The organism is Acetobacterium paludosum, from assembly GCF_008086595.1.
Lineage (GTDB): Bacteria > Bacillota > Clostridia > Eubacteriales > Eubacteriaceae > Acetobacterium > Acetobacterium paludosum.
On record NZ_RXYA01000005.1, the window covers coordinates 1 to 57671 of the forward strand.

At 39.3% G+C, this 57671-nt stretch carries 51 protein-coding genes and 1 tRNA gene (1 of these 52 running past the window's edge); 6 read left to right on the forward strand and 46 right to left on the reverse strand.

Going from position 1 to position 57671, the window contains the following annotated elements; translation table 11 throughout:
- The 5 genes from FZC41_RS06365 to FZC41_RS06380 all read right to left on the reverse strand — a co-directional run.
- A partial coding sequence (locus FZC41_RS06365) for a methyltetrahydrofolate cobalamin methyltransferase (protein ID WP_148566568.1) occupies positions 1 to 736 on the reverse strand: 736 nt, incomplete at its 3' end.
- A 493-nt stretch (positions 737 to 1229) separates the two neighbouring features.
- A complete protein-coding gene (locus tag FZC41_RS06370) occupies positions 1230 to 3032 on the reverse strand; it encodes a DUF4153 domain-containing protein (RefSeq protein ID WP_170253880.1) in 1803 nt (600 codons plus the stop codon).
- Positions 3033 to 3375: 343 nt separating this feature from the next.
- Positions 3376 to 4683, reverse strand: coding sequence for a DEAD/DEAH box helicase (locus FZC41_RS06375; RefSeq protein WP_148566570.1), 1308 nt, complete (start codon positions 4681 to 4683; stop codon positions 3376 to 3378).
- A gap of 157 nt (positions 4684 to 4840) precedes the next feature.
- Positions 4841 to 4993 carry a hypothetical protein gene (locus FZC41_RS17250; protein WP_170253881.1) on the reverse strand — a complete coding sequence of 51 codons (153 nt, stop codon included), beginning with the start codon at positions 4991 to 4993 and terminating at the stop codon, positions 4841 to 4843.
- A gap of 440 nt (positions 4994 to 5433) precedes the next feature.
- Entirely contained in the window at positions 5434 to 6132 is a 699-nt protein-coding gene (locus FZC41_RS06380; RefSeq protein WP_243136664.1) for a TrmB family transcriptional regulator, read from the reverse strand.
- Positions 6133 to 6386: 254 nt separating this feature from the next.
- Here FZC41_RS06380 and FZC41_RS06385 point away from each other — a divergent pair, with 254 nt between their 5' ends.
- Positions 6387 to 7793, forward strand: coding sequence for a DUF1254 domain-containing protein (locus FZC41_RS06385; protein WP_148566572.1), 1407 nt, complete (start codon positions 6387 to 6389; stop codon positions 7791 to 7793).
- Positions 7794 to 7965: 172 nt separating this feature from the next.
- Here FZC41_RS06385 and FZC41_RS06390 read toward each other — a convergent pair whose 3' ends face one another.
- The 7 genes from FZC41_RS06390 to mtnK form a co-directional block, all read right to left on the reverse strand.
- Positions 7966 to 8853 carry a patatin-like phospholipase family protein gene (locus FZC41_RS06390; RefSeq protein WP_148566573.1) on the reverse strand — a complete coding sequence of 296 codons (888 nt, stop codon included), beginning with the start codon at positions 8851 to 8853 and terminating at the stop codon, positions 7966 to 7968.
- The gene (locus tag FZC41_RS06395; RefSeq protein ID WP_148566574.1) at positions 8840 to 10156 is read right to left on the reverse strand and encodes an HD-GYP domain-containing protein; all 1317 of its coding nucleotides are present in this window, start codon (positions 10154 to 10156) and stop codon (positions 8840 to 8842) included. Before FZC41_RS06395 ends, FZC41_RS06390 begins: the two co-directional genes overlap by 14 nt.
- 178 nt (positions 10157 to 10334) lie before the next feature.
- Positions 10335 to 12218 (reverse strand): ABC transporter ATP-binding protein, encoded by a 1884-nt coding sequence (locus FZC41_RS06400; protein WP_186855136.1) that lies wholly within the window; start codon positions 12216 to 12218, stop codon positions 10335 to 10337.
- Positions 12208 to 13944 carry an ABC transporter ATP-binding protein gene (locus tag FZC41_RS06405; protein WP_148566576.1) on the reverse strand — a complete coding sequence of 579 codons (1737 nt, stop codon included), beginning with the start codon at positions 13942 to 13944 and terminating at the stop codon, positions 12208 to 12210. Before FZC41_RS06405 ends, FZC41_RS06400 begins: the two co-directional genes overlap by 11 nt.
- A gap of 113 nt (positions 13945 to 14057) precedes the next feature.
- Entirely contained in the window at positions 14058 to 14495 is a 438-nt protein-coding gene (locus tag FZC41_RS06410; RefSeq protein WP_148566577.1) for a MarR family winged helix-turn-helix transcriptional regulator, read from the reverse strand.
- Between the two features lie 147 nt (positions 14496 to 14642).
- The gene (locus FZC41_RS06415) at positions 14643 to 15494 is read right to left on the reverse strand and encodes a DegV family protein (protein ID WP_148566578.1); all 852 of its coding nucleotides are present in this window, start codon (positions 15492 to 15494) and stop codon (positions 14643 to 14645) included.
- A 205-nt stretch (positions 15495 to 15699) separates the two neighbouring features.
- Positions 15700 to 16986: an S-methyl-5-thioribose kinase gene (gene mtnK / locus FZC41_RS06420; protein WP_148566579.1), complete on the reverse strand. Its 1287-nt coding sequence runs from the start codon at positions 16984 to 16986 to the stop codon at positions 15700 to 15702.
- Between the two features lie 730 nt (positions 16987 to 17716).
- Between mtnK and FZC41_RS06425 the strand changes: the two genes are divergently transcribed.
- Entirely contained in the window at positions 17717 to 19105 is a 1389-nt protein-coding gene (locus tag FZC41_RS06425; protein WP_148566580.1) for a diguanylate cyclase domain-containing protein, read from the forward strand.
- Positions 19106 to 19475: 370 nt separating this feature from the next.
- Complete coding sequence (locus FZC41_RS06430) at positions 19476 to 22232, forward strand: methyl-accepting chemotaxis protein (RefSeq protein ID WP_148566581.1); 2757 nt, start codon at positions 19476 to 19478, stop codon at positions 22230 to 22232.
- A gap of 369 nt (positions 22233 to 22601) precedes the next feature.
- Here FZC41_RS06430 and FZC41_RS06435 read toward each other — a convergent pair whose 3' ends face one another.
- A complete protein-coding gene (locus FZC41_RS06435) occupies positions 22602 to 23456 on the reverse strand; it encodes a pirin family protein (protein WP_148566582.1) in 855 nt (284 codons plus the stop codon).
- Between the two features lie 247 nt (positions 23457 to 23703).
- On the opposite strand from FZC41_RS06435, the gene FZC41_RS06440 reads away from it, so the two are divergent.
- Positions 23704 to 23970, forward strand: a complete 267-nt coding sequence (locus tag FZC41_RS06440) for a hypothetical protein (protein WP_148566583.1) — start codon at positions 23704 to 23706, stop codon at positions 23968 to 23970.
- Between the two features lie 106 nt (positions 23971 to 24076).
- Positions 24077 to 24676, forward strand: a complete 600-nt coding sequence (locus FZC41_RS06445) for a hypothetical protein (protein WP_148566584.1) — start codon at positions 24077 to 24079, stop codon at positions 24674 to 24676.
- A gap of 128 nt (positions 24677 to 24804) precedes the next feature.
- Here FZC41_RS06445 and FZC41_RS06450 read toward each other — a convergent pair whose 3' ends face one another.
- The 17 genes from FZC41_RS06450 to trpE all read right to left on the reverse strand — a co-directional run bounded on the left by FZC41_RS06450 (position 24805) and on the right by trpE (position 40201).
- Positions 24805 to 25086, reverse strand: coding sequence for a GNAT family N-acetyltransferase (locus FZC41_RS06450; protein WP_170253882.1), 282 nt, complete (start codon positions 25084 to 25086; stop codon positions 24805 to 24807).
- Positions 25087 to 25221: 135 nt separating this feature from the next.
- On the reverse strand, positions 25222 to 25746 hold the full coding sequence (locus tag FZC41_RS06455; RefSeq protein ID WP_148566586.1) for an O-acetyl-ADP-ribose deacetylase: 525 nt from the start codon (positions 25744 to 25746) through the stop codon (positions 25222 to 25224).
- A gap of 131 nt (positions 25747 to 25877) precedes the next feature.
- Entirely contained in the window at positions 25878 to 26150 is a 273-nt protein-coding gene (locus FZC41_RS06460; protein ID WP_148566587.1) for a late competence development ComFB family protein, read from the reverse strand.
- A 310-nt stretch (positions 26151 to 26460) separates the two neighbouring features.
- Complete coding sequence (locus FZC41_RS06465) at positions 26461 to 28137, reverse strand: RCC1 domain-containing protein (protein ID WP_148566588.1); 1677 nt, start codon at positions 28135 to 28137, stop codon at positions 26461 to 26463.
- Between the two features lie 38 nt (positions 28138 to 28175).
- Entirely contained in the window at positions 28176 to 29150 is a 975-nt protein-coding gene (locus tag FZC41_RS06470; RefSeq protein ID WP_148566589.1) for a protein phosphatase 2C domain-containing protein, read from the reverse strand.
- A 34-nt stretch (positions 29151 to 29184) separates the two neighbouring features.
- Entirely contained in the window at positions 29185 to 29916 is a 732-nt protein-coding gene (locus FZC41_RS06475; RefSeq protein ID WP_148566590.1) for a vWA domain-containing protein, read from the reverse strand.
- Between the two features lie 53 nt (positions 29917 to 29969).
- Positions 29970 to 31259, reverse strand: a complete 1290-nt coding sequence (locus FZC41_RS06480) for a serine/threonine protein kinase (protein ID WP_148566591.1) — start codon at positions 31257 to 31259, stop codon at positions 29970 to 29972.
- 284 nt (positions 31260 to 31543) lie between these two features.
- Positions 31544 to 31927 (reverse strand): dihydroxyacetone kinase phosphoryl donor subunit DhaM, encoded by a 384-nt coding sequence (gene dhaM, locus FZC41_RS06485; protein WP_148566592.1) that lies wholly within the window; start codon positions 31925 to 31927, stop codon positions 31544 to 31546.
- 3 nt (positions 31928 to 31930) lie between these two features.
- Positions 31931 to 32569, reverse strand: a complete 639-nt coding sequence (dhaL, locus tag FZC41_RS06490; RefSeq protein WP_148566593.1) for a dihydroxyacetone kinase subunit DhaL — start codon at positions 32567 to 32569, stop codon at positions 31931 to 31933.
- A gap of 54 nt (positions 32570 to 32623) precedes the next feature.
- Positions 32624 to 33619 (reverse strand): dihydroxyacetone kinase subunit DhaK, encoded by a 996-nt coding sequence (gene dhaK / locus FZC41_RS06495; RefSeq protein WP_148566594.1) that lies wholly within the window; start codon positions 33617 to 33619, stop codon positions 32624 to 32626.
- Positions 33620 to 33763: 144 nt separating this feature from the next.
- Positions 33764 to 34549, reverse strand: a complete 786-nt coding sequence (gene trpA, locus FZC41_RS06500; protein ID WP_148566595.1) for a tryptophan synthase subunit alpha — start codon at positions 34547 to 34549, stop codon at positions 33764 to 33766.
- Positions 34542 to 35726 carry a tryptophan synthase subunit beta gene (trpB, locus tag FZC41_RS06505; protein WP_148566596.1) on the reverse strand — a complete coding sequence of 395 codons (1185 nt, stop codon included), beginning with the start codon at positions 35724 to 35726 and terminating at the stop codon, positions 34542 to 34544. Before trpB ends, trpA begins: the two co-directional genes overlap by 8 nt.
- Positions 35723 to 36331 (reverse strand): phosphoribosylanthranilate isomerase, encoded by a 609-nt coding sequence (locus FZC41_RS06510; RefSeq protein ID WP_148566597.1) that lies wholly within the window; start codon positions 36329 to 36331, stop codon positions 35723 to 35725. Before FZC41_RS06510 ends, trpB begins: the two co-directional genes overlap by 4 nt.
- A 31-nt stretch (positions 36332 to 36362) precedes the next feature.
- Complete coding sequence (gene trpC, locus FZC41_RS06515) at positions 36363 to 37136, reverse strand: indole-3-glycerol phosphate synthase TrpC (RefSeq protein ID WP_148566598.1); 774 nt, start codon at positions 37134 to 37136, stop codon at positions 36363 to 36365.
- On the reverse strand, positions 37133 to 38161 hold the full coding sequence (gene trpD / locus FZC41_RS06520) for an anthranilate phosphoribosyltransferase (RefSeq protein WP_148566599.1): 1029 nt from the start codon (positions 38159 to 38161) through the stop codon (positions 37133 to 37135). The genes trpC and trpD overlap by 4 nt, the downstream gene beginning before the upstream one ends.
- The gene (locus FZC41_RS06525) at positions 38154 to 38738 is read right to left on the reverse strand and encodes an anthranilate synthase component II (protein WP_148566766.1); all 585 of its coding nucleotides are present in this window, start codon (positions 38736 to 38738) and stop codon (positions 38154 to 38156) included. The genes trpD and FZC41_RS06525 overlap by 8 nt, the downstream gene beginning before the upstream one ends.
- The gene (gene trpE / locus FZC41_RS06530) at positions 38738 to 40201 is read right to left on the reverse strand and encodes an anthranilate synthase component I (protein WP_148566600.1); all 1464 of its coding nucleotides are present in this window, start codon (positions 40199 to 40201) and stop codon (positions 38738 to 38740) included. Before trpE ends, FZC41_RS06525 begins: the two co-directional genes overlap by 1 nt.
- A gap of 532 nt (positions 40202 to 40733) precedes the next feature.
- On the opposite strand from trpE, the gene FZC41_RS06535 reads away from it, so the two are divergent.
- A complete protein-coding gene (locus tag FZC41_RS06535) occupies positions 40734 to 42104 on the forward strand; it encodes a PhoH family protein (RefSeq protein WP_148566601.1) in 1371 nt (456 codons plus the stop codon).
- Positions 42105 to 42600: 496 nt separating this feature from the next.
- On the opposite strand, the gene FZC41_RS06540 is transcribed toward FZC41_RS06535, so the two are convergent.
- The 16 genes from FZC41_RS06540 to FZC41_RS06610 all read right to left on the reverse strand — a co-directional run.
- Positions 42601 to 44130: an LA2681 family HEPN domain-containing protein gene (locus FZC41_RS06540; RefSeq protein ID WP_148566602.1), complete on the reverse strand. Its 1530-nt coding sequence runs from the start codon at positions 44128 to 44130 to the stop codon at positions 42601 to 42603.
- A gap of 340 nt (positions 44131 to 44470) precedes the next feature.
- Positions 44471 to 45040 carry a terminase small subunit gene (locus tag FZC41_RS06545; RefSeq protein ID WP_148566603.1) on the reverse strand — a complete coding sequence of 190 codons (570 nt, stop codon included), beginning with the start codon at positions 45038 to 45040 and terminating at the stop codon, positions 44471 to 44473.
- A complete protein-coding gene (locus FZC41_RS06550) occupies positions 45022 to 45171 on the reverse strand; it encodes a terminase gpP N-terminus-related DNA-binding protein (RefSeq protein ID WP_148566604.1) in 150 nt (49 codons plus the stop codon). The genes FZC41_RS06545 and FZC41_RS06550 overlap by 19 nt, the downstream gene beginning before the upstream one ends.
- Positions 45172 to 45237: 66 nt before the next feature.
- A complete protein-coding gene (locus FZC41_RS06555) occupies positions 45238 to 45618 on the reverse strand; it encodes a hypothetical protein (protein WP_148566605.1) in 381 nt (126 codons plus the stop codon).
- A 359-nt stretch (positions 45619 to 45977) separates the two neighbouring features.
- The gene (locus tag FZC41_RS17255; protein WP_170253885.1) at positions 45978 to 46115 is read right to left on the reverse strand and encodes a hypothetical protein; all 138 of its coding nucleotides are present in this window, start codon (positions 46113 to 46115) and stop codon (positions 45978 to 45980) included.
- Positions 46116 to 46190: 75 nt separating this feature from the next.
- The gene (locus FZC41_RS06560; RefSeq protein WP_148566606.1) at positions 46191 to 47060 is read right to left on the reverse strand and encodes a TIR domain-containing protein; all 870 of its coding nucleotides are present in this window, start codon (positions 47058 to 47060) and stop codon (positions 46191 to 46193) included.
- Between the two features lie 181 nt (positions 47061 to 47241).
- Complete coding sequence (locus FZC41_RS06565; RefSeq protein ID WP_148566607.1) at positions 47242 to 47646, reverse strand: sigma-70 family RNA polymerase sigma factor; 405 nt, start codon at positions 47644 to 47646, stop codon at positions 47242 to 47244.
- Between the two features lie 478 nt (positions 47647 to 48124).
- Positions 48125 to 48212, reverse strand: a tRNA-Leu gene (locus FZC41_RS06570).
- 116 nt (positions 48213 to 48328) lie between these two features.
- The gene (gene coaE, locus FZC41_RS06575; protein ID WP_148566608.1) at positions 48329 to 48946 is read right to left on the reverse strand and encodes a dephospho-CoA kinase; all 618 of its coding nucleotides are present in this window, start codon (positions 48944 to 48946) and stop codon (positions 48329 to 48331) included.
- A 9-nt stretch (positions 48947 to 48955) separates the two neighbouring features.
- Positions 48956 to 51598, reverse strand: coding sequence for a DNA polymerase I (gene polA, locus FZC41_RS06580; RefSeq protein WP_148566609.1), 2643 nt, complete (start codon positions 51596 to 51598; stop codon positions 48956 to 48958).
- A gap of 154 nt (positions 51599 to 51752) precedes the next feature.
- Positions 51753 to 53135, reverse strand: coding sequence for an NADPH-dependent glutamate synthase (gene gltA, locus FZC41_RS06585; protein ID WP_148566610.1), 1383 nt, complete (start codon positions 53133 to 53135; stop codon positions 51753 to 51755).
- A gap of 3 nt (positions 53136 to 53138) precedes the next feature.
- Positions 53139 to 54023 (reverse strand): sulfide/dihydroorotate dehydrogenase-like FAD/NAD-binding protein, encoded by an 885-nt coding sequence (locus FZC41_RS06590; protein WP_148566767.1) that lies wholly within the window; start codon positions 54021 to 54023, stop codon positions 53139 to 53141.
- A 134-nt stretch (positions 54024 to 54157) separates the two neighbouring features.
- Positions 54158 to 54655 carry an acetolactate synthase small subunit gene (gene ilvN, locus FZC41_RS06595; protein WP_148566611.1) on the reverse strand — a complete coding sequence of 166 codons (498 nt, stop codon included), beginning with the start codon at positions 54653 to 54655 and terminating at the stop codon, positions 54158 to 54160.
- Positions 54656 to 54665: 10 nt separating this feature from the next.
- A complete protein-coding gene (gene ilvB / locus FZC41_RS06600) occupies positions 54666 to 56303 on the reverse strand; it encodes a biosynthetic-type acetolactate synthase large subunit (RefSeq protein WP_148566612.1) in 1638 nt (545 codons plus the stop codon).
- A gap of 99 nt (positions 56304 to 56402) precedes the next feature.
- Positions 56403 to 57578 carry a DUF362 domain-containing protein gene (locus FZC41_RS06605; RefSeq protein WP_148566613.1) on the reverse strand — a complete coding sequence of 392 codons (1176 nt, stop codon included), beginning with the start codon at positions 57576 to 57578 and terminating at the stop codon, positions 56403 to 56405.
- Positions 57568 to 57671, reverse strand: partial view of a CvfB family protein gene (locus FZC41_RS06610; protein ID WP_148566614.1) — the final stretch only. Its footprint extends 736 nt past the window's final position; the window shows 104 of its 840 coding nt (coding positions 737-840); its start codon lies beyond the right edge, outside the window; its stop codon occupies positions 57568 to 57570. Before FZC41_RS06610 ends, FZC41_RS06605 begins: the two co-directional genes overlap by 11 nt.

Below are 57671 nucleotides of genomic sequence, written 5' to 3' on the forward strand. Positions count from 1 at the left end.
CCAGCAGCGCTTCGGTGGCAAACAGCATCCCCATCAGATCCTGATTCAGCGGATCCAGGATAAAGCTGTCCATTCCGGCGTTCATCGCCAGTACGGCAAAAGCCTGGTTGACGATTTTTCGGGCGGGCAGATTGAAGGAAATATTGCTGACAGCACCAGTGACATGAATGGTTGGATACTGTTCTTTAATGCCCCTGATGACTTCGGTTACCATGCTGATGCCTTCTTCTGAGGTGCAGAGCATTTCGATCAACGGATCGATGTGCATTCTTGAAGGGTCAATCTGGTATTCTTTTACTTTCGCCATTAAATCGGTGAAAACATCGAGACGGTCTTTGGCTGTTTTCGGAATCCCCTTGTCGCTATTTAAGAGTGCCACGCATTCCCATTTTGTAGCAGCGATAGCCGTGAATGCGACATCCACTTTATCCCCCTCCAATGAAACGGAGTTGAACAGTCCCGGTTTGTTGCAGTATTTCATCGCTGCAACGCAGGTGTGTACGTTGGGGCTGTCCACCGCGATCGGCACATCCGTGGCGTCCTGGACGATGTCGATCAGCCATTTCATGGTTTCCAGTTCAATGGCATCATCCACCGAAGCACAGACATCAATAAAATCGGCACCGGCTTCCGCCTGTTTGATGGCTAAACTTTTAATATACTCTGAATCCTTGGCGGCAATGGCCTTCGCGGTGGAAGGTATCGCGCCGTTAATTTTTTCTCCAATTATAATCATTTTTTATCTGCCTCCTTATAATATCTTTTCAACGAGCTCTTATAAATTTACATTTCAATGAGCCGTACAACTATACGCGTATATTTTACATGAATTTAGTATAGCATCGTTATAAAGGTGCGTCAATCATTTTTTTATATGTATTTAATTTTTTATATTTATATTAAACACCTTAGTTATAGTATTTTAATTGAATAATTATTTTGTATATTATATGTATTTAATTATATATACTTTGTTTTAAACGACTGTTGTCGACTAATTAAGTAAGTCCAAGTACTGATTATGCTCGTTGCTGGTCCGCAAAAAAGTGCCAGAGGATTTCAACAATCCCAAGACACTCAAGTATATGCTCTGAAAATCTCACAAAATATATGATATACATCAGATATGAAGTTGCTAATAAAATGATGATACTAATATTTATTGTCTTTTTATTAATAGTTACTTTCTAAATTGATATTAAATTTGAGTCTTTCAATTTCTACGTTACTTATTTTATTTTTATCAGAACATAAAAATCACCGCTATATGGCTGCTCCATACTGGATTTGTCAATATTCACATTCACTGCCACAAGTGAGAACACAACTTTATCATTTTCCTGAGTGACTGTTGCCTGATCCACCGATAAGAAGCCTTTATTGATCTGATTACTTGCACCGTTCGTGGTATCAAAGTAATTGAAAACATCCTGCAGATTAACGGAAATCAGTTCCTGACCATCTTCATCCGATAACCTGAGTGTTCCCGGATGAGTGGAGGTGTCTTTCAAAAGAGTATAGGTCTTCCCTGCTTTTTCAAAATCACAGACTTTAGGACCTTCTTTATCGTCCTGAAAATAAAAGCTTACCATCACAAAGATATCATAATCTGAAATACTGATCGGCGACTGCTGATCCAGAGCCAGATAAATCGACGACTTTCCGTACATATTTTGTTCATACTGATAAAATCCAAAAATATGATAAAAATCTTCATTAGGATCATAATCTTTTCCCAGATATGAAATTCCATTTGTATATTCCATCATGACTAGATAGTTCATGCTATTAGAAATCACTTGCTTATCTTCCTCGGAAAGAGAAGCATTTGGGATAATCTGATCATTCTGAAGCATATTGTTTTGGATCAGCACATCTCTGAGCATAGCTTCCTGATTTATCCGGCTTCCGGTAAAAGCATCTATAGGCGGAATGATGGATATCATCGACAAACCAATTAGCAGTGCCGCTATAACACCATTTTTCCGCACCGGCAAAAAGCTCATCAAAATCCCCGAAGCAGCTGCAAAGATGCCAAAGAGAATCACATAATAGCGCCCGCAGGTAAGGCCGGTATCGCTGGTTTTTAAGACCGAGGAGGCTATCTGAAACAACACAATTGGAACGAGAATCTTGGGAAATGTTTTTCTAAAAAGCTCAGCGAATTTATTTTCCATCCTGCTGGCCAGTATACAAATCAGGATGGTAGCAATGGCAAATCCAACGAGCATTGGTTCAAGCCGATTGTCGGTCCAGAATTTCCCGGTAATGTTGATTGCAATATAAATTACGAGAATTACGGTGTAGACGGCCAGCAGCGGAATGATGATATAGGAAATAAGAACCTCTACGAATTTTGGACAGGCGCAAGCTTTGATTATTTTTTCCTTTTGCTGTTCCAGTTCTTCTGCAGAGCGGATTTTATCGGAAGCTCCTGGGTAAACCGGAATCAGGGAAAGAAAATAGATCGGAGCGAACAGAATCATAATAATGCTCAAGGACTGCAAGTACGCTTTTTCAGGTACTCTGAAAAGAAGGAGATCGATGGCTGTAATTATCAATGTGATTCCAAGGAAAATGACCCCGGAAAAAAGAAGTGAATTGAAGACCGCCTTAAACGCTGCCATAAAACTCTCGTTGAAAGTAACGGTACTTTTAATTACCGGCACCCATACATACGCGATGGCAAGTGCAAAAACAGCAACTGATGTCCTGATCGACGTTTCCCAGCCAGTACTCGTATACTGGCTGACGATCAAAAAATATCCAATTGTCAGGATCAGCCCAATCCCCATCATAACAAGTCGATACACAATTTTATCAAAAAATCGTTCCCAGGCCGCCTGTAGTGTAAAACCCAGGCATGCTCCAACTGCAAAGGTCAGAAGAAACCTGTAATAGTCAGCGTCCTGGCTGATTGCGATTGCATTAACAACTGCCGCGGATAACAGAAAAAGAACAGTCATTGGATAGCGAGATATGGCACGGTATAAGCCGCTGAGCTTTTCACTGAACTTATCGATAATTTTCATGATACGCCTCCTCATACAAAATTTATTCAACTTTTTTTATTCATACCCTGTTAGGGGAAAGTTTATCATATCAACGTTTGTTTTTAGTAATAACGACGAATTTTCCCCATAAAAAAAGCACCCTTATACAGAGTGCAAATCGATATTATCCTTATTTTTCTTTGCTTTCCGGCACAACTAACGATACTATTTTGACAGTTGCTTTTTTATCAGCTTTTTTCTTCTTTGTTTCTTTTTTTCTTGGACTTTTGTCTCCCATGATATTCCTCCTCGTCACTTAGCTTTATTGATTTATAAAAACGAGCCTGTTTGTAACATCGCTAAAGCCTATTTTAAAATTTTATTAAAATTGGTTTTCAGCCCGCTTATTTTTAGAATAATAGTGTTCTTCATTATTCTTTCTCGTTTTATTCTTTGAGGTGCTGGTTGTATTTCCCCTGCGGTGTTTAGTTGGTGGCGTTTTAGGGCCAAATGATCTTCGGGCGGGTACCCCTTTTAATTCAGATGGCATTTCAATCAATGGATATGGATGATCTTCAACCAGAGGGATTGATTTTGACACAAGTTTCTGAATTTCTGCCAATAGCGGTTTTTCTTCCTGATCACAAAAAGAAATTGCAATTCCACCAAGGCCGGCTCTTCCGGTACGACCAATTCGATGAACATAAGTTTCTGGAACTTCCGGCAAATTGTAATTAAAAACATGGGATAATTCTTCAACATCAATTCCTCTGGCTGCAATATCCGTGGCAACCAATATTCTTGTTTTTCCCTGTTTAAAATTATTTAAAGCCAACTGTCGTGCATTCTGTGATTTATCCCCATGAATCGCCTGTGCTTGTAATCCGGCTTTCACTAAAAGTTTTACAATTTTATCGGCACCATGCTTTGTTCTGGAAAACACCAATGCCGAAACAATGGCTTTATCTTTTAGTAAATGAATCAGTAAGTTGGTCTTATTACTTTTATTCACATAATAAACGGATTGTTCGATGACTTCAACTGCAGATGATACTGGCGTGATGGCTATTTTTACCGGATTCTTTAATATATTACCAGCCAGTTTTTCAATTTCCTTTGGCATTGTCGCTGAAAAGAGCATGTTTTGTCTTACCGCAGGCACATATTTCATGATTTTTTTGACATCTTGAAGCATTCCCATATCCAGCATCATATCTGCTTCATCCAGTACAAAATATTTTATCTTATCCAGATGAACATATTTTTGATTAATCAGGTCGAGCAACCTTCCCGGTGTTGCGACCAAAACATCAATTCCCTTGGTCAGTGCATTCGTCTGTGGATGTTGGGATACTCCCCCATAGATTGCAAGCGTTCTAAGACCTAAATGCTTGCTATACGCTTTAAAACTATCGGCAATTTGAATTGCAAGCTCTCTTGTTGGCGCAAGCACCAATGCTTTTATATGTCTATTTCCTTTTAAGTTTCTTTGTTCAAATGAAATGCCTTGTAAAATTGGTATGGCAAAGGCTGCTGTCTTTCCCGTACCTGTTTGAGCACACCCCAGTAAATCGGCTCCATCCAATAATTGGGGAATGGCCTCTGTCTGTATCGGTGTAGCTTCTGTATATCCTTCAGTTTTTAAAGCCCTCTGAATCGGCTCGATTATATTCAAATTTTCAAATAACAATAATTATTTCTCCTTTATTTTTTTTCGTATTACTACGTATTGTGATTGGCAAACTGGCAAGTATTTAATTATTCAAATAAACGCTTGCCTTTGCCAAAAATAAAGAACGCATGCACTGCGTTCTTTCAGAATGACGACATATTTCTTTTACCAGCCATTATTTGTCAAAAACTCCGCCGGATTTTTTGTTTCTAAACGCTTTTCGGCTGTTTACTTTTGTTTGACTCGGCTTTTTTCCATTAATACCTTGTTGTGAACTTTGCTTCTTTTTCTCTTCAATTAATTTTTTCATTCCTTCAATATTGTTCATTGGTATAATTTCCTCCTTTGCTTTCCCTTAGAGAACCAAAGGCAGATGCAGGCACAGGGACATTTGTTTGTCTTTTTTTCAAATAAACAAAAACGTCCCTGTGTCTGCACCCTAGCTAGTTTGGAAACCCGTATTCTGTAAGGTGTTATTTCGTAACGCAACATTTTCTGGCATCTTGCAAATGTACGGTTATTTTTATATTATATCCTATTAAGAAGAATTTAGCTACAAAACATTTTATATTAAGGCATTAAACGTCTGTTTCTTGAAGTTATCAACTAATTTTTAAGAATCCTTCCTATCTCTGTTGGTCTTCATCTCTTTAGCCAAAATGAAAAAAGCGCTTCCTGTGAACTGTAATTATGGTAAAACATTAGAAATACCTTAAACGAATATTAATTAAACACCGATCGCAAGTTATTATCGTTTAAAATACCAATTTATTTTTCATCACTGTTTCTGCCCAATTCAATTAATTTTATTTCATTTCTAAGGGCTTCCTTAAAAACATTCACAAAGTTTTTCTGTCCGGAATACAAACATGTATCATAATCACTTTCTGAGAATTCTCCTGTTAAGACATAGGTTGAATCGATAATAAACCGTATTTGTTTATCTTTTTTATCAGCCAGATAAACTTCAGCTCCCGGCATTTTGAAATCTTCGTTTGTTATCACAACTACCTTGATCCTGTTATCAATTAAATTTTCTAATTTGTTCCTGATTTCTTCTAAATATTGAAATGGCAAAGAAATGTAAATCCTTTTTTCTGCCTGATCAAGCATATTAAACATTTTATCTTTTATGTGCACACAGCCGTCAATGGTAATGTAACCAGCTGTTGCATCTTTCGCCGGAATTAAGTTTTTCAGCAAAAATTCTTTTGCCTCCGTCATTGCCCGCAGTTTATTGTTATAAAATTCTTCAATCGGCACCGCAATATATTTACTGGAAGCCTCTTCCTTCAGGTAAGCAGCGCCTTTTTCCACTAACCCGGCAAGGGCATTATATACATTTGATCGGGAAATGCCAGTTGCCTTGGCCACTTCGTATCCATTGGATGCTCCATTTTGAAAAAGACTTATATAAATGGTTGCTTCCTGCCTGGTTAAACCAAACAAAGTTAATTTATCAATCATCTGCATATACCTTTCTATTTATTTTACATTAGTAGTATTTATTAGGAATACTTTATCCATTTTAAATGATCTTGTCAATCATAATTCACAAGACCTTTGCTTTAATCAACAACGATCATATTTAACCAGCCATTAATTGATTGGGTACTCAATTTTCATATAATTATTTCCCATATTCTAACTTTCTTTACTACAATGCACCTTTTAATATGATATAATTTTCTCGTTAAATTTTGTTGGAAAGGAATGTAACAATGAAGAAAACGATTACCCTGATTCTTGCCTTATGCCTGCTGTCGACTGCGCTTTCCGGCTGTACCGAAAAAACGACCTCGACAACAGCCGAAACCGATGGTTGGCAGACTGTCTCAGATGCCTATGTTTACTGTCTTCCCCTTGTTCTGGTAAACGCAACGATGGAAGCGATGACAAATACCGTCGAGCCCAGCGATACCAGAGCTCCCATCAATCAGCTGATTCATGCCAAAGGCCTTGCCACAGCTGCATCAAAGGATATTGTAACCCCCAATGTGGATACCGTCTATTCCCAGGCATTTCTTGATCTTACTGATACTGCCATGGTTTATGTCAAACCAAAAACAAATCGGTTTTGCTCAGTAGAGGTCATGGATGCGTACACCAATGCTGTGTCCATTCTCGGCTCTGGCGGCGATACCCAGGATCAGCAGACCTACCTGTTTACCGGCCCCAATTACAAGGGAACCGTCCCTGACAATATGAAACAGGTTTCCCTGCCCACCAACCTTTCCTGGATTCTGATCCGCACTGTCTGCAACGGCGACGCCGATCTCGATAATGTCTATGCCATCCAGAATCAGATGCAGCTGCTCCCTCTGGATGCCTACCTGTCGGGCGAACCCTATACTCCGCCAACTGGAACCGATAATCCCAAAAACGATTTTGTCCCAATCACTGCTGTCGATGCGATGACCCCGCAAGCGTTTTTTGACACTGCCAACCAGCTCTTGGTCAACAATCCTCCGACAACAGCGGATGCGCCTTTAATGAAAGCCTTAAGCAGCATCAATGTCGGTCCGGGATGCACTTTTGACGTTTCTGTTCTCGGGGACAATGCTTCTGAGAAATGGAAAACCATGGTGACCAATCTCACCGGCGTTTTAGCAACGGACTGTTCTAAATTTTCCGTAGCGCTAGGAAGCTGGAGTTACTTCGGCGAACCGATCGCCAAGTTCGGTACGGAATACGAATTCCGGGCCTTAATCGCAATCAATGGCATTGCTGTAAATCCCGCTTCTGTTGCCATTTACCCAAAAGCTTACAAAGACAGCAATGGAGAAACCCTGAATGGCAGCAATGCCTACACCATTCACTTTGATAAAAACGCCCTGCCACCTACCCAGGAAAATGGATTCTGGTCCATCACCGCTTATAATAGCGACAATTTTCTTATTGATAATGAATTGAATCGTTATTGCATCAACGACCGGAGCGGCTTTGCTTTAAATGAAGACGGTTCCCTGGATATTCTGGTTCAGACCAATGCTCCTGATGCATCAAAGCTGAGTAACTGGCTTCCAGTTTCAAGCGATGATTTTCATCTGTATCTGCGGATCTACTTGCCCCAGGAATCGGTTCTCAACGGCCAATGGTCTGCCCCCGTCATTAAAAAAGTAGTTTGACCTGTAAGAAACAGTGCCGCAATCCAGCTCTTGGCTGTTTTGCGGCACTGTTTTTAGCTGCTATTATTTTAGGATATTATCGTATTATACGGCTATCTTTTCCATTTAAATGCTATCTTCATGTTTTTTTGATCATCATTCTCCACGTTCATTTTTTTCTAAAGTTTTAAACTCAGCTTTGATCAATTTCCAGAAATTCTTTCCATTGGGGTAAATCCCGCTTGCCCTGGGCATATCCCAAGCGATAACTTCTGGACAGCTTGTCAAAATTGATCTCCCGATTGGATACCGGCATGGTATCCGGGTAAACAAGGAAGGCTTTTCCTTCCCTTTCCAGCGCTTCAAGTTCATCCAGCGTCTGATTGTAGATAATATGACGGCTCAGCATCGCTTCCGCCACTTTCGGATGCTTGCGGTAATAATTTTTAATCGTCCTTTTTAATTTTAACGGACTTTTTCGGTAGCCTTTTTCACGGGTCAGCACAACAAAGAATTTATCAAAGCCATCCTTTTTGGCAATATCCAAGGCTATCCCGCCGCCCAAACCGCCATCTACATAATAATGCTCCTTGTAAAAGGTTGGCGGCATAAAAATCGGCATGGACGATGAAGAACGGACAATTTTAACCAAATCATCTAACGTGTGAATATCATTCTTCGTATAATAGACCACTTCGCCCTTATCCCGCTCAAAAACACCGATACGCAACTGCGCCGGATTAGCCATAAATGTCTCGAAATTAAATGGCAGTGAAGCCCCTGGTTCGGACGTTTTTTCATAAATATAATCGGATCGAAAAAAACCTTCCCCTTTAAAAAAAGATTTCCAGCCGCCAAATTCCGGATCTAAAACTAAATCCACAAATGAGCGCTTGGCACGACTTCTGTCCCGGGATAAATAATTGATACTATGGCTGGAACCTGCTGAAATTCCGGCCACGTAATCAAAATATATTTCATTTTCCAACAGGTTATTCAAAAATCCAGCACTGTAGCTGGCCCGCATTCCACCGCCTTCAAAAATTAATGCGATATCTTTGATATTATTAATTAATTCCATGGGTTTTGCCTCTCTGAATTTCCATCTGATCGTCCTCTTCTAATGCCAGTTCAAAATCCTTATAGCGCTTTCGCGCTTTCGTTTGCTTTTTTATCCGGGTTCGGGTTACTTCCTGGTAATGGTCTATCAGAATGGCTACTATTTTTTTATCGATCTTATTATCATCTGCCATTTCTTCGAGAATTTCAATCACAGCTTCCTTCTGCATGCCCTTGCGATAGGGTCTATTTTCGGTTAATGCGGTGAAAATATCGGCAACGGCCATAATCCGCGACCCTAATGGCAGGTCTTCACCCTTTAGCTTAAACGGATAGCCTGTGCCATCCAGCCGTTCATGATGCATGGAAGCATAAATATTGATTTCCTCAAGTCCTTTCACATGATCCAGTAAAACATAAGTTTGATAGCTATGCCCTTTAACGACTGAAAACTCATCTTCCGTCAATTTTCCTGGTTTTTCTAAAATTTCCGTTGGAACAGACAGTTTCCCAATGTCATGGACATAGCCTGCTGCCAGAATTTTTTTACAAGTCATTTCATCGCAATCCGAAAACTGCGCCAACTGCCTAGCAACGGCCGCAACACCCTCACTATGGACCGCCGTAAAATTGCTCCGGAAATCAATCACTCGCGCAAATAATTTTCCAATTCCAATCAATGCATCAATATCAATCAATTGATCATTAAAACTTAATTTTTTATAATAATTGCTGCTGCAGGAAATGGATTCCAGATCGAACCAGAAATATTCTTTTTCCTTAAGTCGTTCAAAAGCCTTTACAAATTCAGGATTGAATCGTTTCCCCGAAGCTTCTTCTATTCTGCCATAAATTCGCTCTGCCTGATTGAACGGTTTATCATCCTTTGAAATCAGGGTAGCGATGCGATCGGCTAAATGGATCAGGTGACTTTCCAACGGCACATCTTCACCGTCTTTTTTCAGGCCATTGCCATTGTTCCAATCGACATGATGAAATTTGATGATCTTTGCCTCTTTAGAGAACTCTTTATAATCTTTTAACAGCATCCATCCAATTTTAGCATGTTTATGAGGATTAAGCGCATCAAATTTTAAGACATCCAGCCTTTCCTGCATGCTTAAACCGCCAATATCATGCAGAATAGCGGCCACACTTAAGTGATTCTGCTGCTTTTCATTTAAGTTCAGTTCTTCCCCAAGGTTGTAAGTTATATAAGCAACCAATCTGTGATGATTATTTAGCTCCGGGCTTACCATATCGGAAGCCCTTGATAATTCAAGGGTCAACTCAAGAAATGAGATCATGGTCACTTTTCCTTTCATTCAAATCATTCTATTCTGGAATATTGTGCTATAAAATCATATTTTTGTCAAATTATTAAACAACAAAAAATGGTACAGCAATTATTTTTCATTACATACTAAATGCAGTAACCAGATAAAACAATTATCCTGAAACGTCTAGGCAGCCCCTTAAGACAAATCAACCATCTTAATTTTATTAATCAATTTCCAGTGCTCCGGTATACAATTGATAATAAACACCTTTTTTCTTTAACAGACTTTCATGGTTTCCCCGTTCAATGATACGCCCTTGATCCATTACCATAATGGCATTAGAGTTCTTAATGGTGGATAGTCGATGAGCAATAACCAATACCGTTCTTCCTTCCATCAAGTGGTCCATTCCCTCCTGAACGACTTTTTCGGTACGGGTGTCAATACTGGAAGTGGCTTCATCCAAAATCAGTACCGGAGGATCTCCGACCGCAGCCCTGGCAATCGCGATTAATTGGCGCTGTCCCTGAGATAAGTTTCCGCCGTCACCAGTGAAAACCGTATCATAGCCTTCGGGCAAATGCTTGATGAATGAATGGGCATTGGCCAGTTTTGCTGCCCCAATGACCTCTTCATCAGTGGCATCCAGTTTTCCGAAACGAATATTTTCCATAACCGTACCGGTAAACAAATGAGTATCCTGGAGCACGATCCCGAGAGACCGTCTTAAATCCGATTTTTTTATTTTATTGATATTAATCCCATCATATCGAATTTTACCATCCTGAATATCATAAAAACGATTGATCAAATTGGTGATCGTCGTTTTTCCCGCTCCCGTTGCCCCGACGAAGGCGATCTTTTCACCCGGTTCAGCATACAGTTCAATATCATGAAGAATCATCTTGTCGTCATTATATCCGAAATCGACATGGTCAAAGACCACATTTCCTTTTACCAACACATATGTGGTGGTATTATCCGCCTTATGATGATGTTTCCAGGCCCAGATGCCGGTTCTTTTCGGAACTTCGATTATTTCACCGTTTTCTGAAACCTTTGCGTTGACTAGTTCCACATACCCTTCGTCAGACTCCGGGGTCTCATCCAAAAGCGTGAAAATTCGGTCTGCCCCTGCCAGTGCCATGATAATGGCGTTTAACTGTTGCGCCATCTGGTTGATTGGCATGGTAAAGCTTTTGTTAAACTGAAGGAACGATGCCAGTCCTCCAATGGTAAATCCACCAACTGCAAAAATAGCGAGAATCGATCCGATGATGGCGGTAATGACATAGCCGATATTGCCAAGATTTGCCATAATTGGCATCAAAATATTAGCATACATATTTGCTTTGTCGGCGCTGTGAAATAACTCGTCATTTCGGCGGTTAAATTCTTTGAGACTCTCTTCTTCATGGCAGAATACTTTGATAACCTTCTGTCCTTCCACCATTTCTTCAATATATCCATCAATTGAACCAAGATTCTTCTGTTGTGCCATAAAATGTTTACCACTTTTAGCCGCCACTTTTTTCGTAACGAAAAGCATCACGCCAACCATCAATAATGTTACCAACGTCAACGGAATATTTAATATCATCATCGCTATAAAAACGCTGACAACGGTAATAACAGAGGACACTAATTGAGGCAGGCTCTGGCTGATCATTTGTCTTAGTGTATCCGTATCATTTGTGTAGACACTCATGATGTCTCCATGGGCATGAGTATCAAAGTACTTTATTGGTAATGTCTCCATATGGGAAAAAATATCATTTCTGATGTTTTTCAAAGTTCCCTGAGCGACATTGATCATAATACGATTGTAGCCCCAAGTGGCAAGCGCCCCGCAATAGTATATCCCTGCCATTATCATCAGAGCACGAAAAAGAAGACTGAAATCAGGGTTTTGCTTTCCGATAAATGGCACGATGTAATCATCAATTAAATTTTTCATAAACATCGTTCCCGCGACATTGGCTAAGGAAGACAGAATAATCAACGTTAAAACTGCCAGGCAGTGAATTTTATAGTATTTAAAAATGTATCCAAACAACCGCTTGATACTTTCTTTGGGATTATTGGTTTTTCTTTTTTTATTCTCCATCGATGACAGCTCCTTTCGTCTGGGATTCGTAGACATCTTTATAAATACTGCTGCTTGCCAACAGTTCTTCGTGGGTTCCGATGGCCTCGATAACGCCATCATTCAATACGATGATTTTATCCGAGTCCTGCACCGAGGAAATTCTTTGCGCAATAATAATCTTTGTGGTATTCGGAATTTCTTCCGCAAATGCCTTTCGTATTAAAGTATCTGTTTTTGTGTCGACTGCACTGGTGGAATCATCGAGAATCAAAATCTTTGGTTTCTTAAGTAGTGCTCTGGCAATGCAAAGCCGTTGTTTTTGTCCGCCTGATACATTGCTTCCCCCCTGTTCAATATAGGTATCATATTTTTGTGGCAATATTTGAATGAACTCGTCGGCCTGAGACAGTTCGCAGGCTCTTTGCAATTCTTCATCAGAGGCATCCTGACGCCCCCAGCGAAGATTATCCATAATCGTTCCCGAAAACAAGACATTTTTCTGCAAAACCATGGCGACTTCATTTCTCAACGCCTCAATATCATAATCTTTTACATTCAGACCGCCGACCCTGACTTCCCCCAGTGAGGTGTCATAAAGCCGTGGAATCAGCTGCACCAGAGATGATTTTGCGCTGCCGGTTCCCCCGATAATTCCAAGCGTTTCACCCGATTTTATTGAAAAATTGATATTGTTCAGTACATAATTATCACTATCGTCCTGATATGAAAAGGATACATTTTTGAATTCAACAGATCCATCCAAAATCGTATCTTTAGGGTTTTCTCCATTTATCAAATTTGGTTCTTCATTGATGACTTCGGCAATACGATCGGCTGATGCTTTCGACATCGCCACCATTACAAAGACCATGGAAATGAACATCAGACTGATTAGAATATTAATGCAATAGGTGAATAATCCCATTAACTCACCAGTTGTCAAAGATCCACCCACAATCATCTTAGCCCCCAGCCATGAAAGCAGAAGAATGCAGGTATACATCACAAATTGCATAATCGGCATATTCAATACCAGAAGTTTCTCCGCTTTTAAAGAGATTTCATAGATCTTTTTTGCTGCACTTTGAAAGATACTATTCTGATGTTCTTCCCGAACATAAGCTTTGACAACTCTTATGGCATTGATATTTTCCTGTGTGCAGCCATTAAGAACATCATACTGTTTAAACAGTACTGTAAATATTGGAAAGGCTTTAACTGTGATGACGGCCAGGATAATGCCAAGAAATATGATAGCTCCCAGAAAAATTAATGACAATTTTGCATTGATATAAAAAGCCATTGCCATTGCACTGATCAGCATAACGGGCGCTCTTGTACAAATACGAAGAATCATCTGATAGGCATTTTGTACATTAGTAATATCGGTTGTTAACCGCGTGATCAAACCGGCGGTTGAATACTTGTCAATGTTCGAAAATGAAAACTTCTGAATGTTCTCGAACATTGTTTTTCTTAAATTTCTAGCAAACCCGGAACTCGCCTTTGCGGCAAATTTTCCTGACAGCACACCAAATGTAAGCGAAAGCATTGCTAGCAAAATCATCAATCCTCCCGTTACACAAACATGTGAAATATCGCCTTTTTCCACCCCGTTGTCAATAATCGATGCCATCATTAATGGAATGATCACTTCCATTATGACTTCAAGAATAACAAATAAAGGAGTTAGTATTGAAACTTTTTTGAACTCTTTTATTTGTGACATTAATGTTTTAACCATTGTTCCTCCTATTTTTCTCTTATATTTTTTATTGGGTCCAAAATTGTTCGTATCCTTACAGTAAGGTGACTTACTGTAAGGATACGAACAATTCATTTAAAATTTTTAGATCATTATACATTCATATTTCTTGAAAGTATATTTATTACACTTAAAAACGTGTCCAGATCCTTATTCGAAACTCCTTTTATCAAATTCTGCTCAAAAATATAAATATTCTCATGTAAATGGTCTTCTAATTTCTTGGTCTCTTTTGTTATCATGATTTTTTTTAATCTTGCATCATAAGAAACACTTTCCCTGGAAATCAGACCTTTTTTTTCCATCAGCTGTAAAACACCTGTCACCGAAGACCGGCGAATTTGCAATTTTTCTTCAATATCTTTTTGAAATACATCCCTGTTATTTTTTTGCGCTTCTGCCAAAATCCCCAGCACCCGTGCTTGAACACCGGTTATTCCGCTGTCTTCAGCAGCACGGTCAAGAGATCTTTTAACCTGATTTGATAATATAATGACTTTTTTTCCAACATCATATTTGGTTTCCATCATTCGCCTCCGGAATTGTTAGTTACCTAACATATAATAACATTGAATCTTTTATTGTCAAGATTAAAATTCCAGTATTTTGGAGGTTCCATTTCATAGGTTCCAAACAAAGTAAAAAATTAGTGCCGTATTTTTTTAAAAAAGCAGCGGTCAATTAAGAATATAAAGCACTCCTAAAGTATTAGGCCCACAATGCGAGGAAACAACCCCTCCTGCCTGGGTTACTAATATCTCTTCAAATTTATTCAAACTTTCCAAGTACTCTTTTACTTTATTGACAATCTTCTCTGGACAACCAGAATGGGTGATGAATACTCTGGCAGAATTTGCCAGTAAAAGTTCCTTTTCCCGTTCTTTCGCATATTTGAGAATAACCGATTTTGCGTTTCCTCGATATTTCTTTCTCACTTGCATTTTTGCATCAGAAACAACAATTTCTGGTTTCAATTTTAAGGAATTGCCAATCAGTGCGGTCACCGAAGAACATCTTCCCCCCCGATAAAGGAAGGTTAATGTATCAACTACAAAACTAGCCTTTACTTTTCCATTAATTTGTCTGTTGTCCGCTAGAATTTCTTCTACCGTACATCCCCTACTCACCTGTTCAGCCGCCCGGATGACTTGCAGTCCGATTCCCGTTGATAAATTCCGTGAATTCACAACCACCAGCTTTTTGTAATTGAGCGTCTCGGCTGCCAATCTCATTACATTGCAGGTTGTGGACATAACCTCTGAGATTCCGAAAAATATAATGTCCCTCTCTGCTTCTATATAAGGTGTTATGACATCAATTGCTTCTCCGATAGTGGGAGCCGCTGTCTTAGGTGTCTCACCCGTCTTGTTGGACCATTCATAAATCTCTTTCTGATTTACGCCATTGCCGTCCTTCACAGATTTATCCCCCATGGTAATCGTCAATGGAAGAATACCAATGTCATATTTTTCTATCAATTCCGCTGACAAGTCACAGGTGCTGTCTGCGATAATCTTGATATTATCCATCTATGTTTCTCCTTCGATTTTATTGATTTTTATATAACAGTTTTGTCATGAACTATTCTAATGTGAACTAAATATCTTGTCAACAAATAAAAGCAACCTTGAATTTCAGATACCAAGAAATCTAAGGTTGTTCATTACAACTTATTTAATTTTACTGATGGCGGCCGTTCCAAATCAGGCGTCTTATTTTCGCAAAATCAATATCCTAATTGATTGTCTCGTGCATTGGATAAATTAATGCCTTCATCACATCAAAATATCGGTGAGTAATGGTTTTAATGAGTTTAATAATATCCTTAACGGTTTCGATTTCTTCATGTTTCATAATCAATGTGTCGGCGATCAGCAATGAAAGCCGCCGGGCCGAGTTACGACTGTCCAAATTTTGTAATACATCGAAATCAGGCAACGGAACCAAGGCTCCAACCCGACTGGCAATCTGACAACCTGCAAATCCACATACTTCTTTTATCTGTTTTTTAAGAATATCGTCCCGATATTCCGTATACTCCCGATAGATTGGTTTTGCATCTTTATCCCAGCATCCCGAATACACTTTTTGATATTCATAGACCATGTCTTTTATATAACCCAGGATCTCTTTTCGATAAGCCTTTCGAGACTTTGGGGTTCCTTCAGGATGATAGAACCAGGCAATGTACTCATAAATCAGGTTTCCCATCAGATAACCCATATCCGCTGATGTCGGCCCCATAAAAGGATACTCCATATCGATGACTTTCATTTCTTTTTCATCAATCATGATGTTTGACGTATGGAGATCGCCATGAACCAGGCACTCGCTTCTTTTCATGAAAATCCCACGTAGTTTTAACAATTCAACTCTTACTTCACGTTTATCCCAAAACAATTCAGCCATTGCTAAATGATTGGGGTCCCCCTCTAAAGTATGGTCAATATCATGCTCAAGAAATGACTCTCTTGAGAAAAGAATCGTTTCCATGATCCGCCGCATCTCCGGATTCATAAATTTACATTCCAGGGCTTTGTGGGTAATCTGGTCTAAATAAATTTCCGACGTATAAAAATTTGATTTCGCAATAAATTCCCCGATTTGTTTCGGAAATTCAGGGAAAGATTTTCCTTTGATCAATTCAAAACGCATGATTTTCAGATGACCGCAATCTTCATAAACAAATAGATTGTTTCCCTGATCGACGTGATACATTTTCGGCAAATATTCAGGCGTGATCGCTGTTCTTAGCTTAATAATTTCTGCTTCTGTTTGATTTCGTTTAGTCGTCAGTTTCGCCGCTTCACCTAATACACGCATGTGCGGTTTTGCCTGTTTCAGAATAACTGATTTTCCGGTTTCATCCCAAACCCGGTAGATATGATTGACAAAACCATCGCCATCATCTTCTCCCCCGCCGACTTCATAGACATCAAGTACTGCCTCTGCGGGAAAAATATCGGTATAGTTTTTTATGTATTCTATGACTGTTTTCGGTGTCAAATCTCTGTAAGACATATCTTACCTCACGTTTTCTTTATTCGATAACTATGAGTGTTATTTTATCACGATCACAAGCGGAAACAAATGAACTATTTATTTCAATGATGCTAATTATTTGTATAACCTTCTCATTTTTAATTAATTTTCCTTACTCACTTTTAAAAGTTCCTTTTTACTCACACTGCCGCGAATCAGAGAAAGCATCAGAGCAATCAGAGCGCAACTAGTAGATTATTTTGTACACTTTTTCCCCATTAGACAAAATATGTGATGCGCATTACACAAATCTGGCAAGATTCTCGAGTGCAATATATTGCTATTTTTTTTTCAACTATACAATCTTTTCAATTATGTTATACAACGTGGATTTAATTGATATTATTTTGATGTATGCAGCCTTTACTGATTGCCATTCTGAAAAAATTGTAGTAAACTTATATCAATTGCTATAAATAGTATCAGTAAAAAGGTTATTGCCGCTATGAACACCATGCTCTTCACAAACATGCTTCCTTATAAAAATCATTGAAATTTAGAATCCATATATCTCAACTTAAAGTATTATAATTTATTGATTGCTTTAAAGAACCTCCTTCATTGTGCTGTTCTGGTTTTTTATTCATCAAAGCTACTCATCTTTCGCTGTTTTTTCTCTTGTTTCTATCATATCAATTTCAGAGATTTTAACTTTCGCACTGACATTCGACGTAATTTCCCAATAATTTAAAGAAAGGAATAATTGATAATGAAAAGCTTTTATGACACAAATAGTCAAAATGAAATATTAGAACGGATTTTTTCTCTAACTCTTGGACTTCTATGCGTAACGAACTTAAATGGTCAGTTTCTAAAAGTGAACGCTGCCTGGAAAATGACCCTCGGTTATTCAATGAATGAACTTGCACATAAAAATTTGATCGATTTTGTACATCCAAATGATTTGGATGCTACACTTTTCGCCATAAAAGAGCTTATCAACCAGAATGATGTTCTCAATTTTACAAATCGATATCGTTCAAAAAAAGGCACTTACTGCTACATCGAATGGGAACTCCACCGCTATGGCAATTTTCTCTATATTGCCGCAAGAGACATCGCTCAACCAAAAATATCTGAAGTATCAAACCAGGAATTCAAAAATAATATCGACGAGAAACAAGAGCAAAATCGAAATAGTCATGAATCAAATTTAAGCAAAAGACAACGAGTACTAATTGTAGATGATTCACCGTTAAACACAAAAGTATTGGAGCAGTCTTTAAGTGGCGATTATGATGTTCTTATCGCACACAGCGGCATGAAAGCATTATCCATTGCCAATTCAACTGAACCGCCTGATATTATTCTTTTGGACATTGTCATGCCGGAAATGAATGGATATGAAGTATGCAAAAAACTCCATCTAAATCAAAGTACAAAAGAGCTTCCGATCATTTTTCTTACATCGCTGAATCAAGCGGATAGTGAAGAATATGGATTAAAACTTGGTGCTATTGATTACATTACCAAGCCGTTTAGTATTGCAATTGTAAAAGCCAAAATAAAAAATCATTTGGCATTAAAGTATTATCAGGATGTTTTGAAAATAAATACAGATGTAGATCAATTGACCAACATTGCCAATCGCAGACGATTTGATGAGATGTTATCCATCGAAATAAAAAAATCAAAACGGACCGGTAGTCATTTATCTTTGCTGATGATCGATATTGACCATTTCAAACTATATAATGATACCTATGGTCATTTAGAAGGAGATGAATGCCTGCGTAAAGTTGCATTTATCTTAAAAAGCACATTGAAAAGGCCTGGAGATTTAGCTGCGCGCTGGGGCGGCGAAGAATTTACCTGTCTGCTTCCCGATACAGACAATAAGGGAGCCGCTAAAATCGCTGAATTATTGCGAATAGCCATAATGAATTTAAGAATTCTCCATGTTTCCTCTCCGGTAAAAAAAGTCGTTACCATATCTATTGGTGCCGCCACGTCAAACCCTTCGGACGAAGCATCTTATGAAAACCTCCTAAAACATGCTGATAATGCGCTATACAAAGCTAAGGCTTCAGGACGGAATCGAATAAGCATCGAACAGCTTTCTACCTATGCCCACCAATCCATAAAGGCCATTGGGTGAAACCTAATCAATGTTGCACATTGTTTTTCAAAGTCTGTGCCGGCACAAAAATCACTTTTTTTTCTGTAGATATAAAAATATACTGTATTTTATAATAAGCCCAACTACACAAATGATAAATTAGTGTAGTTGGGCTTTATTTTTGGATTGATCTAACGAAAAATATTTATTTTTCTTTCTTAAGTTTTATTCTTTCTTAAGTTATATTCATACCTGACGATAAATGTATAGATGTTGTGAATTAATTGATTAGCCTTAAAATATTTTAGGTGCTTAATATTTTTTTTAAATACAGAAAATTTATTTAAGCATCCTTTAAAAATCACTGTTAATTACGATTCAAGCAAATATTAAAACATGGAGGTTTTATATGCAATTGTTTTATAATATGAAAATAAGAGCTAAACTGGTATTGGGTTTTGTTCTTGTAGCGCTTATATCAGGAATAGTAGGTATTGTTGGAATTGTGAACATTAACTCGTTAAACACTTCAGGCACTGAACTTTATGAAAACATGACAGTACCAATATCTGATGTTGGTGTAATATCAGCTTCTTTTCAGAGAATGCGTGTAAATGTCCGAGATATGATTCTTGAAGATAATCCTGAACAGATCAAGGTGGCGGCTGATAAAGTCGCTATCAGAAATGAAGAAATTGACACAGCCACCGCCGACTTTGAAAAATCAATTGATTCAGATGAAATGAGAACTGCCTATGATGAATTTATAGCTTCACGAAAAGCGGTTGCTGAACAATTTGAAGTAGTGAAAATATTAGCCACTCAAAATTTGGATGATGAAGCAACTGCCCTTATGTCTGACAATGCTTCTTTTGAAAAAGCCTCAAACATTGAACAGGATGCCATTTCCAAGTTAGTACCAATGAAATTGGAAGCTGCTGGCGTAAAAGAAGCGTCCAATACAGCACAAGCAACTAGTTCAACAATTGTGATGATTATTATTACAATTATCGTTATTATCGGTGCAATTGGTTTAGGTCTATTCCTCAGTTCAATTATCAGCATTCCCCTTAAAAAAGCAGTTAATATGATTAAAGATATGAGCAAAGGGCATTTGGGAACCCGGCTAAATATGAACACCAAGGACGAAATTGGTGAAATGGCAATTGCCATGGACAACTTTGCAGACGATCTTCAAACGATCACCATTGGAACCTTAGAACGGATATCCAACGGCGATGTATCCAGTACTATAGAAATCACAGATGAACAGGATGAAATTAAACCAGCACTTAAAAAAACCATCGACAGCATCAGAGGGCTCGTTGCTGAAGCATCCATGCTTTCCCAAGCCGCTGTGAATGGTAATCTTGATACAAGAGGTAACGCATCGGTTTTCAATGGTGGATTTAAAGAAATTGTTGAAGGAGTTAACAACACTCTGGATGCCTTAGTTGGTCCACTTAATACCACTGCTGATTATATTAACCGTATCGGGAAGGGTGAGATTCCACCAAAAGTCAACAAGATTTCCTACGGTGATTTCAACACCATAAAGAACAACATTAATGCCTGCATCGATGGGTTAGAAGCCCTTCAAGAAGGCAATCGCGTTCTCGGCAAGATGAGCTTAAACGATTATTCTGAAAAGGTTGAAGGCTCATACCTCGGTATTTATGGTGAAATAGCTGATTCGATCAACAACGTTCATACCCGATTATGTCGTGTTGTGGAAATCTCAACCCATATTTCTGAAGGGGATATGCAAGATTTGGAAATTCTGAAAAATGTTGGAAAACGCAGCGAAAATGATCATCTTATTCCGAGTTTGGTATTGATGATTGAAATGATTGTTATGCTGGTGGACGAAACCGATGAAATGGCTCGAATTGCGATTGAAGGCAACTTAAATAATCGAGGAGACCTTAGTCGATTCTCAGGAGAATATTCGAAAGTCATCGATGGTTTTAACAATACTTTAGATGCAATCACTGCGCCCATTCAAGAAGCATCCTTTGTACTAAATGAATTATCCCAAGGTAATTTAAGCTCTTATATGAAAGGCAACTACCAGGGCCAAAATGGCAAAATTAAAGACGATATGAATAAAACCGTTGAGTTTCTCAAACGTTATGTCAGCGAAATTACTGCGACTTTAGAAGCTCTGGGTCAAGGAAATATGGATCAGGACATAACGACTGAATATCTTGGTGATTTCTTAGCCATCAAGAATGCTTTAAATGATATCACCACAAACATGAGTCATACCATGAATGAGATAAATATCGCTGCCGGACAGGTTGAAATAGGTGCCCGACAAATCTCGGACGGCGGACAGGCTTTGTCTCAGGGAACAACCGAGCAAGCTAGTGCTATCCAAGAATTAACCGCTTCTATTGATGAAATTGCCAACGAAACAAAGAAAAATGCCTTAAATGCCAATAAAGCTAATGAACTAACGGTTGATGTTCAATCAAATGCTGAAGTTGGCAATGACCAAATGAAAAAGATGATCACTGCTATGGATGAAATTAACGAGTCATCCAACAATATTTCCAAAATTATTAAAGTCATCGATGATATTGCATTCCAAACCAATATTCTAGCCTTGAATGCAGCGGTAGAAGCTGCTCGGGCAGGACAGCATGGCAAAGGTTTTGCCGTAGTAGCTGAGGAGGTACGCACTCTTGCCGCACGAAGTGCGGAAGCAGCTAAGGAAACTACTGGTCTTATTGAAGGCTCAATCGGGAAAGTGGAAGTCGGAACAAAGATCGCTGATGACACAGCAGAAAGCTTAAAAGTAATTTTAAATAATGTTGGCATAGTTGCCGACTTAGTTGGAAATATTGCCCAGGCTTCCAACGACCAGGCTTCTGAAATTGCGCAAATCACCCAGGGCATTGAACAGGTTTCCCAGGTCGTTCAAACCAATTCAGCAACAGCTGAAGAAAGTGCCGCCGCCAGCGAAGAACTATCCGGTCAAGCTGAAATGCTTAAAGGAATGGTAGATGAATTTAAATTAAAAGAGCAAAACAAAAAGCCTTTGAGTGGTTCATCTGTGTCACAGCCGTTTAAACCAATTGATAATCGTCCCTCTAAACTAATTAACAATCGTCCATCAGAACCAATTATCATTTTGGATGATATGAATGCAGATAAATACTAAATCCATCAACTCCTTAATAAAATGATATTCACTGCAAAAGTCACTTTCTTGATACAGCATTGAAATTCGAACCAATAAGAACCCATTCTTTTTCATTGACATGCTTTGGCATAACAATGCATAAAGAATGGGTTCTTAATTTATCTTGCAAGTTCTATTCAGTTCTCAAATTATTTTTTTAAGAGTACATATATACATGAGTCAAAAATCTCGTCATGTTTACAAACACTCTTTTTTAAAACGCCTTCCAGTTTAAAACCCGCCTTTTCAAGCACAAAATCCATACACAGCCTCCTTAATTTTTCTATCATTCTTCTCTGAAACACACATTTTAATTCAAGCAGCGATGCGCCTTGTCTTGATTAAAGATTATTTCATTTTCGAGAGTTTAGGCGACTCTTTTATAAATGCGCCATCTTCCAAATCCGCAAATGCCTGTCTTAATTCTTCCTCAGTATTCATAACAATGGGGCCACCCCAGGCAATCGATTCTTTTATTGGAGGTGCTGAGAACAGCACAAAGTGCAGAGCTTTTTCTGTTGCCCTTACTTTCACAAAATCACCATCATCAAAAAGGATTGCTGATTTTTCATGATAGATCTCTTCTGCAACTTGCCCTTCTCCTTCAAGCAGAAAAACAAATACCGTTTCTCCCTTCGGTGTGGGAATTCTAATTTCACATTTGGCCTCAACCGTTGCATCTAAGATCATGGCCTGGATATGATGCGATTTAACGCCCTTCGTTCCTTGAAATTCTCCAGACACAATACTCACACTGAACCCATCTCCTTGGACAATCGGAATATCTTCTTTTCGGATTTCAAAATATTTCGGTTCAGTCATTTTTTCCACTTGAGGGAGATTAAGCCACAATTGAAAACCCAGCATTTTTTTTGCAGGTTGAGGCATTTCCTGATGCATAATCCCACTTCCTGCCGTCATCCACTGTGAGCAGCCGGATTCAATAACACCCTTATTCCCCAAGCTGTCTTCATGAATGATGCTGCCCTGTATCAAATAAGTCACGGTTTCAATCCCACGGTGAGGATGCATCGGAAATCCCTTGATATAATCCTCCGGGTTTTCAGAATCAAAAGAATCCAACATTAAAAACGGGTCAAAATCTTTTACATGGGGCCGGGATAATACTCGGCTTAAATGAACACCGGCACCATCGATTGCATCAGTCCCTCTAATTACCTGCGTAACCTTTCTTTCCTTCATAGCAAAACCTTCTTTCTTAAATTTCATACAGATATTTCAATGTGATTAATAGCTGAATTGTACCCTATTTGCATTATTTTTAACATAATGTTTCGTTTCTATCATTACGTTTTTCTTAATTGTTTCGCCTGTCTTTCTATTTTTTCTAAAGTTATATTAGCCCATGGCGATAATATAATCAGAGCATCGTTTAGTAAATCAAATGTAAAATTGAACCGTTCAAACAAAATAAGGAGGTTTATTCATAATGAAATACCTTGACGACATAAAAAAAAGTGCCAAGCAATTATTAAACTTCAAATCAAGCACCAGAAACGAAATCAAAGAGACAGCCCTGATCACGGAGTGCTTCTCTTACTACCTGCAAAGCATGGCCAACGAAAAAAAGGAACCTGTTTCCATTGCGAACATATCCGCTGATATTAATGTCAAATCTGACCAAAACAAAAGTGAACTGCAAATTAAACAACCTGTTGAAACAATCAGAGGCCTTATACCAATAAAACAAATATAATTATCTCGATTACTCAAGTATTGCCGCAATTATGTCGATATCTTTTATAACAAGAGTACCGTACGATATTTAAAAACAGAATCTCAATTTATTCAAGGAGGATATTATGAATAGCAATTCAATTGATACCAGTAAACTGCTGACTCAGACAAATCAGACAAAAGGCATCACGCAAAATGCCGATGCAAAAAAAGCTGTGCAGGCTGTCGAAAAAGTCGCATCAGTGGACGCACGCACGGATACCGTCGAACTTGGCACAAACACAGAGACAGATATCGGAACCTACACAATCGATCAAAAAAAGCTAAGTGAAATCAAGGCAGATTTTTCTAAAAACACTGCCGCATTCAAAAAAATGGTTGCTGTAATGCTTGAAAAGCAGGGTTTAAAGGTTAATGATGCCATTAAATCTTTAAGTGAAGGTAAGGATATCTCCTTCACCGTGGATGCTGGCACGCAGGCATCCGCTCAGGAAGGGATTTCGGAAGATGGTTACTGGGGTGTCGATAAGACAGCTGAACGGATCGTTGATTTTGCAAAAGCCGTATCCGGCGGAGATAAAAGCAAAATCGAGACATTGAAAAATGCCTTTATTGATGGTTACAATCAGGCCAAAAAATCTTTTGGCGGAGAACTTCCAGACATCTCTCAAAAAACCTATGACAAAGTCATGGAAGGTTTTGATAATTGGAACGAAGCAGAATAAATGAATAACTTCGTGAGCTAATCCTTTCAAACAATAATCACAGTTATTACACTGACTTTTCGCAGAGCTCTCGTCCGATTTCGGATCAAATAACCTAACTGCATAAAGAATATGTCGTCACTAAACTATCATTGTTGCTCATAAATGTCTGCATATTCTTTATTTTTTGTGAGTATTTCATCTGCATAGGAACAGCGTGAAGTTATTTTTTTATGTTCTTCTCTTGCATAATCTACCATCTTTTCAACCAATATTTTCCCAATCCCCTGTTCCCTCAATTCTCTGGAAACATAAACATGCTCAATTACAATTTTATTCTCATTCTCAAGCGAAAAGTTTACCTGAGCTATTGGGTCGTCCTCATCCGCACCGATATAAAACTTATTCTTTCCTTCATGAATGGTTTCCATAATATCCCCCATTTTTTTATTGGCTTATTTTAAATATACTCAATATTTTTTCTACCCCTTTTTTCGTCAAACAAAACCTCTGATCGGCCTTCTTATAACTTGGTAGGAAATTATTTCTCCCTTTATGGAAGATTTTCACTGTCTAGTACCATTTAAATATTTTTTCAATGCCTGGTCAAAGTGTTTTTTTGTTGTTTCATCAAAACATATCATTTCAACTAACTGAATTTTCGGATGATTTTCCCCATAGTTTAAGATGGCTGACACTGCAATTTCGGCCGCCTTTTCAATGGGAAAATGATATATACCGGTGCTGATAGAAGGAAACGCCACTTGTTTGCAGTGATATTCTTCAGCCAAAGTCAGACTATTTACATAGCAGCTTGCCAAAAGTTCGATCTCTTGGTGGTTTCCTCCCTGCCAAACCGGACCCACGGTATGGATCACATAATCTGCAGGCAAATTATAGCCCTTTGTTATCTTGGCCTTCCCTGTTTCACATCCACCCAGACTACGGCATTCTGCAAGCAGTTCCGGCCCCGCAATACGATGAATGGCGCCATCCACGCCCCCTCCCCCTAAAAGAGAATTGTTTGCCGCATTTACGATCGCATCTGCTTTTACTTTTGTAATATCGCCCAATTTAATTTCCAGTTTCATACTTACACACCCTTGTTTAATATTAACTCACAAATAAAACTGCTCAACAAAAACAATCTAATCGGGTTTAAGCGGCATCAGCAACAAGATCACATCGATTAATAACTTTTCACGATCTTGTTAATACTAAATTAGATTAATTTGTTATGTCTCGGATTCTGGCTTACAATATCGATTGCTTTAGTCAACTCACTGGTAAGATCTGCCTTATATTGGGTTGTCATTTCATCAACTTTCGAATAAAGCAATCCTTCTTGCGTTACATAATAAGCAGGCTTTAGGTTGTTCAAAGCAATTGCTTTGATGTCTTCAATACATCTTTCACATTTACATATATCGGGATAATTAGCAATAAGATGGGGTAAAAAAGCATCGACAGTATTTTCCATGTAATTTTTTAACATTTCTTTCCCTCCAATATTGATTTTTTTTGTTCCAAACAACCAAATTTCACAGTTAACCGATTACTTTATTGATAATACAGATAAATGTTTTTTACAAAAATTCAGCTTTTTATTTAAAGTATACTCTTTATATTATTTATTTTCAATCATTTTCATTCACATTACTAACGCAGTTTCTCGTATGCAATGTCCTTGAATGGCTGACAAACCTCACTCTGCTTTTGTTCTTAATTTTCTCTAGTCTGGGGATAAATGGTGTTGCAATTATCTCCAGAACTTAGTTTTAAACTATATCTATAATTTGTAGCCATTATTTAATAATTGGCTTTGCAACACACTTGGGGATTATCACATCATTGGTGGTTCCTTCCCCCAGTTCTCCATCGCCGTTATAACCCCAGGCCCATAACGAGCCATCCTCTTTCACCGCTAAGGAATGCAGTCCTCCTCCAGCGATATCAACGACATCGGCAGATAAAACGCATTGGGGGCGGTTCCGATTTATTTGTGTGCCATCGCCAAGTTGACCAAATTTATTATATCCCCATGTCCACAATGAACCATCATTTTTGATCGCCAATGAATGATGGAAACCGGCAGCAATTTTTACGACGCCATCGGAAATAATACAGCTTGGTTTATTCCCATTAAGTTCTGTGCCGTCCCCCAATTGTCCAAATTGATTATACCCCCAGTTCCATAAAGAGCCGTCACTTTTGATGGCCAGGCAATGATGAAATCCTGAAGCGATGGCAACGACGTTATCCAGGATAATGCATTGCGGATGATTGGCATCAATCTCAGTACCATCGCCTAATTGACCGTATTGATTATCTCCCCATGACCATAAGGAACCGTCACTTTTGATGGCCAGGGAGTGACCAAATCCAGCGGCAATTTTTTTAACATCACCGGGATAGATCCGCTTAGGTGTCTTTCGGGAAAACTTTGTGTGGTCTCCCAGCTGACCATATTGATTGTTCCCCCATGCCCATAGGGAACCATCTGTCTTGATGGCTAAGCCATGGGCATTTCCGGCCGCTGCCTGAACAACATCCTTCTCAATTACACGAATAGGGAAAGCACTGTTTGCTAATGTGCCATTCCCTATTTCGCCCTCCTGATTGTATCCCCATCCCCACAGGGAACCATCGGTTCCCAGCGCGTAGGTAAAGTCCGCAATGGCTGAAAGCTCAGCAATATCACCGGCAATGATGCAAACCGGAACGGTTGAATCCCTGTTTGTTCCATCTCCCAGCTGACCAAAATAATTTCGTCCCCAAGTCCACAGCGAGCCATCTTTATCAATGGCGAGACTATGTTCCGAACCAGCTGCAACGCTTATAAAACCTGATGGTTTTTCTTTAATAATCGTACGTGTTTTCTCTTCTATCAAATTCTCTGCTGATAAAAGCTCTTCACTATCATTCTCTGTTTTTAGATTTTCTTCCGATAGCAGTTCTACTGCCGGGATTTCTCCAAACGTTACTTTTAGCAAGCTGTCATTAATAACATCGTCTTGTAAATTAGCAAAATCGGCTATCGTTTCGGTAAGACAGTCCGGTTCGTCCAAAACCTCTAAAACATCCAAATAAGTTTGCACCGCTTCCAAGGCTATTTCTTTTACCAGGCTGTTTTCATAGCTAAAATAGAATATAATCTGCTGTAGTTTTAATTCTTCTTCTGAACGCGTAAGATTTTTCAAATTCAGAAGTTTTTCGGGAATATTTTCTTGCACAGCTAGGGTTAAGATTTTTTTCGTCTTGAGATCTTTAGAAAAATAATCCGCCAGGAGACCTCTCATCCTTTTCTTTTCTAGAAAAACTTCCGTTCCATATTCATTTTTGATCAGCCTCAGTATCGCTCTTGGCTTGGGACTGTCACGATGGCCAACGTTAATGTTAATTTTCGAATAGCAAAACGGACAGATTGATCCGTCAATTCCTTCCGGAGGATTCCATTCTCTCCCGCATTTACTGCATTTCATAATACACCTCTACCTTATGACTGCCATTTTCATATCATTCATTCATTTAATTTATCTTCAATTTCATCCAGCTCTTCAGAAACCGCTGCATCTATCATTGCACTATCAACGGTAGCTTCACTTATTTCTTCTGATAAAAGCACACTTTTCTTTGAAATAAATAGATCCTCAGTTATATTTATTCCCTTGATATTTAAAATACCGGCGACGGAAACGTCATCCCCACTGCCCTTTTCTGATAACTGTGGCAAAAACTCCTGGAGCTCAGCGACCGCGGCCTCAAAATCTGACGAATTAAAGGAAAGGGTTATTTTCTTGTAAAAATCGTACAGATTCTCGATGCCGGCAAATGAATCATCAATTCCGTCCGTTCCAACAAAAACAGCCAGAGGCAATGATTCACTATAGTAATGCCGAAAGTTTGCATAAGCATCAGTATTGCATATCGAAGTGGTCACATTAAGAACGCATTTATGATCCCATGGTATGGGTTGGATAATTTCACCATTTTCACAAATGGCACAACATTTTCCATCTCCAATTTGCAGCCCAAAACAAAAGTTTTTGCTTAAAACAAAGGCAATAATGGTGGTACCATAAGCAGATTCCAGTTCAAATTTATGTTCAAATATCAGTCGATCGGCGCCGGATAACGCAATCAGTTCTTCTTCCGAAAAGGGGTTTTCATCAGCATCTTTATTGACCGCGTTGTTCCAGTTAGAGATGATATTCTTTTTCAACTGCCCTAAAACCTTATCCGGGTCGGCTCTTAACTCTTCCAAAATCTGATTTTCGTAGCTCATAAAGGCTTTAATCGAATCAAGCGTGATTGTCGCCGCAAATTGAGATCCGCGATGACTGCGAAAGTATTTATTTCCCCCATGGCCATCACAGACTATCGCCACCGCCATGTCTTTATCATAAAAGCTCACGGCGCTGTCCTGACATATTTTACTCTTTTTAATATGACTATAACCGATCACTGACAGATCAAACGCTTGTAATTCATCCAATTATACTGACCCCCTTTCAAAAAACGAACATTGGCTACCATTCGATTTCCGCATCATCATCAAAAATATCCGCATTGAAATCTTGAATCTGTTCGACAAAATCATCCTGCTTACTGGGTGCGGATGATTTTCCTGAAAATTCCACACTGCTGCTCTGGCTGCCAATTTTCGATGCTGTAACACTGACAAAGGTTATCATTTTTTTAAGCGCTTCCGGATTTCGCGCAGTTAAGACACTCTCACTATTCCCGGTAAAATCCTTTAACACATCCTGATCGGCATCGTCGCCAATTGCTACCGCTACTTTGATGGCATTTTTATACCAATTATTTTCTTTAAGTTTTGCAAGTCCCTTTTCATAATGATCTGTGGGTTGTCCATCGGACATGAGAAAAATGGCAGGAGCAAAAGACCCGGCAACATCACTCATAAATTCATTGCGGGATAGTTTTTCATCCAACATTGTAAAAGCGGTGCCTAAATCAGTGACGCCTCCGACATCCAGATAATCCCATTCGAAATTTTCTGCTTCAATAGGGTTAGGATATAACCACTCAGCGCCACTGTTAAACTCTAAAACTGCAATCTTTATCTGCGCATCGGCATTATTATCAGAAATATCTCTAAGTTCAGGAACTATATCATTAATTGCTTCATTAACCGCTCCGATTTTTGAACCGGCCATGCTTCCTGATGTGTCTACAAGAAAGAATAAAACCATCGTTCTTCTGGCTATCCCCCCACATAATTCATCATAAATTCCCATTTTTACACTCCTTAAAATTTATATTTTGGACGATTTTTTGTTGATCAAGGCAATTAAATAATCTCGCCGCGATTTTTTCCAAAATCGATCATGATTCCCCGAAGAATTTGCACCACGCCGCCTGGCCTGACATCTTTTTGTTTTCCATCCGGGGTTGTCATATACCAGGTGGTATTAGAACTGTTTCTAAGCCCCCATAGACCAGGGTTTGATTTACTCTGAATGACTTCACCCATTTCTTCCTTGAAATCGTCACTATCGATATTCGTATGACATTTATACAGTTTGGATTTAGGATAAAGGGCGACCTGATTATTTTTCACTTTCAAAAAAAGCGGTGTTTGGATGGTCTTCCCACATCCCATACATTGAATGGCGTCTGCCTCGGAATCTACAAACACTTCCGATCCACATCCACAGGTAATGGTTTCATCTCTTAGCCGAAGAAATAATTTCTGCCACTGCGTTTCAGTCAATCGGGCATTTTCTTTTTTCAGGCCTTCACCAAAAGATTTCTCAAAGGCCTCCTGAATATATCGCGGATATATCGGCCATAATTTTATGGCATTGTTATGGATTCCCCGCACTGGGCGATTGGTGTCATTTTCCGGGTCAAAAATAAAAACCGGTTCACTTCCATAGAATTTCTTTTCCAGACTCTCAGTCATACATGGGCAAGTTGTTCGGCTGCCTTCCAATGGATGGGACACAAAGAGCAATAAAAACAAAGTGACGGCTAGAGAATAGCGATCCGTATGAACACTTGGGTGTTTTTCTCCCAAAACAACCTCCGGCGCCATATATCGACATTTTCCCGCTATTCCTAAATTATCGCCATATTGGGCGACGTTATCATTATCACAAATTAAAACCTCGCCGCTTTCCGAATTGATAAAGAAATTCCCATCGTTAATATCCTGATAACTATAGCCGCAGCGGTGTAGCTCCCTAAATCCATTGACAATATTTAATGCTGCATTGACAACCGCGGATACACTTGAGAACTTGACTTTTGCCGTTAAGAATCTCGAGAAATCTTCATATTCTACCGGTCTGAGGTCCATCAGATAGCCAAAACTGTCATCTTGATTTTTAGTGATCATCTGCGGCCATATAAAAGCCTCCGTGGGTGGCCCTTGTTTGATATTATTGACAATATTTTCTTTGAACTGCTGAGCATTTTTCAATTTATTTGGATAATACCACTTGAGTGCATAGGGCTTTTTTTTGTAATTCACAAAATAAACAATCCCCTGTCCGCCATCACCAAGCTTTTTTACCACCTCAACGCTATCACCAGATTCCAACTTTATTTTTGTTCCTTTTTCAAAAGTATTCATCATTCCTCCTGTCACTTGTTTCCATATAATGACCGTTTAGTTTTTAATTATTCGTTTAACTTTACACCATAAGATTTAACTCGGCCAAAAGTCTACAATTTTATTCGGTTAAACTTTATTGTAACCGATCAAACTTCGCTCTTGCTTAATTTAGGAAAAATCATTTCTTTATCATATCAATTTTTCTCAAATGCATTTAATTCTCCTAAGCTTTCCTCAATTTTCAGCCTAGTCATCCACATCAAAAAAGCACCCAATTTGGGTGCTTTTTTGATGCTTTTGGAGATTCAAAACTTTTTGTAACTTTTTGTGCCCGCAAGAACATTTATTACTTCTTCAAGTGATGCTCCGATTGATGCTTGAACAGCGCCAAAAATCGTTCCTTCCACAATGGGTGCGTCAACAATTTTTACATTGCTGCCGTCTGAAAGCATTTCAATGGCCATTTCCGAGCTCATCACAGCACTGCCAAGATCGACTAGAATCACCACGCCATCCCCTGTTTGAACAGCTTCAATACCCGCCAGAATTCTGGATACATCCGTTCCAATGCTGCCGTCTTCCAAGCCGCCGGCAGCTGAAATCTTGACATCCGCCGCCATTTGTTTTGCTAGCTCCACTGTTCCTTCAGCAATTTTCTGGCTGTGGGAAACCACTACTATTCCTACCATTATCTATTTACCTGCCTTTTGAGCGACTTCGTTGGCGGCCTGAAACGCATAAGCCGTAGAGGTTGCCCCAGGGTCCTGATGTCCAATACTTCTTTCGCCTAAGTAACTTGCTCTTCCTTTTGTTGCTATAATCGTCTTTGTATATTCCACACCGTTCCAAGCTGCTTTTTCAGCTTCAACCAGTGCTACTGCCATTGTTTTTCCTTCTTTGATACTGGCTTTGATGGCATCAATCGCGGGGATCATGCTGTCTAAGATTGTTTTTTCACCTCTGACTGCTTTTCCTCTAAATTGGATACCACCAACGGCTTCGTCAAATGCCAGGATAACGTCCTCATTGGACAATTCTTCTTTTCCTTTAGTGGACATACCGGCTTTCATGAAAGCCGTCCCATAAAGAGGGCCAGCAGCACCTCCGACGGTTGATACCAGAGTCATACCCACTGTTTTCAGAATCTCATCGATACTTTTATTTTCAACTGCAGGTAATTTCTCCATCACCGCCTTAAAGCCACGGCTCATATTAATCCCATGATCACCGTCTCCGATTGCCTGGTCCAAATCGGTTAGTTCTTGTCGATGTTCTGCCATTTTATCTGCATAAATCCGGATAAAATCCAGTACTTCTGCCTTTGTTGCCATTTACCTTCCTCGTTTCTTCTTAACTATTCTTTTGTCTTATTATTTGTAACCTTTTTATTGCATTTTAAAGCCAATGGTATCGGCTTTTGCCATAAGCAAGTCTTTTAATTCACCATCAAGTTTTAACAACGTAATGGATGCCCCAGCCATATCGATGGAAGTCATGTAATCTCCTACAAAAGTTTTGAATATCTTGATCCCTTTATCAGCCAGAATTTGATGCACCCGACGATTAAGAATATATAGTTCCATTGGTGGGGTTGCACCAGCTCCGTTGATCATAACTGCCACTTCTTCCCCAGATTGAGGATTCATATCTTTTAAGATTCTTTCCATTAAATAGTCGACAATGACATCTGCTGTCTGAATGGGTTTTCTCTCGGTTCCCGGTTCACCGTGAATCCCGATACCCAGTTCCATTTCGTCTTCCGATAATTCAAATCCCGGTTTTCCAGCGGCCGGAACCGTACATGGTTTAAGTGCCACGCCCATCGTTCTGACGTTTGCAATAACCTTTTCTGCTATCGCTTTTACTTCTTCAAGGCTGGCACCAGCTTCAGCTATTGCTCCTGCAATTTTGTGAACAAATACGGTCCCTGCGACCCCGCGTCGACCCGTTGTATAAAGACTATCTTCAACAGCAACATCATCATTTGTAACAACATTGGCTACTTTTATACCTTCTGCTTCAGCAAGCTCAGCTGCCATTTCAAAGTTCATGATATCACCGGTATAATTTTTAATTACTAATAACACACCTTTACCGGCATCAACCGCTTTAATCGCTTCAAATACCTGATCCGGTGTTGGAGAAGTAAATATGGAGCCTGCTACAGCAGCGTCTAACATGCCTTTTCCAACATATCCGCCATGAGCTGGTTCGTGTCCGCTTCCGCCGCCACTCACTAATGCAACTTTTCCAATTTTCTTGTCTGCACGAGTAAGAACGTCAAAACCCTCAAGACGTTTCACATATTCGGGATGAGCTAGAACGATACCTTCCAGCATTTCATTTTCAACGTTTTCAACATCATTAATAAACTTTTTCATAAGACTTCCTCCTATAAATATTATTAGTATACTAAACTATACTATAACATGTTTTACCCTTTTTCACAGATAAAAAAAGCAATATCAACTGTTATTTTTTGCCTAAGTATTATCAGTTCAAGGATAAACCCCTGTTAAATGGTTCTATGAAATGGCTTTCTTCATTGATTTTACATAATTGTATAAACTATCGCTGGCGTTATCTCCGTATTCGGCGATGATTTTCACAATGGCACTGCCGACAATCACGCCATTAGCTATCTTCGCGATTGCTTTAGCCTGATCCGGATCTGAAATTCCAAATCCCACGGCAACCGGCGTATCAGAAACCTGCCGAATATCGTCAATCATGCTCTTCAAGTCTGTTTTTATTTCGCTTCTCACTCCGGTAACTCCCATTGAAGAAACAAGGTAAATAAACCCGGTGGCTTCCTTCGCCAGTGTCTGAATCCGGTCTTTTGAGGTTGGCGCAATCAAGGTAATCACATCCACGCCATAGGTTTTCGCAACGTCTAAAACCTCTCCTTTTTCTTCAAAAGGCAGATCGGGAATGATAATCCCGTTAATTCCTGATTCCTGACAGGCTTTAAAAAAGCGATCAATCCCGTAAACAAAAATGGGATTGATATAGGTTAAGAAGACCAGCGGAATCGCTGTTTTCTGTCGCACCCGTCTTACCATCATAAAAATTTTATCGGTTGTGGTACCCACGCTCAGGGCCCGTTCATTGGCTTCTTGAATAACCGGTCCTTCGGCAATGGGATCAGAGAATGGAATTCCAATCTCCACCAGATCTGCCCCGGCTTTTTCTATTGCTAAAATAAATTCTTCGGTTTTGTCCAAAGACGGATCTCCAGCGGTAAGAAAAGCAATAAAGGCTTTATTGTCTTTAAATATTTTCGATATTTTATTCGCTTGTAAATTACTCATAGATATTTTCCCCCTTATATCGTGCAATAGCTGCCACATCTTTGTCGCCCCGACCGGATACATTGACAATAATAATTTCATCCTTTTTCATTTTTGGCGCCAATACCATGGCATAAGCAATGGCATGAGCCGATTCAATGGCCGGGATAATTCCCTCGGTTTTTGAAAGATATTCAAAAGCATTTACCGCTTCATCATCTGTGATAGCGACATACTCGGCCCGTTTTGTATCATGAAGGTTGGCATGTTCAGGACCAATACCAGGATAATCCAAACCGGCAGAGATGGAATACACCGGCGCGATTTGGCCGAACTCATCCTGACAGAAATAGGACTTCATGCCATGGAATATTCCCAGACTGCCCTTGGCAATCGTCGCTGCGGTAAGAGCGGTATCGACACCTTTGCCGGCAGCTTCACAGCCAATCAGTTTAACCTCTTTATCCGGTATAAAATTATAGAAGGCACCCATGGCATTACTGCCACCGCCGACGCAGGCAATCACGACATTGGGCAGCTTTCCCTCTTTTTCAAGAATCTGCTGCCGGGCTTCTTTACTGATCACACTTTGAAAATCCCGAACCATTTCAGGAAAGGGGTGCGGTCCCATCACCGAACCGAGAACATAATGGGTATCTTCAACCCGTTTCGTCCACTCCCTCATCGTTTCATTAACCGCATCTTTAAGGGTCATGGTTCCCGACGTCACCACATGTACCCGGGCTCCCAGCAATTCCATTCTAAAAACATTAAGGGCCTGCCGGTCGGTATCTTCTTTTCCCATAAAGATCTCGCATTCAAATCCCATCAGCGCGGCAGCGGTAGCCGTCGCCACGCCATGCTGTCCTGCTCCTGTTTCAGCAATGAGACGTGTTTTCCCCATTTTCTTAGCCAACAAAGCCTGGCCTAATACGTTGTTTATTTTATGAGATCCGGTATGGTTTAAATCTTCTCTTTTTAAATAGATTTTTGCTCCGCCTAAATCTTCCGTCATTTTTTTTGCATAATACAGCCGGGATGGTCGTCCGGCATATTCATTCAGCAACTCTGTGAGTTCATCTTGAAAATCTTTATCATTTTTATAGTGTTCATAGGCTGCTTCCAGTTCGATGATTGCATTCATCAGGGTCTCAGGAATGTACTGTCCCCCGTGAACCCCGTATTTTCCTTTGCTCATTGATTCATTCTCCTTATTATTTCTATAATCTTTATGATTTTATCACGATCTTTTTTTCCGTCCGTTTCAACCCCGCTGCTGATATCCACGCCATAGGGGTTCACTTGATTAATCGCTTCTTTAACGTTATCGATATTAAGACCTCCCGCTAAAAAGAAGTCCTCTTTAATATCGGCAATCAATCCCCAGTTGAAACATTCTCCCGATCCGCCATACTGATTGGCGTCATAGGTATCAAATAAACGAAAGTCTCCACTGGTTTCTTTAATATCCATCCTGTCTGCAATTCGCATGGCTTTGATGATTGGAAGCGATACCGCCTGTTTTAAGGTAATAATGGTCTCATCATCCTCATCGCCATGAAGCTGAATCACATCAATCACCCCAGCATTGGATAATTCTATTATCTCTTTTATTGACTGGTTTACAAAGACACCCACCGCTTTGATAGTCGGGTCCAGAGCAGCTTTCAAAACTTTAGCTTTTTCTCCATCCACCTGCCGCCGGCTTTTTGCGAAAACAAATCCAATATAATCCGGCATGGCTTCATTGACTGCATCAATGTCTTCCAGTCGGGATAGCCCGCAAATCTTTATTTTAGTCATCTCATACCTTCCGCTGATTTATTTAGAACCATTACAAGCCTTTGAGTTTATTCAGCTCTTTCTTCTTATCCCCACTTTTCATCAGAGTTTCACCAATTAATACCGCATCTGTTCCATTCTCTTGTAGTTTTATGATATCTTCTGCTGTCTTTATTCCACTTTCAGACACAAAGCGGATTTCCGGCGGTACCAGTTTTCGCAGCCGAATGCTGTTGTTGATATCCACTTCAAAATTCTTTAAATTTCGGTTGTTCACCCCGATCATTCGTCCGCCGGCATTTAATGCCCTCTTAATTTCCTCTTCATCATGGGCTTCTACCAAAACGGATAAGCCCAAGGCATCAGCAATTTGAAAATAACGCTTCACCTGGTCATCCGTCAGTATGGAACAAATCAGTAAAATCGCATCCGCCCCAATGAGACTGGCTTCATAAATCTGAATTTCATCAATGATAAAATCTTTTCTCAGCAATGGGATACTCACGTTTTTCTTGATTTCTGTCAGATAGTCGTTGGATCCCTGAAAAAATTCTGGCTCGGTTAAAACCGAAATGGCATTGGCTCCGGCGGCTTCATATTCTCTGGCAATGTTCACATAGGGAAAATCCTCGGCAATCACCCCTTTTGATGGCGAGGCTTTTTTCACTTCACAGATAAAGGCGATCCCGTCATTCGACAAGGCTTTTTCAAAAATAAAGGGATGATCCGATATTTTCGCCTGTTCTTTTAGTGTTTGTAGCGACGTCGTTTTCTTTAATGCCGAGACCCGTTTTTTGGTGGATTCAACAATGCGGTCCAGAATCATGCAACAACCTCAACTGCAACTTCATTGGTCCGTTTAATAAAGGCTTCTAACTTTTCTTTAGCCTTACCGGAATCAATCAGTTCTTCCGCTAATTCGACACAATCCTGAAGGCTCCTGTTGTCTTGAGACAGATAGAGACAAAATGCCGAGTTTAGGACCACGACATCCCGTTGCGGACCTTTTTTTCCATTTAGGATATTCCGGGCTATGACGGCATTTTCGTCTTGATCCCCGCCAATCAGTTCGGATAGCTCACATCGTTTCAAACCGAACTGTTCCGGTGTAATAACGAAAGACTTTATTTTCCCTTCAGCTATTTCACAAATGGTGGTGGCCTCCGACAAGGTGATTTCATCCAATCCGTCGTGTCCGTGAACTACCATACCGTGCTTCACATGAAGGTTATTAAGGACGTTGGCTAAGGGTTCCACCAGATTTTCATCATAAACCCCCAGCAGCTGCAGGTTGGCTCCGGCCGGATTGGCCAGCGGTCCTAAAATATTAAAGATCGTCCGTATTCCCAGTTCTTTTCTCACTGGCGCTGCATACTTCATGGATGTGTGGTAGGTGGGTGCGAACATGAAACAGATTCCCAACTCATTCAGGATTTTTTCACTTTCTTCCGCCGACAAGGCAATGTTTACTCCCAGCGCTTCCAATACATCGGCACTTCCGCATTTGCTGGAAACACTGCGATTTCCATGTTTCGCAACCGGTACTCCGCCAGCGGCGATAACAAAGGATGAAATCGTGGAAATGTTGAAAGTCCCAACCTCGTCGCCGCCGGTTCCCACGATATCCAGAACATCGGTTTTCGGGTGGATTTTTTTGCATTTATCCTGCATAACCATGGCACAGCCGGTGATTTCATCAATGGTTTCGCCTTTTTGGCGTAAAGCCGTTAGAAAGGATCCCATCTGGGCATTGGTCGCTTCCCCACTCATAATCTGATTCATCACTGCTTTTGTTTGCTCCAGGGATAAATCATTCCCATTAACAACATCGTAAATTGCTGATTTAATCATTATCTTCGCTCCCTATCTTTAAAAAATTTTCAATCATTTTATTTCCGTTTTCCGTTAAAATCGATTCTGGGTGGAACTGAATCCCGTACACCTCATAATCCCGGTGCTTCACTGCCATGACTTCCCCTTCATCATCTTCTGCAATAATCAGCAACTCTTCCGGAAGGGTGTTTCGCTCCGCCCCCAGGGAATGATACCGTCCGGCTTCAATCGTTGCTGTCAATCCCTTGAAAATGGCGTTTTCATTGTTAATATGAACCCGGCTTTGCTTGCCATGCATCAATGTTTTGGCATAGGTAATTTCTCCGCCAAACACTTCACAAATGGCCTGATGCCCAAGGCATACCCCGAGGATCGGCGTTTTATCTTTAAAACAATCAATCACCCGCTCACAGATACCGGCATCCGCTGGTCTTCCCGGTCCAGGCGAAATAATAATATGATCCGGCTTTAATTCAGCGATTTCTTCCAAACTGAGTTCGTCATTTTTAATCACTCGGATATCCGGATTGATGACCCCCACATATTGATAAAGGTTATAGGAAAAACTGTCGTAATTGTCAATAAGTAATATCATCATTCAACCTCCTGGGCCCGTTCAAGCGCTTCAAACATCGCTCTCGCTTTATTGTGTGACTCATTAAATTCTTTCTCCGGAATGCTGTCAGCGACAATGCCGGCACCGGCGGAAACGTAGACTTTATTATTTTTCTTCACCGCCATCCGAATGGCAATGCACATATCCATGTTTCCGGAAAAATCGATATACCCGACGGCACCGCCATACACGCCGCGTTTTTCGCCTTCCAGTTCATTGATGATTTCCATGGCTCTTTTTTTGGGAGCCCCTGACAGGGTTCCCGCCGGTAGTACCGCTGACAACGCATCCAGCTGATCCAGGTGCTCTTTTAAAATTCCCGTCACGGTCGAGGCAATATGGGTAATGTGCGAATATTTCACCACCTGTTTGTATTCCTCAACAACAACCGTTCCAAATTCACTAACCTTTCCCAGGTCGTTTCGTCCCAGGTCCACAAGCATATTGTGTTCACTCAATTCCTTTTCATCCTTAAGAAGTTCCGCAATAAAAGCTTCATCTTCATTTGGTGTCGCGCCCCTTGGGCAGGAACCAGCAATCGGGAAGGTAGAAAGCTTTGCGTTTTTCAGTGATACCAGCGTCTCCGGCGAAGCTCCGGCAATTTGGATTTCGTCAAAGTCGATGTAAAACATATAAGGTGAGGGATTGATGGTTCGCAGCACCCGATAGGTTGACAGCAAATCTCCTTCAAACTCGGCCTCCATCCGGTTGGAAATCACCGCTTGAAAGATATCTCCCTGGTAAATATGTTCCTTCGTCTTTTCCACCATATTGCAGTAAGTGTCTTTGGAGAAAAGATAAGAAAAATCGGATGTCACTCTTCCTGAAAATTTTTCCGTACTGCTGCAATTCTTGATCAGGGATTCTATTTCCATGAGTTTGACGACCCCATCGATATAATTTTTTTCAAAATCATCCGTTTTAATATTAACGATGATCACCATCTTTTGCCGCAAGTGATCATAGGCAATGACTTTATCAAAAAGCATCAGTTCTAAATCATCAAAACCTTCAGCATTGTTATTTTCAAGCGTCAGATTTCTTTCGGTATACTTGACAAAGTCATATGAGACATAACCCACAAAACCGCCAGTGAAATTCGGTAAGAAATCCAGCTTCGGACTTTTCCATTCCGCAATGATTTTTCTAAGCACTTCCAAAGGATTATCTCTAACTCCGTCTTTAACCCTGCCGTTTTTTATTGTTACTTCCCCGTTTAAGCAAGTAACAGATAAGGTGGGATCAAATCCTAAAAATGAATAGCGCCCCCATTTTTCGCCCCCTTCTACACTCTCCAGCAAATAGCATTTCTTACTGGTCGATTTTAAGCATTTAAGCACCTCAATGGGTGTTTTAATATCCGAAAACAATTCCAAACTGATGGGAATGCTCTGGTAGGTTTCACAATATTTTCTGGCGTCTTCCATGGATGGTTTAATCATATCTTTATCCTTTCTTTTAAATAAAAATTGGTAATAAAAAAGCGCTCGTCCTTGATTAAATAAAATTAATCAAGGACGAGCGCAAAAAATTCAGCCCGCGATACCACCTTCATTTACAGAGAAAATCCCTGTACACTCTGCAGAATACTATCATATTCCTCGCAACTTACGTATGCGTCACGTCGTAGAATACTCAGAAAACAGAAAAATCAGTTTCCTTTGACTACGCCCTCAGTGGTCCATTTGATGATCTGCGTTGTGCGAGGCTCTCAGCCTTCCTCGCTCTCTGTAACTGCACGATACACCGTTATCTCCACGTCAACGGTTTGAAGATTTATTAAATTAGTTAAAGCTTAATTGATTTTCCTTCTTTTGTCAATTGCTTTTTCTTTGATAAAGCAATCATTAAGTTATTTTAACAAAAAACGCATAATACTATTAAATTTAACATGATCAAAACATTTTAATTCTTTTTTTAGGTTAAAATCTAGTTGAAACTAAAAAACATAAAATAAATTTTATGGAGGTTTTTATGCAAAAAACATATGTGCTGGATACCAATGTTTTGATTCAATCACCTAATGCATTGTTATCATTTGAAGATAACAAAATTGTCCTTCCCATCGCCGTGCTGGAAGATTTAGACAAACTTAAAAACGATGATGGCGAACGTGGTTCCAACTCAAGACAGTCTATTCGATTTTTAGAACAATTAAGAAAACTTGGTAATCTTTTTGAGGGTGTCGAACTTAAAACCGGTGGCACGCTTAAAATCGAAGCAAATTTTGCTTCAGTGGAGCTTCCCTATAGCTTTCAAGGCAATTCGATTGACAATCGAATTTTAAAGGTATGCAAAGGTCTGATCGATCAAGGTGAGCCAGTCACACTTGTTACCAAAGACATTGTCGTTCGATTAAAATCTCAAATGCTTAATATTCCTACTGAAGATTTTTTTGCTGAACAATCCCCCCTCTTTGAGGAACAATATACCGGACGCATGAAAGTGTTTGCATCCGATGATGACATGGAAGATTTTAAGAAAAAAGGAATTCTTCCCGAAAACATCTATATTCTAAATGACCAGAATACTAAATCTTACATTACGCCCGAATATAATCAGTTTTTTATTATTCAATCTGATACAAAAGATAGAAAAACATTACTCGGACGATTTAACGGGAAAAAGATTGTCTCACTAAAAAGTTTAGATATTGAACCTTTTGGAGTAAAGCCTAAAAATGTGGGGCAACGCTTTTTGCAGGAAGCATTAATGCAAGATGCTGATACTGCACCTTTAGTGATCATAAAAGGTCCTGCCGGAACGGCTAAAACTTTTTATTCCCTTGCCGCAGGGTTGCATCAAACACTAGACCCCGATTTAAAAGGTTATCGAAAAATTTTAATCACGCGGCCCAATGTCCAATTTGATGAAGAAATTGGTTTTTTGCCTGGAAATGAGCAGGAAAAAATAGCCCCTTTATTACGCCCAATCATTGATAATCTGGAAGTTCTAATGGACCGTAATGATAAATCCCGATATCAAAATGAAGTTGAAACCCATCACAAAATAGATGAGCTTTTTGAGCGTGGTATTATCACCGCGGAGGCAATGAATTTTATCCGAGGTCGATCCATTACACATACTTTTTTAATAATCGACGAAGCTCAAAATCTGACTCCAAAACAAGTAAAAGGTATTATCACGCGGGTTGGAAAGGGTACGAAAGTCGTTCTACTTGGAGATCCAATGCAAATCGACCATCCTTTGTTAGATGAAAAGACAAACGGATTAAGCTATGCATCAGAAAAAATGAAGGGAAGTCCTCTTTGTTTCCAACTGACGATGTTCACTGATGAATGTCTGCGTTCACCATTAGCTTTTGATGCCGCCCAAAGAATGTAGAAAATAACTGTTTTCCTCTTATTGATAAGGCTTGAATTATATGTTTCAGTTTCATACGGATCACCTCACAAGTAGAACGTTCGTTTAACAGTACATCTGTTCTGTATTGAGGTCAATAAAAAAAAGAAGGTGCTAGATCTGGGCACCTTCTCGTGCGATTCGCATATTAGCAATCGCATATAACATCTATAATTCTACACTATTTCACAAAAATGTCAATAGCACCCTAACCGGTACCATTCCGATACACGTGCCATTTCAAAATGTGCTTGTCTTTATAAATTGCTGCTTCCTTCTTATTTATAAAGATCGTGTATTTTGTTCCAATCCCACCGAGCGGAAAAACAACATTGAGTTCTTCATTAAAGATCTCAGTGATCAAATATGATTTACCATTGAATTCACGATCGCTAGGTATTGCGAAGTATATTTTAATTGTTTTGACTTTGATCTGTTTCTTTTTATCTATAATGTCAATATTAATAATTAACTAATTCTATATTTTCCATTCATCTTTATAGACAGATACATTAACAATATCATTATCTTTATAATTATCTTTTCTTTTATCCTCTTCTAAATTAACAGCAGAACAAAGGCATATTAAAGCTTCTCTTAAAAGCTTTAACATTCGCATAGACTTTTGTTTTAACTCTTCTTCCGATATATAATAGATCTTATTCTGATCATTGCTATTTGGAAGTACTTTATTCACAATGCTCACATGTCTATGTTCCAAACAATTCCTAGTGTGATCTGCATCAGCAAGTTCCAAATCAACTGGGTCTTCATTATCATCATTTATATTATGCACATCTCTGCTATTCCAATACAAACCATTTAATCCTCTATTATCTGAAGGGCCATGCAATAATGGCGATCTGCTTACAGAATTTAATTTTTCTCTAATTGGTTTCCAAATAGATTTTATTGAAACTCTTTTTTCTGCCATGTTTAACTCAAAATATACATTGATAAAAAATGCAATCTTGTCATAAACTGAATAGGCCAATCGAAAGACATTTTTAAGTTTTTCCATTTTAATTGAATACTTTATATTTGTATCTTCTGAAAATATAAATGTATTGAGATCACCGTAATGTGGATCAACAAGTTCTTCAGTTATTACTTCATACATAAGCAAACGACAATAAATGAATGTTTGTTTCATTTCATTAAATATTTCTCTATAAAATGGATTTAATTCATCTAACTTCACCATACTTTTAAAATGTAAAATATCAAAACAGAGATCCTCAGAAAATTCTTTTGTTCTAGTAGTTATTTCATTAAGTGGGTGTAAAAAAAGACAGTTTTCGCTCACCCATTTGCGATATACATATTCCGCATTAGAATTATTTGTAATATGATCAAATAAAATTATTGCTTGGATGAGTCTCGTTTCTATTTCATCCAACTTCATATCCCTAATTTTTTTATCTATTAGTTTATTATATCCTTCTGTATAGTATTTTATGTTTCCTTCTTTAATAGTTGAAAACTTTGCCATTTCAAACGCTTCCATAAATAATTTAGCTGCGAAATATTTAATTGCTTCAATATTTTTAGATACTACTGTCATTGTCCAAGTATATTGGCATAAGCAAACTGCATAATCTAACTTTGCATTCACGTTGCGAGAATCTAATTCTAATATCTTTTGATAATATTCAATCGCTAAGTTACTTCTTCCGCAATTATCTAAAATATTTGCATATTTTAAATAAATATGACAAATTTGATGATTCATATCTCTATCAATTTTATATGAGCCTAGTGATTCTATTACTTTTATCGATTTTCGGAAATTGTTTATCCTTTTATCATAAAAGTCGTCTTCTTTGTTGTATTCAGACAAAAAAGAATATGTACATTCTAATGCATAATATAGTATAATTTTTTTCTTGTTCTTTAAATTTTCAGCATCTACATTTTCCAATTCACTAATTATTTTTTTTAAACCGCCAACATTTTTATTTCTTTTTTCGCTATCGATTCTTTTTAATAAACGAATGTTAATTTCCATGCAACAATCACCCCATCATTTTTTTAATTAATTCATTATATCACATTGTCTTTTGTTTATTTTTGTTTAAAATAAATCCAAATAAAAAAAGACCACCCTAAGGCGGTCAAAAAATTACTCTATCCAAAATAAGCAAGAATTCCGTCCAGAATCCCCAGCGCTTCCAACTCTGCCCCGCCATTATTGAACAGCACACAGTCAGCCGGCGAGCTGGCAAAACTTGCCTCGATGATATCCGCTCCGGCGTTATTGGCGATCGTTGGCCTATCAGATAAATATACATGATCGTCTGTTGTCCTGGTAAAAATTACCTAAGCCCCGCGTTCTGCCAGCAGCTGGCCTAATCTAAGCGATACTCATTAATGCCTATCTTGCTATCATTTGATCCATCAATAATTGCATCCTTTCCCTGTTTAACCTCAGTAAGAATGGATCCATCTACTTCCGGTGACTCTCTGAATTCCACGACGTTAATTTCTTTCGTGAGTTGTATTTCTTTGCCATCGTCGTCCTTAACCTTCACTGGACCAAATGCACCCATCACAGGAACTTCCCTTCGGCCAAATGAAAGAAAGTCTGTAATGTCTGAAAAAGCAATGTCCCAATACTGAAAGATATCTTCTTCACTGATGAAGGACCGAACATTGCGCTCTTGCTTAAGGTTCATGATTTCATCCTTTACCTTATCATTTCTTAGCATCCTGCAACCATTTGCCATAGCCGATTCGTAGTCACATCCATAGGCTTTTTGGTAGCTCCTTGATGCATTGAATGACTTGCTATAATACAAGCAGAAAAGCCGCTGTTCATCGGTTAAATCAGGGTTTTCTATAACTGATTCAACCTCAGGAGTAGAGGCTTTTGCTTTGACGCGTTTATTTGCATTTTTGTTTACAACGTTGCATCCCATTTATACCGCTTTTTCCAACTTCGGATGGTGCCTTCAGGGATTCCAAGAGTAGCAGCAATATCCACCATTTTTTTGCCTTGATCAAATAATTCTTTTGCTTTTTTAATTTGTTCATTGGGTGCTCTTGGCAACTCTCACCACCTCTCATCCGTTGATTTTGTGCATAGAAAAAGACACCTGCGGGTGCCTTAATACTGCTACATTTGACTTTGCTCTGAATGTAAAATCAATACCATAATTCTGTCAGAGATTACAATCTCTGATAAGTTAATAAAGTTAATTTTTTTAATTATTGTGCTTATTTCTTCTTCATTCTTCTTTTCTCTTTTCTTAAAGAGTAAATCTATAATTTTACCCGTAACAAAAATCATGATCAATAATAAAAGACCAAGACCCAATAGACTTAAAATGAAGTTCAAAGTTCCATTTAAGATGCTTATCCTAGAACTTGCAAACAAACCTAGCAATAAGCCAATCAGAGCCCAAATCATATTGTCTTTTGCACTGCTAATTTCTTTTAATTCATCAAGTCTTCTGTTTAATTCTAAACGTTCATTCCTTAATTTTGATAATTCCAATTGTAAATACCTTTTACAATTAATACTTGAATATGAACACTTTTTTACATCATACAGTTGCGAATATTCAATCTCATTTAGATCCACCATTTATTTACACCTTACACATTTTTCTTTAATTATAAACTTTATGAGTCTAATTGCAACAAAATGTTGTTCAATTCAGCAGCTTCCACATTTTAAATTAAAATCATTCGTTCTGTTTTATTTCCCTATCCTCAACCACATAATCAAACCCTTTGTAACCGCAAACCAGGCATGGTTCCATAATCTTCTGTTTTGGATCAGCCCGTTTGATTGTTTGGCGCTCATCCTCCAGAATCACATCAGCGCACCGGTTGCAAAGCGTGATTATCTCTTTATGGATCTTCCTGATTACACCCTTGGCAGATCAAACACCCAGTAGCTTTATATTGGTCCTTTAGGGTTCGCTTATCGAGGCACTCACCGTCTCGGTAATGTTCATATTCATTTCGGTCACATTTATTATCTATCATTATTATCCCCTTTTTTGGCATTAAAAAAAACACCCGGTAGTGTCATCTTCTTACAAATATCGATTATTTCAATCTTTAATCTTTAATCATTAGTAGGTCATCCATCAACAAACTTAGCCGTTCAAAAGTACTTTTTACACTTTCCAACCGATTACTATGTTTATTATCAATTTCCATACTATTATCCACTTTTCTATAGATATTATAAAAATCACTCAATTCGCGAATTTCGATTTCCAAATCATTCATACACGACCAGATCATATTTTTGTTTCGTCTGGACTTAGCATTACTACCCCTATCATTATTTATTGAATTTAAGTAGGATTTTGGTAATATTTTTTCAGGATTACTTAAGATTACTTGCTGGGTTCTTAATAAATCTAACATTTCTTCAAGAATGATATTTTGTTTAGTTGTACTATACTCTTGATTTTCAATATTTGTTGTTACTTCTGTTGGCGTTATTATTATCTTTTTTAAAGCCTCATCTATTTGTGACCAAGATAAATCAAACGCTTTTTTTAAATGTTCTTCCCCTAATTTTTTTTCACTCAAACAATCATTCATTGATTTGAATAGTTTGAAAATATCTTCTTGATCAACTGTTGTCATTTGAAATTGTAGAATTGGGCTATTAGAAATATCAGATGCTTTCAAATCAAATAAGAATGGACAAACAAATGATTTATCCATTGCTTTTGAAAGTGCTCCAGCTTCAAAATTCAACCAAGGTGCCTTCAAATTGTCTTTTGTAACGCATAATATGCCAAAATCCGCTGATTCAAGTTCTTCCGCAATATCAGTACTCCATCTTGCGCCTTTATCGATATCTTTAGATGAGAAATAGGGTACTATATCTTGAATTACATATGGTATCCATTCCTTTAAAACTTTAGCAACTTCACAGCTCAACTTTCCTGACCAACTTATAAAAACTTTCATAACAACTCACCTCACACAGTTTTCCATCATTATAAACCTACGTGAGTTCATTTGCAATAAAAGGCGTTTCAATTCAGAATAATTTTTCTCATCACTAATTTTTCCTATCCTAATAATAACATGCATAAACCCCGCATTGGAACACATCTTACCAGCAAAACACCCGCATTCCACCCGCATTTTACCCGCATGCACTTTCGTGTGTGGAAATCATGTCCAGTTGATCCAGCGTCACTTCTATTTTCTTTTGAACCGTTCTCTCATCAAGTTCCATTTTGTCTGCGATTTCCCGCCTGGTCATTTTTCTGAAATACCGGTCTTCAATGATGCTTTTAAGTTCCGGTGACATCATCGGCATGAGTCGATCCACCACCACAATATCTGCCTCCGCCAGCTTTCTTTTTTTCTCAAGTTGCACGATTTCTTTATCTTCAAGATGAAGTATGGCTGTTCTCTCCGTGCTGCTCCCACCGCCACCATGAACAACAGGGGTTAGCGACAATTGCTGTGTGTATGACGGGTCAATCTGTTCTCTTATTAATTTAATCTCACGATCTATGAAGATAATCGCAATTTTATTATCCATATACTTTTCGAAAAGTTTCTAACTTGCACGTATTCTCGCGCTTATGGTATAATGACTTAACCAGTATTCGAGAGAGAATACGTTAGAATGTTTCCTATGCCAGTAGGAGCATTCTTTTTTTTAATTTACTCGCTATCCTGCACCTTCTTCTTCTGGAACAAATAGCATCGATTTTCTCTGTGTGCCGTAGCTGAAGCAGAGTAATTATTCTTGAAAAATTTATGGTCATAATACAAACATTTTACACGCTTACAATCCTTACCGGCTGGCGTTGACATAAAAACCGTCCAGGAAAACCTCGGTCACTACTCTGCCGCCTTTACTTTGAACCAGTATGCTTTTGTTACTGACGGCATGTTGCAGAGTGCAACAGATAAAATTGATAACATTTATATGTCAATTTTTATGTCAAAAGAATGAAATTTGTTTTTAAGCATTAAAAAAACGGCTTTTTATAGCCGTTTTAAAAATTCTTTATTGGTGCGAGGAAAGGGACTTGAACCCTCACTGCAATATTTTGCAACAGGCCCCTCAAGCCTGCGTGTCTGCCATTCCACCATCCTCGCATAAAAGGCAGGATTTTTTACCCTGTCTTTTTATTATAAAGGAATGAATGAAAAAGATCAACAGAAATTTTATTTTTTTATTCAGATTGTCGATAAATCATCATCCCGATCAATTGTTAATCAATCATATGCGCCATCCCGGGCTTACACCTATTGAAATATACCCTGATTGCCATACGCAAGTCGTCGCGACTGCCGTTGTTTTCAATGATGATATCGGCCCGCTTTATCTTTTCATCATCTGTCATTTGCATGGCGATCTTTTTTATCGCCAACTCCCGGGAAACTCCGTCCCTTTCCATGATACGATTAATTCGAATCTCTTCATCCGCCACCACCAGCATGGTTTCATCAACATCGGACTCAAGGTTTGCTTCAAAGAGGAGAGGACAATCATAAAAAACAAGGCTTACTCCGTTATTCTCATAGAAATTGATTAGCTCATCATATAATCTTTTGACTTCCGGATGGACAATCGCATTAAGCTTTTTTCTCGACTCCTCATCCTCAGCAATAATTTCTCCTAAAAGACTTCGATTCAGTTCGCCCTTTTCATTTAAACAGTTTTCGCCGAAGACATCGGCAATCTTTTGAAGCCCCTGGCTTCGGGGCTCAACTGCCTGTCTGGCTAACTGATCCGCATCGATAACCGGATAGCTGCAGCATTCCTTTAATACCCTTATCACGGTCGATTTTCCGGATGCAATTCCGCCGGTAACACCAATTATTTTCATATCAACGCCCTATTTTAACTCATACCAGGATGCTCCGCTGTTAACATCCACGGTGATGGGAACGCTCAGTTGAGCCGCCCCTTCCATTTCTTCTTTAATAAGACGTTCCACCTGTTCCTGCTCATTTTTCGGCGTATCGATGATCAATTCATCATGGACTTGAAGAATTAGCTCGGCTTGCAAATTTTCATCATTTAAGCGATTATATACCCTAATCATGGCCAGCTTGATGATATCCGCTGCGCTCCCCTGAATCGGAGTGTTTAGGGCCATCCGTTCGCCAGCCTGGACAAGGATGCCGTTTCTGGAATTCATTTCCGGTATATATCGCCTTCTTCCCCAAATGGATGTCACATAGCCATCCTCTTTTGCCTGGCGTTTGACATTTTCCATATAATCCTGCACTTTTGGATAACGGGCAAAATATCGATCGATATAATTTTGCGCTTCATTTCTTGAAATGCCCAACTCTTTTCCGAGACTGAAGGCCTGCTTTCCGTAAATCAAACCAAAGTTAATCGCCTTTGCCTGTCCACGCTGAGTACGAGAGACCTCTTCAAGGGTAACCCCAAATATTTCAGAGGCGGTACGGGTGTGGATATCCTGTTCTTTATTAAACGCATCAATGAGATTTTCATCGCCTGACAGATGAGCCAGTACTCTAAGCTCAATTTGCGAATAATCGGCATCCACTAAAATATGATCGGCATCCGACGGAACAAAAACCCGTCTGATTTCCCTGCCCATTTCGGTCTTTATCGGAATGTTCTGAAGGTTGGGAGCGGAGCTGCTTAACCGTCCGGTTGCTGCCACCGTTTGATTAAAAGTTGAATAGATTTTATTGGTTTTAGGCTCAATAAAAGTCATTAAGCCGCGACCATAGGTTGAATCCAGTTTGGACAGGGTTCGATAAGCGATGATTTTTTCAATAATAGGATGAAAATGGATGAGCTGCTCCAATACATCAATATTGGTGGAGTAACCCGTTTTTGTTTTCTTCACCACCGGCAGTTTTAGTTTTTCAAACAGAACTTCCCCTAATTGTTTGGGCGAATTAATATTAAATTCGTCGGTTTCAGCCAGCTCATAAATTTCTCGGGTCAAACCTTCCAGTTTGTCTTCAAAATCTTTGGAAAGTACTTTCAACTGGGACACATCAATTTTAAAACCAAGCTCTTCCATGGATGCCATGACTTCCAGCAGCGGCATTTCGATGGTCTTGAATAGGGTCATCATTTCCGTTTCATTGAGTTCTTTTTCCAGAACCGTTTTAAGTGCTTTCACGGTCTCACAATTTTTCACAAAATAGTCTGCCAAAAGCTGTTCATCAACATCCCCTGCTTTGAGCAGTTTTTTTCCTTTTCCAAACAGCTCTTCATCATCCAGAATATTGCGATCCAAATATTTATAGGCCGCTGTTTTTAAATCGTATCGCTGATCTCCCGGGCTCAGCAAATAAGTGGCAATGTAGGTATCAAACGCTTCATTGACCTCTAAAATCCCCGCTTGATGGAAAATATGGATCAAATTTTTAAGATCCTGACTGATAATTCCCAGAGTATTGATATTTTTCAAGTTCCGAAGTTGTTCAAAAAAATTAAACTCTTCCACAATTTGAGGATTTAAAAAAAAGTACTGTTTTTCAATTCCCAACGCCAAATAAACCTGACGCTCTTCCTGACGATAATAAATTGTCACTTCCAAAGCTTTTGATAACACTGCAAAGAGATCTTCCATTTCCTGACCTGTTTTTATCCACTTAAAATCGATCGCCTTTTCAATGAGTTGAACTTCTTCGGTGGCGTCTATTTTGGAAAGAATGTTTTTAAACTCCAGCTCTTTGAGCATCTCAATACTGTCTGGATTAAAAATATTGTGAAAAGAAAGCTCTTCAAAATCACCTTCCCAGGGAACATCCAGTTTAATCGTTCCCAACATTCGGCTCTTAAAAGCATCTTCTTTGCCGGCGATTAATTTTTCTTTTTGTTTGCCTTTCTCTTCATCTATATGCTCATAAAGATTTTCCAGCGATTCATATTTTTGCACCAGCTTAATGCCTGTTTTTTCTCCGATCCCCGCAATTCCAGGGATATTATCGGATTTATCCCCCATCAGCGCTTTTAGCTCAATGAGGTCTCTTGGAATGAGTCCGTATTGTTCCTGTATCCAGGCTTCGTCGACTTCTTCCAATTGCGAAATTCCCTTGATTGTATATAAAACTTTAACGGTTGGACTAACCAATTGGAAGGCATCCCGATCCCCGGTAATGATTTCAGTTTCAAAACCTTTTTGGGAGCCCAGCACAGCCAGGGTTCCGATAATATCATCCGCCTCAAAGCCCTCCATTTCCAGAATGGAAATATCCATTTTTTCTAAAAGTTCCTTCAGAATCGTAAACTGCTCTTCTAACAGTTCGGGCATTTTATGACGCCCGCCCTTGTAATCATCATACGCTAAATGCCTGAAGGTCGGTGCCTTTAAATCAAAGGCAATTCCCAGATAATCCGGTTGGTATTCCTCCTGTATTTTAACTAATATGTTAACAAAGCCATAAATGGCATTTGTTGGGACGCCCTTTGAATTTGACATTTCACGAATGGCATAGAATGTTCGATAAATCAGACTGTTTCCGTCAATGAGTATGCTTTTCATATAAATTCCTTTCCATTTTTCTATTCCGTTATTAATATTATACCAAAAGACCGGTTCATTGAACACCTTCATAAAATTTATATGTAAAAAGACCCACGAACGATTATGATTCAATCATTCATAGGTCTTTTGTAATATGCATATTAAAATTCGATTATTTTTTTAAGTATTCGTCAATTGCCCGGGCAGCCTTCTTTCCAGCGCCCATAGCCAGGATGACGGTGGCTGCACCGGTGACCGCATCGCCGCCGGCAAATACCCCATCCAAAGATGTTCTTCCGGTTTCTTCTGCTGCAATCAAACAACCTTTTTTGTTGGATTCAAGCCCTGGGGTTGTCGAAGAAATTAATGGATTGGGTGACGTTCCCAATGACATGATCACCGTATCAACATCAATTACGAACTCACTGCCCGGAATTTCAACCGGCCGCCTTCTTCCCGAAGCATCCGGTTCGCCAAGCTCCATTCGAATACATTTAATTCCCTTAACCCAGCCTTTTTCATCGGCAAGAATTTCAACCGGATTACATAACAGATCAAAAATAATTCCTTCTTCAATAGCATGATGAACTTCTTCCGCTCGGGCCGGCAGCTCCGCCTGGGATCGTCGGTAAACAATGTGAACTTCTGCACCGAGTCTCAATGCTGTTCGGGCGGCATCCATGGCAACATTTCCGCCACCGACAACGGCAACTTTTTTCCCAGCTCTGATGGGGGTATCATAACCTTCCTTAAAGGCCTTCATCAAATTATTTCGGGTCAGGAATTCATTGGCCGAGAAAACACCATTGCTGTTTTCTCCCGGGATGTTCATAAACATTGGGAGTCCGGCGCCTGATCCGATAAATACGGCTTCAAAACCCTCCTGATGCATCAGTTCTTCGAGGGTAACCGTTCGTCCGATTATGACATTCGTTTCTATCTTAACCCCCAGTGCTTTAACATTATCCACTTCATGCTGGACAACTTTATCCTTGGGCAGTCTGAATTCCGGTATTCCGTAGACAAGCACGCCTCCCGCTTTATGAAGGGCTTCAAAAATGGTGACATCATACCCAAGTTTGGCCAGGTCACCGGCACAGGATAATCCCGAAGGTCCGGCTCCGATGACCGCCACTTTTCGGCCATTCTTTGGCAGCGTCTGACTTAAGTCGATATTATTTTCTCTTGACCAGTCAGCGACAAATCGTTCCAGCTTCCCAATCGCCACCGCATCGCCTTTTTTGCCGAGGACGCAGAGTTCCTCACACTGACTTTCCTGAGGACAAACCCTTCCGCAAACGGCTGGAAGTGAGCTTGATTTCGCAATGACTCTGGCCGCTTCTTCAAATTCACGGTTCTTAACATGCTCAATAAATTCTGGAATGTTGATTGATACTGGACATTGGGTCACACACAACGGTTTTTTGCAGTGTAGGCAGCGCTCTGCTTCGGCAACAGCTTCAGACTCTGAATATCCGAGACAGACCTCGTCAAAATTTGATCGTCTTATTTCCGGAGCCTGTTCTTTAACGGGGACTCTTTTCTTTGTTTCCATTGTTTATTCCCCCAACCCTAAATTACATACATGTCCTTCTGCTTTTTTCTGTCTCTCAATCTCGGCTCTTCCTTCTTCGGTCTGATACTGTGTTGACCGTCTCATTGCTTCATTGAAATCAACCAGATGTCCATCAAATTCAGGTCCATCAACGCATGCGAATTTGGTCACGCCGCCAACGGTCAGTCGACAACCGCCGCACATGCCGGTTCCATCAACCATAACAGGATTCATACTGACAATGGTTTTGATTCCATAATTTTTTGTAAGCTGGGCGATAAACTTCATCATAATCATCGGTCCGATGGCGACAACAAGATCGTATTTTTTACCTTCTTTTTCAATCAAGTCTTTTAATAAATCTGTTACAAAGCCCTTATATCCATAGGAACCATCATCGGTGGCGATGTAAAGATTTCCTGTAACAAGTTTCATTTCTGTTTCCAGCAGCAGATAGTCTTTTGATTTACAGCCAACGATGGCATCCGCATCAATTCCATGTTCATGAAGCCATTTAACCTGTGGATAGACTGGTGCCGCGCCAACGCCACCGGCTACAAACATAATGTTTTTCTTTTTCAATGCTTCAAGATCTTCTTCAACGAGTTCTGAAGGCTGACCAAGGGGCCCGACAAAGTCACTAAAGTTGTCGCCCTCTTCCATTAAAGCCATTTTTTTTGTTGAACATCCCACCGTTTGAAATACGATGGTTACCGTCCCGGCTGTTTTGTCATAATCGCAGATGGTCAGCGGAATTCTTTCACCCTTTTCATCCATTTTAACAATCACAAATTGTCCCGGATTTGCAGCTTTCGCAACTCGGGGTGCTGCCACATCCATCAGATAAATATTAGGTGCCAATAACCTTTTTGCTATAATTTTATACATCATTGAACCTCCTTGTTTTACTAGAATGTTCTATTCGAACTGATTATATAATAAAAGTAATTCTCTTACTACAAGTATTAACCGCTAAAAAGATTTTCAGCGGTTAATAACTTGTTCGATTTAATTTTATATTCCTAAAAGGATAATACTTTAGCCCCACGTTGTAAGCCCGTATCTCCTGAGCGAATAAATTCCAGGATACCATAGGGTTCAACCATATTGAAAAATGCATCAATTTTATCTCGGGTTCCGGTAATTTCGACAATCAGACTTTCTCTGGCCACATCGACGATATTTGCCCGGAACATATTTGAGATTTCAACGATTTGGTTTCTATTGGTATCATCAGCTTTTACTTTTATAAATACAAGTTCGCGGGTGATTGATTCTTCCGGTTTTAATTCAATTACGGTAATCACATCAATGAGCTTGTTTAGTTGTTTTTTTATCTGCGTTAATATCTGTTCATCCCCGGTAACCGTAATGGTAATACGGGAAAATCTTGCATTCTCGGTTGTTCCAACGGTAAGACTGTCAATATTATAGCCACGTCTTGCAAAAAGTCCTGAAATACGACTAAGAACTCCAAAATTATTTTCTACCAGTAACGACAAACAAGTTTTTTTCTCCATATCATTCTCCTTATATTCTAATGAAATCAGGATGCACCTGACATTGAATCAAGACCGGGCCCTGGTGCTTAATCGCTTCCGGCAAAACCTTGTTAAAGTCTTCGTTCTTATCTACCTTGTAGCTTTTTATACTGTAAGCCTCTGCCAATTTCATAAAATCAATATCAAAATTTATATCCGTTCCGCTATAGTGCCCTTTTCCGTAAACGTCACATTGCAGCTGTCGAACCATTCCCAACTTTTTGTTGGTAATTAAAATAATCTTCACATTCAACTGATGTTCAGCGATTACACCTAACTCGCCCATACTCATTTGGAAACTGCCATCTCCGCAAACGGCGAAGACCTCTTTGGGATGATCAAGCGTTGCAAAGCATACCCCGCAGGCAGCCGGAATACTGTATCCCATGGTACCCAGTCCGCCAGAAGTGAAAAACTTCCGCTCTTTGATGATATGATAATAAAGTGCCGACCAAATTTGATTTAGTCCAACATCGGCAACCAGTGTCGAATCATCCGATGTCATTTCCGACATCGATCTGAACATAACTTTAGGATTAATCAAATCACTGCAAGGCGGATCTGCATCATAAACCAAAGGATGTTGTTCTTTAATTTCTTTAATTTTAGCAAGCCAGGTGGCATGATCTTTAGATGTATCTTTCGCAATGAAATCAATTAACACAGTTTTTGCATCTCCAACGATGGGAATCGTTGTTTCCATGTTTTTACCAATTTCGGCAGGATCTATATCAATATGAACAAAATCAGTGTTTTCTTCAAAACTTGTTAGTCTCGATGTTGCCCGATCAGACATTCGCGCACCGATATTAATAATTAAATCAGCTTCATTCATGACAACATTTGAATATTCATAGCCGTGACTACCGACAATGCCACAGTATAATGGGTGATCTTCCGGAAAAGCTCCAATCCCCATAAGAGACGTAATTACCGGTATATTGTCTTTTTCTGCGAAAGCTAAAAGTTCCTTTTCCGCGTGTCCTAACAGAACGCCGCCGCCAGCATAAATCACTGGTCTTTCAGCCTCCTTTATTTTTTTAGTGGCTCTTTTAATTTGACCGCTATGACCATGCAAATTCGGTTTATAACCGAGGATATCAACTTTGTCATAAGTCAATCCTGTTTTGATACTTTCCAATTGCACATCTCTCGGAATATCAATAAGCACCGGTCCCGGACGACCAGTCGAAGCAATATAGAACGCTTCTCTAATAATTCTCGGGATATCCGCTGCATCTTTTACCAAATAGCTGTGCTTTGTAAATGGCGCGGTTGCTCCGGTAATGTCCGCTTCCTGAAACGCATCGGTGCCAATAAGGTCGCGATTAACTTGGCCGGTGATGGCTACAATCGGAATGGAATCAAGGTAAGCGGTTGCGATGCCTGTGACCAAATTTGTAGCCCCAGGACCTGAAGTTGCTAAACATACCCCTACTCGACCTGATTCCCGGGCATAGCCACTCGCATAATGGGGTCCAGCCTGTTCATTTCTCACTAAAATATGTTTAATCGGAGAGGTTCTCAATGCTTCATAAAGGGGCAGCAGTGCACCTCCTGGATAACCAAACACAAACTCAACATTTTCTCGTTCGAGACATTTTAAAATTAATTTTGATGCTAACAATGAAATCACTCCTTTTTTAAGTATTAACAATTATCTTATAAAATTGGATATGATTTGTCAATCTATATTTTTGCTAAAACAATCATCTATCAAAATGTTTTATTTTTTATAGATCACTAATTTCCCCAGTATCGGAGTTTTTACTGAAATAGCACCTACTGGGCACATTTCCTGACAGCAATAACAGCGGATACAACGATTATAAAAATATAGAGGATATTTTCTGCGTTTTCGCTGTACCATTTTGATTGCCTTTTTTTCCACGGGACAGCTTTGTTCACAAACCCCGCAACCAACACATTTGTTCTTGTCCACAACTGGTTTTTGGATAAGCAAACTCTTTGTTATTCTGCTAAAAGAAGCCAATTTAGAAGTGATCGTTTCGTCAATAGGCATCCGAACAACATCGAACTCAGGATTGAAAAATTCCTCAATCGGATAACCTAAAAGTTCGATCTTTTCCTCAGCGGCATTGCCCAATCCCATTTCTTCCCCATACACAATTGTCGGCACAAATTTCGGATCTAAATTTATCATTCTGGCGAAGGTGGCATCAAGAGCGACTGGATCATCAGATACTAATAGCACCTTCATTTGCACCGGTTCTCCTGATGCCGGTCCATTTCCCTCCATTGCAATGATACCGTCCATAATGAAGAGTCTTAGTTTGGGATTAAGGTATCGATTTAAATCCACTAGCATTTTCGAAAAACTATTGGCATCGGGATAGCGTGCGTGGGACATTCCTTTGTTTAAACCATAAACGCAGCCAAACTGATTTTTGACCGCTCCCGTTATCCGGGTGAGGCCATGTGTTTTCATTTTTGAGAGACTGATGATTCCATCGCTTTCCAGTACACCCTGAGCAATTTCAAAACGTTTTGTCACATTTCCCAAATAAAAATCAACACTTTCCCCATGGTTGAACTCTTTTGGCGCAATTTTGTATTTTTCCGCAACTGCTGTCAGTCCACTATCTCGGGCTACCCCTGTGGGAGAACCAAAGCCTGGCGAATCTCCATACCCCAGTTTATTTATACCCGCTTCCTGCAAAATTCTTATCACTGCTTCAAATACAGAAGGATGGGTTGTAACAGCTAATGCCAGATTTTTTCCTCTTAGTAAATTAGGCTTGATTAATATTTTCTCATCTTTGTTTACAAATTTTTCTATCCCACCCAATAAATCAATGGCTGTTTTTAGTTTTTCATAAACCAGTTCGCTATCATAGTCTCCGCAACCCATTATAACGACTTGAGATTTCTTATCTTCCATTTTTTTCTATACCTCGTTCTGTGATGCGAATTTTTTTCTCTTTCAGTAACTTACCAACAGCTCGTTTAAACGAGCTCTTGCTCATATTCAATT

Excerpts from the sequence above, each read along its gene's own strand:
- FZC41_RS06370 (WP_170253880.1), bottom strand. The coding sequence starts at position 3,032 with ATGAAAATTATCGATAAGTTCAGTGAAAAGCTCAGCGGCTTATACCGT.
- FZC41_RS17250 (WP_170253881.1), bottom strand. The coding sequence starts at position 4,993 with ATGAACAATATTGAAGGAATGAAAAAATTAATTGAAGAGAAAAAGAAG.
- FZC41_RS06380 (WP_243136664.1), bottom strand. The coding sequence starts at position 6,132 with ATGATTGATAAATTAACTTTGTTTGGTTTAACCAGGCAGGAAGCAACC.
- FZC41_RS06385 (WP_148566572.1), top strand. The coding sequence starts at position 6,387 with ATGAAGAAAACGATTACCCTGATTCTTGCCTTATGCCTGCTGTCGACT.
- FZC41_RS06390 (WP_148566573.1), bottom strand. The coding sequence starts at position 8,853 with ATGGAATTAATTAATAATATCAAAGATATCGCATTAATTTTTGAAGGC.
- FZC41_RS06395 (WP_148566574.1), bottom strand. The coding sequence starts at position 10,156 with ATGAAAGGAAAAGTGACCATGATCTCATTTCTTGAGTTGACCCTTGAA.
- FZC41_RS06400 (WP_186855136.1), bottom strand. The coding sequence starts at position 12,218 with ATGGAGAATAAAAAAAGAAAAACCAATAATCCCAAAGAAAGTATCAAG.
- FZC41_RS06405 (WP_148566576.1), bottom strand. The coding sequence starts at position 13,944 with ATGGTTAAAACATTAATGTCACAAATAAAAGAGTTCAAAAAAGTTTCA.
- FZC41_RS06410 (WP_148566577.1), bottom strand. The coding sequence starts at position 14,495 with ATGATGGAAACCAAATATGATGTTGGAAAAAAAGTCATTATATTATCA.
- FZC41_RS06415 (WP_148566578.1), bottom strand. The coding sequence starts at position 15,494 with ATGGATAATATCAAGATTATCGCAGACAGCACCTGTGACTTGTCAGCG.
- mtnK (WP_148566579.1), bottom strand. The coding sequence starts at position 16,986 with ATGTCTTACAGAGATTTGACACCGAAAACAGTCATAGAATACATAAAA.
- FZC41_RS06425 (WP_148566580.1), top strand. The coding sequence starts at position 17,717 with ATGAAAAGCTTTTATGACACAAATAGTCAAAATGAAATATTAGAACGG.
- FZC41_RS06430 (WP_148566581.1), top strand. The coding sequence starts at position 19,476 with ATGCAATTGTTTTATAATATGAAAATAAGAGCTAAACTGGTATTGGGT.
- FZC41_RS06435 (WP_148566582.1), bottom strand. The coding sequence starts at position 23,456 with ATGAAGGAAAGAAAGGTTACGCAGGTAATTAGAGGGACTGATGCAATC.
- FZC41_RS06440 (WP_148566583.1), top strand. The coding sequence starts at position 23,704 with ATGAAATACCTTGACGACATAAAAAAAAGTGCCAAGCAATTATTAAAC.
- FZC41_RS06445 (WP_148566584.1), top strand. The coding sequence starts at position 24,077 with ATGAATAGCAATTCAATTGATACCAGTAAACTGCTGACTCAGACAAAT.
- FZC41_RS06450 (WP_170253882.1), bottom strand. The coding sequence starts at position 25,086 with ATGGAAACCATTCATGAAGGAAAGAATAAGTTTTATATCGGTGCGGAT.
- FZC41_RS06455 (WP_148566586.1), bottom strand. The coding sequence starts at position 25,746 with ATGAAACTGGAAATTAAATTGGGCGATATTACAAAAGTAAAAGCAGAT.
- FZC41_RS06460 (WP_148566587.1), bottom strand. The coding sequence starts at position 26,150 with ATGTTAAAAAATTACATGGAAAATACTGTCGATGCTTTTTTACCCCAT.
- FZC41_RS06465 (WP_148566588.1), bottom strand. The coding sequence starts at position 28,137 with ATGAAATGCAGTAAATGCGGGAGAGAATGGAATCCTCCGGAAGGAATT.
- FZC41_RS06475 (WP_148566590.1), bottom strand. The coding sequence starts at position 29,916 with ATGGGAATTTATGATGAATTATGTGGGGGGATAGCCAGAAGAACGATG.
- FZC41_RS06480 (WP_148566591.1), bottom strand. The coding sequence starts at position 31,259 with ATGATGAATACTTTTGAAAAAGGAACAAAAATAAAGTTGGAATCTGGT.
- dhaM (WP_148566592.1), bottom strand. The coding sequence starts at position 31,927 with ATGGTAGGAATAGTAGTGGTTTCCCACAGCCAGAAAATTGCTGAAGGA.
- dhaL (WP_148566593.1), bottom strand. The coding sequence starts at position 32,569 with ATGGCAACAAAGGCAGAAGTACTGGATTTTATCCGGATTTATGCAGAT.
- dhaK (WP_148566594.1), bottom strand. The coding sequence starts at position 33,619 with ATGAAAAAGTTTATTAATGATGTTGAAAACGTTGAAAATGAAATGCTG.
- trpA (WP_148566595.1), bottom strand. The coding sequence starts at position 34,549 with ATGAGTAATTTACAAGCGAATAAAATATCGAAAATATTTAAAGACAAT.
- trpB (WP_148566596.1), bottom strand. The coding sequence starts at position 35,726 with ATGAGCAAAGGAAAATACGGGGTTCACGGGGGACAGTACATTCCTGAG.
- FZC41_RS06510 (WP_148566597.1), bottom strand. The coding sequence starts at position 36,331 with ATGACTAAAATAAAGATTTGCGGGCTATCCCGACTGGAAGACATTGAT.
- trpC (WP_148566598.1), bottom strand. The coding sequence starts at position 37,136 with ATGATTCTGGACCGCATTGTTGAATCCACCAAAAAACGGGTCTCGGCA.
- trpD (WP_148566599.1), bottom strand. The coding sequence starts at position 38,161 with ATGATTAAATCAGCAATTTACGATGTTGTTAATGGGAATGATTTATCC.
- FZC41_RS06525 (WP_148566766.1), bottom strand. The coding sequence starts at position 38,738 with ATGATATTACTTATTGACAATTACGACAGTTTTTCCTATAACCTTTAT.
- trpE (WP_148566600.1), bottom strand. The coding sequence starts at position 40,201 with ATGATTAAACCATCCATGGAAGACGCCAGAAAATATTGTGAAACCTAC.
- FZC41_RS06535 (WP_148566601.1), top strand. The coding sequence starts at position 40,734 with ATGCAAAAAACATATGTGCTGGATACCAATGTTTTGATTCAATCACCT.
- FZC41_RS06540 (WP_148566602.1), bottom strand. The coding sequence starts at position 44,130 with ATGGAAATTAACATTCGTTTATTAAAAAGAATCGATAGCGAAAAAAGA.
- FZC41_RS06545 (WP_148566603.1), bottom strand. The coding sequence starts at position 45,040 with ATGGGATGCAACGTTGTAAACAAAAATGCAAATAAACGCGTCAAAGCA.
- FZC41_RS17255 (WP_170253885.1), bottom strand. The coding sequence starts at position 46,115 with ATGATAGATAATAAATGTGACCGAAATGAATATGAACATTACCGAGAC.
- FZC41_RS06560 (WP_148566606.1), bottom strand. The coding sequence starts at position 47,060 with ATGAAAGTTTTTATAAGTTGGTCAGGAAAGTTGAGCTGTGAAGTTGCT.
- FZC41_RS06565 (WP_148566607.1), bottom strand. The coding sequence starts at position 47,646 with ATGGATAATAAAATTGCGATTATCTTCATAGATCGTGAGATTAAATTA.
- coaE (WP_148566608.1), bottom strand. The coding sequence starts at position 48,946 with ATGAAAATAATTGGTGTTACCGGCGGAATTGCATCCGGAAAATCGACC.
- polA (WP_148566609.1), bottom strand. The coding sequence starts at position 51,598 with ATGAAAAGCATACTCATTGACGGAAACAGTCTGATTTATCGAACATTC.
- gltA (WP_148566610.1), bottom strand. The coding sequence starts at position 53,135 with ATGGAAACAAAGAAAAGAGTCCCCGTTAAAGAACAGGCTCCGGAAATA.
- FZC41_RS06590 (WP_148566767.1), bottom strand. The coding sequence starts at position 54,023 with ATGTATAAAATTATAGCAAAAAGGTTATTGGCACCTAATATTTATCTG.
- ilvN (WP_148566611.1), bottom strand. The coding sequence starts at position 54,655 with ATGGAGAAAAAAACTTGTTTGTCGTTACTGGTAGAAAATAATTTTGGA.
- FZC41_RS06605 (WP_148566613.1), bottom strand. The coding sequence starts at position 57,578 with ATGGAAGATAAGAAATCTCAAGTCGTTATAATGGGTTGCGGAGACTAT.